The 57,671-nt window shown below is 56.1% G+C and carries 48 protein-coding genes, 6 tRNA genes and 1 pseudogene (1 of these 55 cut by a window edge); 25 read left to right on the forward strand and 30 right to left on the reverse strand.

The window, feature by feature from the left end; all coding sequences use genetic code 11:
• The 8 genes from ACGS9J_RS06980 to miaB form a co-directional block, all read right to left on the reverse strand.
• Positions 1 to 622, reverse strand: partial view of an amino acid ABC transporter permease gene (locus tag ACGS9J_RS06980; protein ID WP_135315504.1) — the 5' portion only. The gene continues 119 nt to the left of window position 1, outside the view; 622 of the gene's 741 nt are visible here — the first part of the coding sequence; its start codon is at positions 620 to 622; the stop codon falls past the left edge of the window.
• Positions 623 to 828: 206 nt separating this feature from the next.
• A complete protein-coding gene (locus ACGS9J_RS06985) occupies positions 829 to 1,725 on the reverse strand; it encodes an amino acid ABC transporter substrate-binding protein (protein WP_442230258.1) in 897 nt (298 codons plus the stop codon).
• 408 nt (positions 1,726 to 2,133) lie between these two features.
• The gene (lnt, locus tag ACGS9J_RS06990) at positions 2,134 to 3,663 is read right to left on the reverse strand and encodes an apolipoprotein N-acyltransferase (protein ID WP_442230259.1); all 1,530 of its coding nucleotides are present in this window, start codon (positions 3,661 to 3,663) and stop codon (positions 2,134 to 2,136) included.
• A 7-nt stretch (positions 3,664 to 3,670) separates the two neighbouring features.
• Complete coding sequence (corC, locus tag ACGS9J_RS06995) at positions 3,671 to 4,549, reverse strand: CNNM family magnesium/cobalt transport protein CorC (protein ID WP_442230260.1); 879 nt, start codon at positions 4,547 to 4,549, stop codon at positions 3,671 to 3,673.
• A gap of 84 nt (positions 4,550 to 4,633) precedes the next feature.
• A complete protein-coding gene (ybeY, locus tag ACGS9J_RS07000; protein ID WP_020825630.1) occupies positions 4,634 to 5,107 on the reverse strand; it encodes an rRNA maturation RNase YbeY in 474 nt (157 codons plus the stop codon).
• Complete coding sequence (locus tag ACGS9J_RS07005; RefSeq protein ID WP_442230261.1) at positions 5,104 to 6,159, reverse strand: PhoH family protein; 1,056 nt, start codon at positions 6,157 to 6,159, stop codon at positions 5,104 to 5,106. The genes ybeY and ACGS9J_RS07005 overlap by 4 nt, the downstream gene beginning before the upstream one ends.
• Positions 6,160 to 6,374: 215 nt before the next feature.
• Positions 6,375 to 6,710: a zinc ribbon domain-containing protein YjdM gene (locus ACGS9J_RS07010; RefSeq protein ID WP_442230262.1), complete on the reverse strand. Its 336-nt coding sequence runs from the start codon at positions 6,708 to 6,710 to the stop codon at positions 6,375 to 6,377.
• Positions 6,711 to 6,843: 133 nt separating this feature from the next.
• Positions 6,844 to 8,268: a tRNA (N6-isopentenyl adenosine(37)-C2)-methylthiotransferase MiaB gene (gene miaB / locus ACGS9J_RS07015; RefSeq protein ID WP_442230263.1), complete on the reverse strand. Its 1,425-nt coding sequence runs from the start codon at positions 8,266 to 8,268 to the stop codon at positions 6,844 to 6,846.
• Between the two features lie 196 nt (positions 8,269 to 8,464).
• On the opposite strand from miaB, the gene ubiF reads away from it, so the two are divergent.
• Positions 8,465 to 9,646 carry a 3-demethoxyubiquinol 3-hydroxylase gene (ubiF, locus tag ACGS9J_RS07020; RefSeq protein ID WP_442230264.1) on the forward strand — a complete coding sequence of 394 codons (1,182 nt, stop codon included), beginning with the start codon at positions 8,465 to 8,467 and terminating at the stop codon, positions 9,644 to 9,646.
• A gap of 106 nt (positions 9,647 to 9,752) precedes the next feature.
• Here the strand turns inward: ubiF and ACGS9J_RS07025 are convergent.
• The 12 genes and pseudogenes from ACGS9J_RS07025 to nagB all read right to left on the reverse strand — a co-directional run bounded on the left by ACGS9J_RS07025 (position 9,753) and on the right by nagB (position 18,185).
• A tRNA-Gln gene (locus tag ACGS9J_RS07025) sits at positions 9,753 to 9,827 on the reverse strand.
• Positions 9,828 to 9,846: 19 nt separating this feature from the next.
• Positions 9,847 to 9,923, reverse strand: a tRNA-Met gene (locus ACGS9J_RS07030).
• Positions 9,924 to 9,963: 40 nt separating this feature from the next.
• A tRNA-Gln gene (locus ACGS9J_RS07035) sits at positions 9,964 to 10,038 on the reverse strand.
• Between the two features lie 45 nt (positions 10,039 to 10,083).
• Positions 10,084 to 10,158, reverse strand: a tRNA-Gln gene (locus tag ACGS9J_RS07040).
• A gap of 30 nt (positions 10,159 to 10,188) precedes the next feature.
• Positions 10,189 to 10,273: transfer RNA gene (locus ACGS9J_RS07045), tRNA-Leu, on the reverse strand.
• Positions 10,274 to 10,281: 8 nt separating this feature from the next.
• Positions 10,282 to 10,358: transfer RNA gene (locus ACGS9J_RS07050), tRNA-Met, on the reverse strand.
• A gap of 220 nt (positions 10,359 to 10,578) precedes the next feature.
• On the reverse strand, positions 10,579 to 12,243 hold the full coding sequence (asnB, locus tag ACGS9J_RS07055; RefSeq protein ID WP_442230265.1) for an asparagine synthase B: 1,665 nt from the start codon (positions 12,241 to 12,243) through the stop codon (positions 10,579 to 10,581).
• Positions 12,244 to 12,532: 289 nt separating this feature from the next.
• Positions 12,533 to 13,976, reverse strand: a pseudogene (locus ACGS9J_RS07060) (carbohydrate-binding protein).
• A gap of 182 nt (positions 13,977 to 14,158) precedes the next feature.
• Positions 14,159 to 14,911, reverse strand: a complete 753-nt coding sequence (locus tag ACGS9J_RS07065) for an HAD-IIA family hydrolase (RefSeq protein WP_442230266.1) — start codon at positions 14,909 to 14,911, stop codon at positions 14,159 to 14,161.
• Positions 14,912 to 14,978: 67 nt separating this feature from the next.
• Positions 14,979 to 16,199 carry a DNA-binding transcriptional regulator NagC gene (gene nagC / locus ACGS9J_RS07070; protein WP_442230267.1) on the reverse strand — a complete coding sequence of 407 codons (1,221 nt, stop codon included), beginning with the start codon at positions 16,197 to 16,199 and terminating at the stop codon, positions 14,979 to 14,981.
• Positions 16,200 to 16,226: 27 nt separating this feature from the next.
• Entirely contained in the window at positions 16,227 to 17,366 is a 1,140-nt protein-coding gene (gene nagA, locus ACGS9J_RS07075; protein ID WP_442230268.1) for an N-acetylglucosamine-6-phosphate deacetylase, read from the reverse strand.
• A gap of 18 nt (positions 17,367 to 17,384) precedes the next feature.
• Entirely contained in the window at positions 17,385 to 18,185 is an 801-nt protein-coding gene (nagB, locus tag ACGS9J_RS07080) for a glucosamine-6-phosphate deaminase (RefSeq protein ID WP_012005664.1), read from the reverse strand.
• A gap of 335 nt (positions 18,186 to 18,520) precedes the next feature.
• Between nagB and nagE the strand changes: the two genes are divergently transcribed.
• The 8 genes from nagE (at position 18,521) to ACGS9J_RS07120 (ending at position 31,826) form a co-directional block, all read left to right on the forward strand.
• Complete coding sequence (gene nagE, locus ACGS9J_RS07085; protein WP_442230269.1) at positions 18,521 to 20,467, forward strand: PTS N-acetyl glucosamine transporter subunit IIABC; 1,947 nt, start codon at positions 18,521 to 18,523, stop codon at positions 20,465 to 20,467.
• Positions 20,468 to 20,719: 252 nt separating this feature from the next.
• A complete protein-coding gene (glnS, locus tag ACGS9J_RS07090; RefSeq protein ID WP_442230270.1) occupies positions 20,720 to 22,384 on the forward strand; it encodes a glutamine--tRNA ligase in 1,665 nt (554 codons plus the stop codon).
• A gap of 731 nt (positions 22,385 to 23,115) precedes the next feature.
• On the forward strand, positions 23,116 to 24,519 hold the full coding sequence (gene chiP / locus ACGS9J_RS07095) for a chitoporin ChiP (RefSeq protein ID WP_442230271.1): 1,404 nt from the start codon (positions 23,116 to 23,118) through the stop codon (positions 24,517 to 24,519).
• A 48-nt stretch (positions 24,520 to 24,567) separates the two neighbouring features.
• Positions 24,568 to 24,894, forward strand: a complete 327-nt coding sequence (gene chiQ / locus ACGS9J_RS07100; protein WP_442230272.1) for a ChiQ/YbfN family lipoprotein — start codon at positions 24,568 to 24,570, stop codon at positions 24,892 to 24,894.
• A gap of 14 nt (positions 24,895 to 24,908) precedes the next feature.
• Entirely contained in the window at positions 24,909 to 27,566 is a 2,658-nt protein-coding gene (locus tag ACGS9J_RS07105) for a family 20 glycosylhydrolase (RefSeq protein WP_442230273.1), read from the forward strand.
• A gap of 75 nt (positions 27,567 to 27,641) precedes the next feature.
• Complete coding sequence (locus ACGS9J_RS07110; RefSeq protein WP_442230274.1) at positions 27,642 to 28,787, forward strand: MFS transporter; 1,146 nt, start codon at positions 27,642 to 27,644, stop codon at positions 28,785 to 28,787.
• Positions 28,788 to 28,836: 49 nt separating this feature from the next.
• Complete coding sequence (galE, locus tag ACGS9J_RS07115; RefSeq protein WP_442230315.1) at positions 28,837 to 29,868, forward strand: UDP-glucose 4-epimerase GalE; 1,032 nt, start codon at positions 28,837 to 28,839, stop codon at positions 29,866 to 29,868.
• Positions 29,865 to 31,826 (forward strand): TcdA/TcdB catalytic glycosyltransferase domain-containing protein, encoded by a 1,962-nt coding sequence (locus ACGS9J_RS07120; protein ID WP_442230275.1) that lies wholly within the window; start codon positions 29,865 to 29,867, stop codon positions 31,824 to 31,826. Before galE ends, ACGS9J_RS07120 begins: the two co-directional genes overlap by 4 nt.
• Positions 31,827 to 32,021: 195 nt before the next feature.
• On the opposite strand, the gene fur is transcribed toward ACGS9J_RS07120, so the two are convergent.
• The 4 genes from fur to ybfF all read right to left on the reverse strand — a co-directional run bounded on the left by fur (position 32,022) and on the right by ybfF (position 34,913).
• Positions 32,022 to 32,468, reverse strand: coding sequence for a ferric iron uptake transcriptional regulator (fur, locus tag ACGS9J_RS07125; RefSeq protein WP_442230276.1), 447 nt, complete (start codon positions 32,466 to 32,468; stop codon positions 32,022 to 32,024).
• A 323-nt stretch (positions 32,469 to 32,791) separates the two neighbouring features.
• The gene (gene fldA / locus ACGS9J_RS07130) at positions 32,792 to 33,331 is read right to left on the reverse strand and encodes a flavodoxin FldA (RefSeq protein WP_262240380.1); all 540 of its coding nucleotides are present in this window, start codon (positions 33,329 to 33,331) and stop codon (positions 32,792 to 32,794) included.
• A 229-nt stretch (positions 33,332 to 33,560) separates the two neighbouring features.
• The gene (gene ybfE / locus ACGS9J_RS07135; RefSeq protein ID WP_004949692.1) at positions 33,561 to 33,848 is read right to left on the reverse strand and encodes a LexA regulated protein; all 288 of its coding nucleotides are present in this window, start codon (positions 33,846 to 33,848) and stop codon (positions 33,561 to 33,563) included.
• 291 nt (positions 33,849 to 34,139) lie between these two features.
• A complete protein-coding gene (ybfF, locus tag ACGS9J_RS07140; RefSeq protein WP_442230277.1) occupies positions 34,140 to 34,913 on the reverse strand; it encodes an esterase in 774 nt (257 codons plus the stop codon).
• A 309-nt stretch (positions 34,914 to 35,222) separates the two neighbouring features.
• On the opposite strand from ybfF, the gene seqA reads away from it, so the two are divergent.
• The 4 genes from seqA to ACGS9J_RS07160 all read left to right on the forward strand — a co-directional run bounded on the left by seqA (position 35,223) and on the right by ACGS9J_RS07160 (position 38,623).
• Positions 35,223 to 35,762: a replication initiation negative regulator SeqA gene (seqA, locus tag ACGS9J_RS07145; RefSeq protein ID WP_442230278.1), complete on the forward strand. Its 540-nt coding sequence runs from the start codon at positions 35,223 to 35,225 to the stop codon at positions 35,760 to 35,762.
• Positions 35,763 to 35,839: 77 nt separating this feature from the next.
• On the forward strand, positions 35,840 to 37,483 hold the full coding sequence (gene pgm, locus ACGS9J_RS07150) for a phosphoglucomutase (alpha-D-glucose-1,6-bisphosphate-dependent) (RefSeq protein WP_044552836.1): 1,644 nt from the start codon (positions 35,840 to 35,842) through the stop codon (positions 37,481 to 37,483).
• 187 nt (positions 37,484 to 37,670) lie between these two features.
• Positions 37,671 to 38,324 carry a PadR family transcriptional regulator gene (locus ACGS9J_RS07155; protein ID WP_442230279.1) on the forward strand — a complete coding sequence of 218 codons (654 nt, stop codon included), beginning with the start codon at positions 37,671 to 37,673 and terminating at the stop codon, positions 38,322 to 38,324.
• The gene (locus ACGS9J_RS07160) at positions 38,324 to 38,623 is read left to right on the forward strand and encodes a DUF3861 domain-containing protein (RefSeq protein WP_442230280.1); all 300 of its coding nucleotides are present in this window, start codon (positions 38,324 to 38,326) and stop codon (positions 38,621 to 38,623) included. The genes ACGS9J_RS07155 and ACGS9J_RS07160 overlap by 1 nt, the downstream gene beginning before the upstream one ends.
• A 69-nt stretch (positions 38,624 to 38,692) precedes the next feature.
• Here ACGS9J_RS07160 and kdpE read toward each other — a convergent pair whose 3' ends face one another.
• The 6 genes from kdpE to ACGS9J_RS07190 form a co-directional block, all read right to left on the reverse strand.
• Complete coding sequence (gene kdpE / locus ACGS9J_RS07165) at positions 38,693 to 39,382, reverse strand: two-component system response regulator KdpE (protein ID WP_442230281.1); 690 nt, start codon at positions 39,380 to 39,382, stop codon at positions 38,693 to 38,695.
• Positions 39,383 to 39,400: 18 nt separating this feature from the next.
• Positions 39,401 to 42,094 (reverse strand): two-component system sensor histidine kinase KdpD, encoded by a 2,694-nt coding sequence (gene kdpD, locus ACGS9J_RS07170; RefSeq protein ID WP_442230316.1) that lies wholly within the window; start codon positions 42,092 to 42,094, stop codon positions 39,401 to 39,403.
• 60 nt (positions 42,095 to 42,154) lie between these two features.
• Positions 42,155 to 42,742, reverse strand: a complete 588-nt coding sequence (gene kdpC, locus ACGS9J_RS07175) for a potassium-transporting ATPase subunit KdpC (protein WP_442230282.1) — start codon at positions 42,740 to 42,742, stop codon at positions 42,155 to 42,157.
• Positions 42,743 to 42,761: 19 nt separating this feature from the next.
• Positions 42,762 to 44,831, reverse strand: a complete 2,070-nt coding sequence (gene kdpB / locus ACGS9J_RS07180; RefSeq protein WP_442230283.1) for a potassium-transporting ATPase subunit KdpB — start codon at positions 44,829 to 44,831, stop codon at positions 42,762 to 42,764.
• A gap of 85 nt (positions 44,832 to 44,916) precedes the next feature.
• Positions 44,917 to 46,605 carry a potassium-transporting ATPase subunit KdpA gene (gene kdpA, locus ACGS9J_RS07185; protein WP_442230284.1) on the reverse strand — a complete coding sequence of 563 codons (1,689 nt, stop codon included), beginning with the start codon at positions 46,603 to 46,605 and terminating at the stop codon, positions 44,917 to 44,919.
• Positions 46,605 to 46,694 carry a K(+)-transporting ATPase subunit F gene (locus ACGS9J_RS07190; RefSeq protein WP_004949718.1) on the reverse strand — a complete coding sequence of 30 codons (90 nt, stop codon included), beginning with the start codon at positions 46,692 to 46,694 and terminating at the stop codon, positions 46,605 to 46,607. The genes kdpA and ACGS9J_RS07190 overlap by 1 nt, the downstream gene beginning before the upstream one ends.
• 446 nt (positions 46,695 to 47,140) lie before the next feature.
• On the opposite strand from ACGS9J_RS07190, the gene ACGS9J_RS07195 reads away from it, so the two are divergent.
• The 12 genes from ACGS9J_RS07195 to nei all read left to right on the forward strand — a co-directional run bounded on the left by ACGS9J_RS07195 (position 47,141) and on the right by nei (position 57,591).
• Positions 47,141 to 47,347 (forward strand): YbfA family protein, encoded by a 207-nt coding sequence (locus ACGS9J_RS07195; protein ID WP_020825658.1) that lies wholly within the window; start codon positions 47,141 to 47,143, stop codon positions 47,345 to 47,347.
• A gap of 144 nt (positions 47,348 to 47,491) precedes the next feature.
• Positions 47,492 to 48,445, forward strand: a complete 954-nt coding sequence (locus ACGS9J_RS07200; protein ID WP_442230285.1) for a YbgA family protein — start codon at positions 47,492 to 47,494, stop codon at positions 48,443 to 48,445.
• Between the two features lie 15 nt (positions 48,446 to 48,460).
• Complete coding sequence (gene phrB, locus ACGS9J_RS07205; RefSeq protein ID WP_442230286.1) at positions 48,461 to 49,891, forward strand: deoxyribodipyrimidine photo-lyase; 1,431 nt, start codon at positions 48,461 to 48,463, stop codon at positions 49,889 to 49,891.
• 22 nt (positions 49,892 to 49,913) lie between these two features.
• Positions 49,914 to 50,894 carry an MBL fold metallo-hydrolase gene (locus ACGS9J_RS07210; protein ID WP_442230287.1) on the forward strand — a complete coding sequence of 327 codons (981 nt, stop codon included), beginning with the start codon at positions 49,914 to 49,916 and terminating at the stop codon, positions 50,892 to 50,894.
• Positions 50,895 to 50,911: 17 nt separating this feature from the next.
• Positions 50,912 to 51,655, forward strand: coding sequence for a type 2 GTP cyclohydrolase I (locus tag ACGS9J_RS07215; protein WP_442230288.1), 744 nt, complete (start codon positions 50,912 to 50,914; stop codon positions 51,653 to 51,655).
• 211 nt (positions 51,656 to 51,866) lie between these two features.
• The gene (gene pxpB, locus ACGS9J_RS07220) at positions 51,867 to 52,523 is read left to right on the forward strand and encodes a 5-oxoprolinase subunit PxpB (protein WP_442230289.1); all 657 of its coding nucleotides are present in this window, start codon (positions 51,867 to 51,869) and stop codon (positions 52,521 to 52,523) included.
• Positions 52,517 to 53,449, forward strand: a complete 933-nt coding sequence (gene pxpC / locus ACGS9J_RS07225; protein ID WP_442230290.1) for a 5-oxoprolinase subunit PxpC — start codon at positions 52,517 to 52,519, stop codon at positions 53,447 to 53,449. Before pxpB ends, pxpC begins: the two co-directional genes overlap by 7 nt.
• Positions 53,439 to 54,176, forward strand: coding sequence for a 5-oxoprolinase subunit PxpA (gene pxpA, locus ACGS9J_RS07230; protein WP_442230291.1), 738 nt, complete (start codon positions 53,439 to 53,441; stop codon positions 54,174 to 54,176). Before pxpC ends, pxpA begins: the two co-directional genes overlap by 11 nt.
• 167 nt (positions 54,177 to 54,343) lie before the next feature.
• Positions 54,344 to 55,075, forward strand: a complete 732-nt coding sequence (locus tag ACGS9J_RS07235) for a DUF969 domain-containing protein (protein WP_020825666.1) — start codon at positions 54,344 to 54,346, stop codon at positions 55,073 to 55,075.
• A complete protein-coding gene (locus tag ACGS9J_RS07240) occupies positions 55,072 to 56,091 on the forward strand; it encodes a DUF979 domain-containing protein (RefSeq protein WP_442230292.1) in 1,020 nt (339 codons plus the stop codon). Before ACGS9J_RS07235 ends, ACGS9J_RS07240 begins: the two co-directional genes overlap by 4 nt.
• A 9-nt stretch (positions 56,092 to 56,100) precedes the next feature.
• Complete coding sequence (gene pcp / locus ACGS9J_RS07245; protein WP_442230293.1) at positions 56,101 to 56,745, forward strand: pyroglutamyl-peptidase I; 645 nt, start codon at positions 56,101 to 56,103, stop codon at positions 56,743 to 56,745.
• A gap of 54 nt (positions 56,746 to 56,799) precedes the next feature.
• Positions 56,800 to 57,591: an endonuclease VIII gene (gene nei / locus ACGS9J_RS07250; protein ID WP_442230294.1), complete on the forward strand. Its 792-nt coding sequence runs from the start codon at positions 56,800 to 56,802 to the stop codon at positions 57,589 to 57,591.
• Positions 57,592 to 57,671: the final 80 nt, after the last annotated feature.

The raw sequence follows: 57,671 nt of genomic DNA on the forward strand, positions 1-57,671 counted from the left end.
CATGCGCAGAGTAGTCCAGCAGTTTGCCGGCCTGGGCAGCCATGTCGACCAGCCCGATAGTGGAAGCGATGGCGGAGTTTTTTACCAGGTTGAGCATTTCCGAGGTCATCGGCGGCACAATCACCCGGTAGGCGTTCGGCAACAGCACGTAGCGATAGGTTTGCGGCAGCGTCAGCCCCATCGCCAGCCCGGCAGCTCTTTGACCGCGCGGCAGTGACTGAATGGCGGCACGAACCTGCTCGCACACGCGGGCGGCGGTAAACAGCCCAAGGCACAGCATCGAGGAAACAAAGAACTGCACGTTAGGATCGAGTTCGGTTTTGAACCACATGCCGATATTCGCCGGCAGCAGTTCCGGGATCACCAGATACCAGGTAAAGAATTGCACAATCAGCGGCACGTTACGGAACAGTTCGACGTAGCAGGTGCCGAGGGTGGAAAGAAAGCGGTTGGGTACGGTACGCAAAATACCGAATAGCGAACCGACAAAGAAAGCGATAATCCATGCACAGACGGAGAGGGCGACCGTGACCTGAAAGCCGGACCAAATCCAGCCGAGGTAGGTCGTATTCCCAAACGGGGCCTGCTGCAGGAAGATACCCCAGTTCCAATCTATTGACATAACAAACTCCGTTAAGCGGGCGCAGAGCGCCTAAAGATTGATGACTATTCAACGCCGAGGGCGCCGCAGCCAGTCGGGCTGACTTATGTGTGCGGGCAGGTGCACCAGGGGGAAAATACGGGAGGGGAACGGCCTCCCGTATTCCTGTCTGTCCCAGTCATCATCAGGGCTGGTTTGGCCTGGTGGCCGCCCCAGCTCTTGTTCTATTAGTTCAGTGCTTTATCGTTAGGTTCTTTGAACAGTTGCTTCATGTCATCAGACAGTTCGAAGTTCATGTTGAGGTTCTTCGGTGGGATAGGCTGTTTGAACCACTTATCAAACCATTTTGTCGCCTCACCTGAAGTTTGAGCCTGAGCGATGGTGTCATCGACCAGTTTCTTGAACTCAGCATCGTCTTTGCGCAGCATACAACCGTAGGCTTCTTTCGACTGCGGCGTGCCCAGGATTTCCCATTGGTCCGGCTTCTTCGCTTTCGCGCGTTCACCCGCCAGCAGGGCGTCATCCATCATAAAGGCCACTGCGCGACCGCTTTCCAGGGTGCGGAATGAGTCGCCATGGTCTTTGGCGCTGATGATGCGCATGTTCATCTTGCCGGTGTCGTTCAATTTATTCAGCAGCACTTCCGACGTAGTGCCTGAAGTGACCACGACCGGTTTACCGGCCAGATCCTTGAAGTCTTTGACGTCAGAGCCTTTCTTCACCAGCAGGCGGGTACCGACCACGAAAATGGTGTCGGAGAAGGCGGCCTGTTTCTGGCGCTCGAGGTTGTTGGTGGTCGAGCCGCATTCGAAGTCGAAGGTGCCGTTTTGCAGCAGGGGAATACGGTTCTGTGAGGTGATCGGCAACATTTTGACCTGCAGATCCGGCGCGTTCAGTTTTTTCTTAACTGCTTCAACGATTTGGTTGGAGTAGTCCTGGGAGTAGCCCACAACTTTTTGCTGGTTGTCGTAGTAGGAGAACGGCACTGACGATTCGCGGTGGCCGACAACGATCACGCCGTTGTCTTTGATTTTCTTCAGCGTCCCGGTCAGTTCTTCCGCATGGGCTACGTTACCTGCGATACCGATCAGCAGTAACGATAACGCCAATTTACGCATTTGCATGGTCCAACTCCTTTGCTGTTGTGGTGGCTCAAATTCAAAGAGCATCAGATTCTAAATGGAGATTTATTGCTCAAGTATAAAGATAGTCTTAGAACACATAACCGTTAGAAAATAGCCGATTGTGAATGGATTGAAACTAAAATGTTTCTTTTTTTGAGACGCCACGCGCACCAAATTAATGCAACAAAACCCCAGAGCACCTTTATGGTGCCGGTCATGCTCTTGAGTTGTGCGCAGGTGCGACAAAACGTCAGTAAAAGTAAATCGGCTTTCTATAACAGGGTAATTAAAGCAAGGAGTGTGCCAGAAGCATTGATTTGGCGATGATTTATGCCAGCCGAGCGGGATATTGTGATTTGAAATGCCGGGGGGAGGAAAGCGGGGCGCTGACGGGCAGCGCCCCGGAGATTACTTACGACGCAGGCCGAGGACCAGCGCCAGGCCGCCGAGTAGCAAAGTGATGATCCACAAGGGGATGGCACCAAAACGGGCATACGGCGTTATGCCGGTGGTTGGCGTGATTTTCACTTCCAGCACCTTGCGGGTGAACTGAGGGATCTCGGCTATCACCTCACCGTTGGCATCCACCGCGGCGGTGACGCCGTTGTTGGTGCTGCGCAACAGCGGGCGACCCAGCTCCAGCGCACGCATGCGCGCCATCTGGAAGTGCTGCCACGGGCCGATGGAGTGGCCGAACCAGGCATCATTGGAGATGGTTAACAGGAAGTTGGTATCCGGGCGGAAGTTATCGCGCACCTGTTGGCCGAGCACAATCTCATAACAGATCGCCGCCGTCAGGTTATACCCCTTCACGCTGAGCTGTGGCTGGACGTAATCGCCGCGGCTGAACGAGGACATCGGCAAGTCGAAGAAGGGGGCCAGCGGGCGCAGCAGTGTTTCCAGCGGCACAAACTCGCCAAACGGCACCAGATGGTGCTTGTTGTAGCGGTCTTTGGCCGGATAGACGTACGGCGTCGGCTCACCCAACACGATGGCGCTGTTGTAGATTTGCTGGCCTTGCGGCGTGGCGCGCACGTCAACGATGCCGGTGATCAGGCTGCTGTTTTTGGCGCGCATCAGGTCATCCATCATGGTCAGGAAACCGTTCTGGCTGGCTTCATAATCCGGGATGGCGGACTCCGGCCAGATGATGATCGGTGCCTTGCCCATATAAGGACGGGTTTCGTCCAGATAGGTTTGCAGCGTACTGACCAGCGCTTTCGGATCCCACTTCATCGACTGGGCGATATTGCCCTGCACCATCGCGACGTTGACCGCCTTGTCCGGTTGCGGAGTAAACCAGTGTAACTGGCGCAGCGGCCACGGCAGCAACAGCAGTGCGACCGCAACCACCGCCGGCGTGATGCGGCGTTGATTGATGGCGTACACCAGCAGCCCGGCGATCGCCATCAGCATAAAGGTGATGGTATCCACCCCGAGCAGCGGCGCCACGCCTTTCAGCGGGCCATTAAGCTGGCTGTAGCCGAATTGCAACCAAGGGAAACCGGTCAGCACCCAGCCGCGTAAAAACTCGGTGACCTGCCACAGTGCGGGCGCGGCAATGGCCAAACGATACCAGCTGGTGGTTGGCCACAGGCGCGCCAGGACTCCGGCGAACAGCCCGGTATACAGCGACAGGTAAGCGGCCAGCAACACCACCAGGAAGATATTGACCGAGAACGGCATGCCGCCGAAGTCGGCAATGCTGACGTAAACCCAGTTGATCCCCGTGCCGAACAGACCGAACCCCCAGCAAAAGCCCAACTGGGCAGACTGTTTGGTGGAGCGGTTCAGGGTCACGGCCAACAGGCCGAACAGGGAGACAAGGGCCGCCGGCCAGATATCGTAAGGGGAAAACGCCAGCGTGCCGCTGGCGCCGGTCAACAGCGCCAGTAGGGCGCGAACCCACTGGCGTTCAAGGAAAGAGGCTTTAGCCATGTTTGATTTATTCTTCCAGTTTCGGTTGCGGAGAATCGTCCGGAATTTTTACATGAACCTGGATGATACGTCGACTGTCGGCCATCGCAACTTTAAATAGGTAACCTTCGATTTCAATGGTTTCCCCGCGTGCAGGCAGGTGACCGAAGGCTTGCATCACCAGGCCGCCGATGGTGTCGACTTCGTCGTCGCTGAAGTGGGTGCCGAAGGCTTCATTGAAGTCTTCAATCGGGGCCAGCGCACGCACGGTATACATATGGCGGCTGAGCTGACGAATATCCAGATCGTCTTCGTCGTCATATTCGTCTTCGATTTCGCCGACAATCAGTTCCAGAATGTCTTCGATGGTGACCAGGCCGGACACACCGCCGAACTCGTCAATGACAATCGCCATGTGATAACGCTGGGAGCGGAACTCCTTCAGCATCCGGTCTACTCGCTTGCTTTCAGGCACCACCACGGCGGTGCGCAGCACCTTGTCGATGCTGAAATCCTCGGATTCCGCGCGCATAAACGGCAGCAGATCCTTGGCCATCAGAATGCCTTCGATGTGATCTTTATCTTCGCTGATCACCGGGAAGCGCGAGTGGGCGGATTCAATGATCACGTCCAGGCACTCTTCCAGTGTTTGGTTACGCTTGAGCGTCACCATCTGGGAGCGCGGGATCATGATATCGCGCACGCGCTGCTCGGCGATATCCATCACGCCTTCCAGCATGTCTCGGGTATCGGGATCGATCAGGTCGTTTTGCTCGGAATCACGGATCAGCTCTACCAGATCGCCACGGTTTTTGGGTTCGCCGTGGAACAGCTGGTTAAGGATAAGAGTAAAGAACCCCTTCTTGGGACTGGGGCTGTCATTGCTTTGTGAATGGTCGTCGCTCATGGCGTTTTAGTTAATATCACTCATGTCAGAGTTAGGGGAGTCAGCGGCAGCCCCATACGGGGGCTGCGGGGAAATCAGCTGACGTCAGAGGGGGTCTTTTTCCGCCAGGTACGGGTCCGGATAACCCAGGCCGTGCATGATTTCGGTTTCCAAAGACTCCATTTCTTCGGCTTCATCGTCTTCGATGTGGTCATACCCTAGCAGATGAAGGCTGCCGTGGACAACCATATGCGCCCAGTGGGCCTCCAGCGCCTTCTCTTGCTCGACCGCTTCCTGTTCAACTACCTGACGGCAGATGATCAAATCGCCCAGCAGCGGCAGTTCGATACCCGGGGGGGCTTCGAACGGGAAGGACAGTACGTTGGTCGGTTTGTCCTTGCCGCGATAGGTCAGGTTCAACTCGTTACTTTCCGCTTCATCTACCAGGCGAATGGTGACCTCGGCCTCTTCCTGAAACTGCGGCAGCACGCCTTCCAGCCAGCGCTGGAAGGTGGCTTCATCCGGCAGGCCGTTGCTGTCTGCACAGGCAATCTGCAGATCCAAAATCACCTGACTCATGGTGTCTCCTGCTCGGAGGCGATGTTCGCCTCACGTTTACGTTGTTCGGCAATCGCATCTTTGCGTTTTTGTTCGGCGGCTTCCCAGGCTTCATAGGCGATGACCACGCGGGCCACCACCGGATGGCGTACCACGTCTTCGCTATGGAAGAAGTTGAAGCTCAGCTCTTCGACGTCCGACAGCACTTCCACCGCATGGCGCAGACCGGATTTTTGGTTGCGCGGCAGATCTATCTGCGTCACGTCGCCGGTAATCACGGCCTTGGAATTGAAGCCGATGCGCGTCAGGAACATCTTCATCTGTTCGATGGTGGTGTTCTGGCTTTCGTCGAGGATGATAAACGCGTCGTTCAACGTACGGCCGCGCATATAGGCCAGCGGCGCGACTTCAATCACGTTGCGTTCGATCAGTTTCTCTACGCGCTCGAAGCCCAGCATTTCGAACAGGGCGTCATACAGCGGACGCAGGTAAGGATCGACCTTCTGGCTCAGATCCCCCGGCAGGAAGCCCAGCTTTTCGCCGGCCTCGACCGCAGGACGGGTCAGCAGAATGCGGCGGATCTCCTGGCGTTCCAGCGCGTCCACCGCGGCGGCGACTGCCAGGTAGGTTTTGCCGGTACCGGCCGGGCCGATGCCGAAGGTAATGTCATGGTCGAGAATATTGGCGATGTATTGCGCCTGATTCGGCGTACGCGGTTTCACCATGCCGCGTTTGGTTTTGATGGTCACCGCCTTGCCGTAATCCGGCACGCTGTCGGCAACCTGCTCCAGTACCCGGCTTTCTTTGATGGCCAGATGGATCTGTTCCGGGTCGATATCCGGGATCACGCCGCGAATCGGCGCGGTGTCCACATACAGATGACGCAAGATATCGGCGGCGGCAACCACGCACGGGTTCTTGCCGACCAGCTTGAAACGGTTGTCACGGCGGTTGATCTCAATGCCCAACCGGCGTTCGAGTTGTTTGATATTGTCATCAAACGGGCCGCACAGGCTGAGCAATCGCTTATTGTCTGCCGGCTCTAACAAAATTTCTTGTGTTGCGACGTTCAAACTATTCCTCAAGGCTCATATCGGGCCTGGTTGGTTTTCGGTACGCGCATTCAGGGCCAAGCCTGAACTCTCTACCTTGAATTATTCATGGTGCGCCGCACTGGCGCAAGTTTACCCATGATCTATCTGTGCGTCGGCGGCGAAATTCAAGGGCCGAAGGAGGAAAAACGCGGCCAAAACAGCCGCGTAATACTTTGGGGATGAAGGGCTGGAGATCAGTTCTTTTTCACGAATTCGGATTTCAGCTTCATCGGGCCAAAGCCATCGATTTTGCAGTCGATGTTGTGGTCGCCTTCCACCAGGCGGATGTTTTTCACCTTGGTGCCAATTTTCAGCATGGAAGAGCTGCCTTTGACCTTAAGGTCTTTCACGACGGTCACGGCGTCGCCGTCGGCCAGCAGGTTGCCATTGGCGTCTTTGACAATCAGCACATCGCTGTCGTCTGCCGGCGCGCTGTCGCTCCACTCGTGGGCGCACTCAGGGCAGATAAACAGGTTATTGTCCTGATAGGTGTATTCGGAGTTGCACTTCGGGCAGTGTGGGAGTTGCATGTTATGTCGCCTCTTAATCAAAAAAATAAAAAAAAAAGAAAATGGCCGGGCATGGAGACCCGGCTGATAAGTCATAAGGATAATCGCTGACGTGGCGTCGGGCGCCACGGCTTACAGCACTGCGGAGAGGGCGTCAGGGCTGATAAATGCCGACGCCCAGCGCGTTCTCTTTTCGGGTTCGGGCGATGACTGACTGCGGGGATTCATGCACGCGCAGGTCCATCTGCTGTTCGGTACGCACCACTGCGCCACGCAGCGTGTTGGTCAAAACCTCGGTGATTTCCACATCAACGAACTGGCCGATCATATCCGGCGTGCCTTCAAAGTTCACCACGCGGTTGCAGGCCGTGCGGCCCGCTAGCTCCATCACGCTTTTGCGCGAGGTGCCTTCTACCAGAATGCGTTGCACGGTCCCGAGCATCCGGCGGCTGAACTGCAGCACTTGCTGGTTGATGCGATCCTGCAGGATATACAGACGCTGTTTCTTTTCGTCTTCGCTGACGTCATCGACCATATCGGCCGCCGGTGTGCCCGGGCGGGACGAGTAGATAAAGCTGAAGCTGGTGTCGAAGTTAATCTCGGCAATCAGGTTCATGGTCTGCTCGAAGTCGGCCTGGGTTTCGCCCGGGAAGCCGATAATAAAATCGGAGCTGAGCTGGATGTCCGGCCGTGCCTTGCGCAGCTTGCGGATGATCGCTTTGTATTCCAGCGCGGTATGCGCGCGCTTCATCATGGTCAGTATACGGTCTGAACCGCTCTGTACCGGCAGATGCAGGAAGCTCACCAGCTCCGGAGTATCTTCATAAACCGCGATGATATCGTCGGTGAATTCAATCGGATGGCTGGTGGTGAAACGGATGCGGTCGATACCGTCGATGGCCGCCACCAGGCGCAGCAGTTCGGCAAACGAGCAGATGCCACCGTCGTAAGTCGCGCCGCGGTAGGCGTTGACGTTCTGGCCGAGCAGATTGACTTCCCGCACGCCCTGCGCCGCCAATTGGGCGACTTCGAACAGCACATCATCGCTTGGACGGCTGACTTCCTCACCGCGGGTATAAGGCACCACGCAGAAGGTGCAGTACTTGTTGCAGCCTTCCATGATGGAGACAAAGGCGGTCGGGCCTTCGGCGCGCGGTTCCGGCAGACGGTCGAATTTTTCGATCTCCGGGAAACTGATGTCGACGATCGGGCTGCGGGTGCCCTGCACGTGGTTGAGCATTTCCGGCAGGCGGTGCAGGGTCTGCGGCCCAAACACGACGTCGACGCAAGGCGCACGACTGCAAATGTGTTCGCCTTCCTGCGAAGCCACGCAACCGCCCACGCCGATGATCAGCGCCGGGTTCTTTTCTTTCAGCAGTTTCCAGCGCCCTAACATGGCGAAAACTTTTTCCTGCGCTTTCTCGCGGATCGAGCAGGTATTCAGCAGCAGCACGTCCGCTTCTTCAGCGTTGTCGGTCCATTGGTAACCGTGTGTGCTTCCCAGTAAGTCCGCCATTTTTGATGAATCGTATTCATTCATCTGGCAGCCCCAGGTTTTGATATGTAGTTTTTTGGTCATTGACTTGCCATTACTCAGTGCGGACGAAAGTTGCGATACGCGACATGCAGGGCGCTTATTGTAAACATTTGCCGCCGTTGTGACCAGCGCGGGGAAAACGGCATGCGACCTGAAGCCAAATTAAAAATCCGTTACACTGATGCCAAACGCCATGCCGGTGGGAATGGCGATAATTTACTAAGAAAACATAGCCAATATGAACATATCTCAAAAACGGTATGACGCCGTGGTGGTAGGGGGCGGGATGGTCGGCGCGGCCGCCGCATTGGGGCTGGCACAGGCCGGTTGGTCGGTGGCACTGCTGGAACATCAGGCGCCGCAGGCGTTCGATGCGCAAAGCCCGCCGGATCTGCGCATTTCCGCGATTGGCTGCACCTCGGTGGGGCTGCTCAAGCAACTTGGTGCCTGGCCGGCAGTGCAAGCGATGCGCTCGGCACCTTATCGCCGATTGGAAACCTGGGAGTGGGCCTCTTCACGGGTGGCGTTTGACGCCACTTCGCTCGGCCTGCCGGAACTGGGTTTCATGGTGGAAAACCGTCTCCTGCAGCTGGCGCTGTGGCAGCAACTGGAGCAGTGCGACAATCTGACGCTCTGCTGCCCCGCCAGGCTGCGTTCGCTGCAACGAGCCGAAGACCATTGGCAAGTGACGCTGGACTCCTCAGAGACGCTGCAGGCGCGTCTGGTGGTAGGCGCCGATGGTGCGAACTCGCAGGTGCGTAATCTGGCGGCTATCGGCACCAGTGGCTGGCAGTATCGCCAGTCCTGCATGTTGATCACCGTCGATACCGGTGCGCCGCAGCAAGATACGACCTGGCAGCAGTTTTTCCCTTCCGGCCCCCGAGCTTTCCTGCCGCTGTATGATCAATGGGCTTCGCTGGTGTGGTACGACAGCCCGCAACGCATCCGTCAGTTACAAGCGATGCCGCCGGCGCAGCTTGAGAAGGAAATCGCCGAAGCCTTCCCTGCGCGTCTGGGGGAAGTGAAAGTCCATGCGGCCGGATCTTTCCCGCTGGCACGCCGCCATGCGCAACGTTATGTGTTGCCGGGACTGGTGTTGCTCGGTGACGCGGCACATACCATCAATCCGCTGGCCGGGCAGGGGGTTAATCTGGGCTATCGCGATGTGGAAGCCTTGCAGGCGGTAGTGTGCGATGCACGAGAACTGGGCGAAGACTGGAGCAGCGAAGCGGTGTTGATGCGTTATCAGCGTCGTCGTCGTACCGATAACCTGCTGATGCAAAGCGGCATGGATCTGTTTTATACCGCTTTCAGCAATAATTTGTCGCCGCTTTGCGTGGCGCGCAATATTGCATTGATGGCGGCCCAGCGGGCAGGCAAGTTGAAGGAGCATGCGTTGAAATACGCACTGGGGCTGTAGTCGAGGCCGTATCTGCCAAAGGGGCGCTGCATGTTGCGCCCGAATCAGCTCGATTTTGCCGAATTCTGAATAGCAAAAAGCCCGCCGAAGCGGGCTTTTCTAAATGTGGCTGGGGTGCCAGGATTCGAACCTGGGTATGCTGGTATCAGAAACCAGAGCCTTACCGCTTGGCGACACCCCAATGGTGTAACAGTAAAATATGGTGGCTACGACGGGATTTGAACCTGTGACCCCATCATTATGAGTGATGTGCTCTAACCAGCTGAGCTACGTAGCCATTTTTCGATATTTTACCTTTAAAGTCAACGATGTTGGTATGGCTGGGGTACCTGGATTCGAACCAGGGAATGCTGGTATCAAAAACCAGTGCCTTACCGCTTGGCGATACCCCATCAACATATTTAACTTTTTTTTGCAGCATCAAACCATTTAAAAAATGGCTGGGGTACCTGGATTCGAACCAGGGTATGCTGGTATCAAAAACCAGTGCCTTACCGCTTGGCGATACCCCATCAGATGCCTGCAACTACGATGAAAAGAAATGGTGCGGGAGGCGAGACTTGAACTCGCACACCTTGCGGCGCTAGAACCTAAATCTAGTGCGTCTACCAATTTCGCCACTCCCGCAAAAAAGATGGTGGCTACGACGGGATTTGAACCTGTGACCCCATCATTATGAGTGATGTGCTCTAACCAGCTGAGCTACGTAGCCATCTTTTTTCGCGCAACCTTCATCGGCGTTGCGGGGCGCATTATGCGTATATGGCCGTTTTGCGTCAACAAGTTTTTTCCCGAAAAAGCGACCGAATGTGTTGTTTGTCTGGGTTGTGAACAGTATGGCGATAAAAGCATCAATTCGGGCAATTAATGGTTGAAAACATCAACAAAAAGGCGGGCCCGAAGGCCCGCCCAGGGAATAAAACGTCGGACGATTATTTGTAGGCTGACTGGTGAACGCCTACTGCACGACCAGAAGGATCGTCCATCTTTTTGAATGACTCGTCCCATTCGATGGCTTTGGCTGAAGAGCAGGCCACTGACGGGCCGCCAGGCACACATTCGGCCGCGCTTGGCAGTGGGAACAGCTCTTCAAAGATTTCGCGATACAGGTAGCCTTCTTTGGAGCTTGGCGTGTTGTACGGGAAACGGAAACGTGCGGTTTCAAGCTGTTGATCGCTGATCTGCTTGGCAGCGACTTCTTTCAGCGTGTCGATCCAGCTGTAGCCCACGCCGTCGGAGAACTGCTCTTTCTGGCGCCAGGCCACGCTGGCCGGCAGATAGGATTCAAAACATTCACGCAGGATATGTTTTTCCATTTTGCCATTGCCGCACATTTTGTCTTTCGGGTTGAGGCGCATCGCCACGTCGAGGAATTTTTTATCCAGGAAGGGCACGCGGGCTTCTACGCCCCAGGCGGACATTGCCTTGTTGGCTCGCGCGCAGTCAAACATATGCAGCGCTAACAGTTTACGCACGGTTTCGTCATGGAACTCGCGGGCATCCGGTGCCTTGTGGAAGTACAGGTAGCCACCGAACACTTCGTCCGCACCCTCGCCAGACAGCACCATCTTGATGCCCATCGCCTTAATCTTGCGCGACATCAGGTACATTGGGGTGGAGGCGCGAATGGTGGTGACGTCATAGGTTTCGATGTGATAAATCACGTCGCGAATGGCGTCCAGACCTTCCTGCACGGTGAAGTGGATTTCATGGTGCACGGTACCCAGATGGTTAGCCACTTCCTGCGCGGCGCGCAGATCCGGTGAACCTTCCAGACCGACGGCAAAGGAGTGCAACTGCGGCCACCAGGCTTCGCTGCGTTCTTGATCTTCTACACGGCGTGCCGCGTATTTCTTGGTAATGGCCGAGATCACTGAAGAGTCCAGGCCGCCAGACAGCAGCACGCCGTAAGGCACGTCGGACATCAAATGGCTTTTCACCGAGTCTTCCAGCGCGTTGCGCAGGGCATTGGCGTCGGTCACGTTGTCTTTAACGTTGTCGTAATCGAACCAGTCACGCTGGTAGTATTCGCGGATCTCACCGTCCTGGCTCCACAGGTAGCTGCCTGCCGGGAATTCTTTGATCGTGCGGCAAACCGGTACCAGCGCTTTCATTTCAGACGCGACATACAGGTTGCCGAATTCGTCGTGACCCATGTACAGCGGGATAATACCCAGATGGTCGCGGCCAATCAGGTAAGCATCTTTCTCTGAATCGTACAGCGCGAAGGCGAACATGCCTTGCAGCTCGTCGAGGAAGTCAGGGCCTTTCTCCTGGTACAGCGCCAGGATCACTTCACAGTCGGAACCGGTCTGGAATGCGTAGCGATCGCTGAATTGCTGACGCAGCGCCTGATGGTTGTAGATCTCGCCGTTAACGGCCAGAACGTGGGTGTGCGCAGCGTTGTACAGCGGTTGGGCGCCATTGTTGACGTCGACAATCGACAGGCGCTCATGCACCAGAATGGCTTTATCGCTGGCGTAAACACCGGACCAATCCGGGCCGCGGTGGCGCATCAGACGGGACAGCTCCAGCGCTTTCTTACGCAGTTCAACGGGATCGGACTTCAGATCGAGCACACCGAAAATAGAACACATATACCGACTCTCCTAACGACTTTTTTAGACTGTGATGTTGTATTTGCTGTTATAGGCAACATGGGCGCGTCATCAGCGATGACGCGGTTTTGCTGCGTTGTGTTTATGAAAATGCGTCAAAACCGGCAGGGGATGCAAGCGTTTTAGCGCTGCGCTGAAAAATAGTTGTTTGGGGGTGGCTGAAAATTAGCGGATATTCAGTTAATGGCTTTTGAAATTGACGAATGTGCAATTTTTAAGTGAATAGATGAGTTGCCGGAGAATTTTACCGGCAACTCATTGCCGACTATCAGGCAGTCAACTGCCACAGGGTGAAGGCCGCATCCGGCGTCCATCCCGCGTTAGAAGCGTGTGCCTGCAGGCAGGTGTATTTCTTGCCTTTATAAGTCACCACATCACCGGGCTTATAACTGTGGTTGTTCTGCCATTCGGTCACGCCCGGATCGGGTGGCGTACCGCCGTCCGAAGTTTTTACTGCCAGCGCACTGCTCGGCAACGAGGTATTGCCCTGGTTGTCGGTGGCAGTGACAAAATAGCTGTACTGAGTCGCCGCCGTCAGGCCGCTGTCCTGCAGCGAAAGGCCGCCGGTTTGGCCGACAGCATTACCGTTCCGAGTGACTCAGCGGATTGACGCTGCTTGCCGCAGACCAATTCAGCGTCAACGAGGTCGCGGTGATCGCGTTGGCGTTCAGCGCGCTGGGCGCTTCAGGCTTTCCCGGCGGCGGGGTGACTCCACCCTGGATCAGCGCGGCATAACGAGTTTTGAATTCCCAGTTGTAGGCCACACCGGCTTTACTCTTGCCGTTATCCCAGTTAACCGACCAGGTCATCAGGCCCTTGATCGACAGGTTTTTGGCATCAAGGCGCGCGAAAGCGTTATAGACCGCTTGCTTGTCGACTACATAACCGGTGGCGGCGGCGTCATTGTTGGTGGGCAAACCGATCACAAATTTGGACGCCGGGATTTTGGTATAGCCACGGGTGCCGGTGACCAGGCTTTCGGTCAGGTAATACAGGAAGTCCTCTTTCATCGCGTCGTTATTCTGGGTGATCCAGGCACCTTTGCCGCCATTGGCTTCATCAACCCAGATCCCGTCACCGCCCTGATTGTAATATTGCGGCGCAATAAAGTCGTAATAGCCTTCCAGCGCGGTAATATAATCCAGGTAAGTGCCGTTGGTGCGTAAATAAGGGAATTCTGGTGCCATGCTGACAATAAAGTTTTTACCTTCGGCGGCATAATGCGCTTTCACTTTTTTCAAGGCGGCAGGCAAAACGGTTTTATTATTGGCGGCACCAATCGCCGCCTGTTCCAGATCGATATCCAGGCCATCGAAACCGTAGGTCTCCACCAGACGGATAATTTCATTGGTCAGCCGATCTTCGTCACCGGCTTTCAATTCGATATGCGCATCCGCACCGCCCAGAGAAATCAGTACCGCACGCCCCTGGCTGTTCAGCACGCCGACCTGGCGGCGAAATTCGGCATCGGACAGATTGTAAGGCTTGAAGGTGGGGATACCCACGCCTTTCATAAACGCCACGGCCACCACGTTATATTCGGCCGGGATATCGGTCAGGTTCATATTGGCGAATTGACCCTGCTGATAACCGTCACTGGCACCGGCGGCCCAGTTGTGCCAAAAACCCATCATGATTTTTTTATTGGACATATCCGGCATGGCAGCTGCGTCATCTGCAACCTGTGCATTGATAATGTTATCGGAGCTCATAGTAACCTCGTTATTTTAAGTAAGATTATTTCCACACGTCGTCAATATCAGTTATTGGCGGGGCGTGAATATAGAGTGCGACTTTTTAACGAGGGCAGGGTGAAACCTTTTCCCGCCAATAATAAATTAAATTCAAATTGACGGGGGAATTAAGCGGGTGGCCTTGATGGCCACCTCAGGCATTAAAAAATATTGATGTCGGCAACGGAGGGGAAGATATAGCTCGGGCGGAACGGCATGGTTTCGACATCGTTCAGCGTCGAGACGCCAGACAGCACCAACACGGTTTCCAGACCGGCCTGGAAGCCCGCCAGGATATCGGTGCGCAGGTTATCGCCAACGATCACCGTTTCTTCCGAGTGCGCCTGCATTTTGTTCAGCGCGGCGCGGATGATCCACGGGCTGGGCTTGCCGACGTAAAACGGTTTGCGACCGGTGATTTTCTCGATCGGGGCGCACAGCGCACCACAGGCCGGTACAAAGCCATGGCCGTGGGTATCCGGGTTGGTTGCGATAAAGCGCGCACCGTTGTTCACGAAGTAGGCGGCTTTATGCATCATGTCCCAGTTGTAGGAGCGGGTTTCGCCGACAATCACGAAGTCTGGGTTGATGTCGGTAATGGTGAAACCGGCTTTATACAATTCGTGGATCAGCGCGCCTTCACCCACCACGTAGGCCTTTTTGCCTTCCTGACGGCGCAGGAAATCGGCGGTGGCCATGGCGGAGGTATAAAACGCGCTTTCCGGAACGTCAAGCCCGGCGGCAGAGAAGCGGTTCGCCAGATCCTGTGCGGTCTGCGATGGATAGTTGGTCAGCACCACCAGCGGCATCCCCTGTTCCTGAATGCGCGCCAGGAAAATATCGGCGCCGGGAACCGGCGTATTGTCATGCAGCAGCACGCCGTCGATATCACATATAACGTTTTTGATTGTCATTGTTGCTGTTTCTCATGATTGGCGGCAGGCAAAACGCGAAGATAGCACACCTGCCTAAGGCGGCGGATCAGCTTTCCAGCAATCGCTGCAATAGCACGCCGTTGAGCATTGCCCGCTTGGCCAGGGCGAAAGCGCCGATCGCCGAGCGATGATTGAGTTCGGAGGTAACCACCGGCAGATTCTTGCGGAAGTCCTTCAGCACCTGAGTATTGATGCAGCTTTGGATGGCCGGCAGCAGCACTTTTTCCGCCTCGGTAATTTCACCGGCGATCACCACTTTCTGCGGATTAAACAGGTTGATGGCAATGGCCACAGCTTTGCCGAGGTAGCGGCCGACATGTTCGATCACTTCGCTGGCCAGCAGGTCACCACGGTTGGCTGCCTTGCAAATGGCAGCGATGCTGCAGTCGTCGAGCGTCAGCTTGCTTGGGTATCCCTGGGTCAATAACTGGCGTACGCGGTGTTCGATCGCGGCATTGGCGGCGACGGTTTCCAGGCAGCCAAAATTGCCGCAGTGGCAGCGTTCGCCCAGCGGGTCGATCTGAATATGACCGATTTCACCCACGTTGCCGTTGTTGCCCAGGAAAATTTGACCGTTGACGATGATGCCGGCACCGGTGCCGCGGTGCAGGCGTACCAGAATGGAGTCTTCGCAGTCGCGGGTGGCGCCAAAATAGTGCTCTGCCAACGCCAGGCTACGGATGTCATGGCCGACAAAACTGGTGACGTTAAAGCGTTGCTGCAGGTTGTCTACCAGCGGCCAATTGCTGACGCTGATGTGTGGCATGTAACGCACCACGCCCAAGGCCGGATCAACCAGACCGGGCAGGATCACCGCAATGGCGATCAGTTCGCGCAGCTTGCGCTGGTAGCTTTCGATAAACTGCGCAATGGCAGTGAACAACGCATTTTCCAGTGTTTCCTGGGTTCGTTCCGGCAGCGGGTAGTGCTCTTCACCGAGCGATTTTCCGCTCATGTCGTACAGGGTGATGGTGGCGTCGTGGCGCCCAAGGCGCACGGCTACGGTGTGGAAATGCCGGGTTTCGGAGACAATGGAAATGGCGCGGCGACCGCCGGTGGAGGCTTGCTGATCGACTTCTTTGATCAGCCCGCGCTCCAACAGCTGGCGAGTAATTTTAGTGACGCTGGCGGGCGCTAGCTGGCTCAGTTCGGCTATTTGAATGCGCGAGATCGGACCCTGTTGGTCGATCAGACGGTAAACTGCTGCGCCGTTGAGTTGTTTGACTAAGTCAACGTTCCCTATCTGTGCCTGTCCGCCAGTACTCATCAATAATTTTACTCGCTGTTCATTAAATTAAACCTCGTTACCGTTAACGAGCGTTTTTGTGATGCTAAAATCACGGGTAAATGCGGTCAGGTTCGCCACCTTACCGGCTTCGATCGTCCCTAAACGATCGTCCACGCCGATAGCACGCGCCGGGTAGAGTGTCGCCATACGCAGCGCTTCATCCAACGCAATGCCGACATGCTCAACGCTGTTTTTCAACGCGTCAATCATGGTCAGCGCAGAACCGCTCAGGGTGCCGTTCTCGTCCACGCACAGCCCATCACGATAGTATATTGTTTTACCAGCGAAAATAAATTGGTCAATATCGGCACCCGCCGGCGCGGTGGCGTCGGTGACCAGCACCAATTTATCACCTTTCATGCGCTTGGCGTTACGGATACTCGCCCAGGCCACGTGATGACCGTCGGCAATGATGCCGGTATAAACTTCAGGCGTGTCGAAAATTGCCCCCATCAGCCCCGGTTCGCGTCCGGTGATATACGGCATGGCGTTATACAGGTGAGTGGCGAAGGTGATTCCTGCGGCAAAGCCTGTACGGGCCTGATCGTAAGTCGCATTCGAGTGACCGGCGGAGACGACAATGCCTGCGGCGGTCAGTTGCTTGATAAAGTGCGGCTCCACCATTTCCGGCGCCAGCGTCACCTTGGTGATCACATCGGCGTTGGCGCACAGATAGTCGATCATCTCGCTGGTCGGTTTGCGGATAAACGCCGGATTGTGGGTGCCTTTTTTCTGTGGGCTGAGGTACGGCCCTTCCAGATGCAGACCAAGCGCCTGATTCTGGTGTTTTTTCAGATAAGCGCGCATCACCTCGATGCTGTGCTTCATAAATTCGTCGCTGCTGGTGATCAGCGTCGGCAGATAGCTGGTGCAGCCGGATTTTTCGTTGGCGCGCTGCATGATCTCCAGCGTCTCTTCCGAAATGGCGTCCAGAGAATCGTTAAATTGCACGCCGCCGCAGCCGTTAAGCTGCACGTCGATCAAACCGGGGGCCAAGATAGCGCCACCCAGATCGCGCGTTTCAATGCCGGCCGGCAGTTCAGCCAGCGGGCAAACGCGTTCAATCAGTCCATCAGCGATTACCACTGCATGGTCGTCAAGTACGTCGTGGCCGGTGAAAATACGGCCGTGGGTTAAAGCGAACATCGTAGCCCCCTGCAAGAATTAAAGACTTTTCACGCTTTCCGCTTCTAATTCGCGGAAATACTTAACGGTTTTGACTTTCAGTTCCATGGTGGATGGCTCATCGCACACCACAACGGCCTTGGCATGCAACTGCAGGCAACTGATGGTCCACATGTGGTTGATATTGCCTTCCACTGCGGCTTCCAGCGCCTGCGCCTTGGCATGGCCGGTCACCAGAATCATCACTTCTTCTGCGTCGAGCAGCGTGCCTACGCCCACGGTCAATGCAAACTTCGGTACCAGGCTAACATCGCCGCCAAAGAAGCGGGAGTTGGCGATACGGGTATCTTCAGTCAGGGTTTTGATGCGAGTACGCGATGCCAGAGATGAAGCCGGCTCGTTAAACGCGATATGACCGTCGATGCCGACGCCACCCATGAACAGGTTGATCTTACCGTAGGATTTGATTTTCGCTTCGTACTGGCGGCACTCGGCGTCAACGTCCGGTGCATTACCATTCAGCAGGTTGATATTTTCACTCGGGATATCAACGTGATCAAAGAAATTACGGTACATGAAGGTATGATAGCTTTCCGGGTGTTCCTGCGGCAGGCCAACGTATTCATCCATGTTGAAAGTCACCACATGCTTAAAGCTTACTTCACCTGCTTTGTGCATCGCAATCAGATGTTTGTACGCTTCCAGCGGTGTACCGCCGGTGGGCAGGCCGAGCACAAACGGACGCTCCGCAGTAGGTTTGAATGCGTTGATGCGCTGGACGATATGGCGTGCGGCCCATTTGCCGACTTGTGCAGTATCTTTCAGTGGGATAAGTCTCATCTAACACCTCTTGGGGTAAGTAAACTAAAGCTATACTGGAACGTGCCTGAACGAGAGTCTTAAGCCTAACCCAGGTTTATGATTCTCACGTGATGCATCAGACTCGATGATTTTTTTAATGATAAAATAAGTTTTGTGTGATGGCTAGCAATGTGGCAGCTTAAGACTGCTTTTTGGTGATATAAATCACAAAAAAGGAGGTTTTAATTTGCGATACGAAATAATTTTTTTACACTCCACTTTGTTGTCGTTCGTCCAGAGTTAATCGCGGTGTGTGATGGCGCTTGCGTAAAATATGATAAAGCCCATAAAAGGGCATTAGGGGGAATATTAAGGTGAACATACTCGGCTTTTTCCAAAGATTGGGCAGGTCGTTGCAACTGCCAATCGCAGTACTGCCCGTGGCGGCGCTTTTGCTGCGCTTCGGCCAGCCCGACTTACTCAATATTTCGTTCATCGCACAGGCCGGTGGATCAATCTTTGATAATTTGGCATTAATCTTTGCCATCGGTGTGGCGGCAACCTGGTCGAAAGACAATGCCGGTTCAGCCGCCCTGGCGGGCGCTGTGGGTTACTTCATCCTGACTAAAGCGATGGTAACCATCAACCCGGCGATCAATATGGGCGTGTTGGCCGGTATCATTACGGGCCTGGTGGGCGGGGCGGTCTATAACCGCTGGTCCGGCATCAAACTGCCTGAGTTCCTTTCTTTCTTCGGCGGTAAACGTTTCGTCCCTATCGCTACCGGCTTTTTCTGTTTAATCCTTGCGGCTATTTTTGGTTACATCTGGCCACCGGTTCAGAATGCCATCCACGCAGGCGGTGAATGGATTGTTTCCATGGGCGCTGTGGGTTCCGGCATCTTCGGTTTCGTTAACCGTCTGCTGATCCCAACCGGTTTGCATCAGGTATTGAACACTATTGCCTGGTTCCAGATTGGTGAGTTCACCAATGCTGCAGGTACCATTTTCCACGGTGATATCAACCGCTTCTACGCGGGTGATGGCACTGCCGGGATGTTCATGTCCGGCTTCTTCCCAATCATGATGTTTGGTCTGCCGGGTGCCGCACTGGCGATGTATTTCGCCGCGCCGAAAGATCGTCGCCCAATGGTTGGCGGGATGCTGCTGTCCGTGGCACTGACCGCATTCCTGACCGGTGTGACCGAACCGCTTGAATTCCTGTTTATGTTCCTGGCCCCGCTGCTGTACCTAGTCCATGCCATTTTGACCGGTATCAGCCTGTTTGTTGCTACCTTGCTGGGCATTCACGCCGGGTTCTCGTTCTCTGCGGGCGCCATCGACTATGTGTTGATGTACAACCTGCCGGCCGCCAGCAAAAACGTCTGGATGCTGATCCTGATGGGCCTGGTCGCCTTCGCGGTGTACTTCGTCCTGTTCTCCATCATTATCCGTGCGTTCAACTTGAAAACGCCGGGCCGTGAAGATGCGTCTGACGATGTCGTTGCTCCTGAAGCCAACAGCAATACCGATGAAGGTCTGCGCGCTCTGTCTCGCAGCTATATCGGTGCCATCGGCGGCTCAGACAACCTGACCGGCATTGATGCCTGTATCACCCGTCTGCGTCTGACCGTGAAAGATTCTTCGAAAGTTCTCGATGCAAGCTGCAAACGCCTGGGTGCCTCCGGCGTAGTAAAACTGAACAAGCAAACCGTTCAGGTGATTGTGGGTTCTAAAGCGGAAGCCATTGCCGACGGTATGCGTGCGGTTATCGCTACGGGTCCGGTTCCTGCGGCAGAAGTGGCACCGGCTGCCGGTGTGACTGCGGCAAAATCGCAGGCAGTGCCTAATGCACCGAAAGTGGCCTTCGAGTCGCTGGTGGCGCCGGTTACCGGTGAAGTGGTGGCGCTGGATCAGGTTCCTGACGAAGCCTTTGCCAGCAAAGCGGTAGGCGACGGTCTGGCGATTCGTCCGACTGACAAAACCGTTGTTGCGCCGGCGGATGGCACCATCGTGAAAATCTTCAACACCAACCACGCCTTCTGTCTGGAAACTGACAAGGGTGCAGAGATTGTGGTGCACATGGGGATCGACACCGTTGCGTTGAACGGCCAGGGCTTCAAGCGTCTGGTTGAGGAAGGGGCTGAGGTGAAAGCCGGTCAGCCAATCCTTGAATTGGACCTGGAATTCCTGAATGCCAATGCTCGCTCGATGATAAGCCCGGTAGTGGTCAGCAACGCTGACGATTACGCCGGTCTGACGGCGCTGGCGACCGGTTCTGTGGTAGCCGGCCAGACCAAACTGTTTGAGATCCAGAAATAAACCGATTTACCTGAGTAGTGCCCAGGGTGTTTAACGAGTCATGACGGAACGCACCCTACCTTTGGCGGGAAGAGAGCAATCTCTTCCCGCTTTTTTATTGGACGGCGTCGGGGAAAGGTTGCTCCGTAATGGTGCTGCGGTCTCTTGTGGTGCAACGCCCCGCATTTTTCGTGAAACAAACGGTTGTTTCCGGACGTGGCTTGTTGGATCATAGGCGGTTATGTGTAGCGCTTTGCATTGAGGAATAGTGAAATGAGTGAGGCTGAAGCCCGCCCAACCAATTTTATCCGTCAGATCGTCGATGAAGATCTGGCGTCAGGGAAACACGCGTCAGTACATACCCGTTTCCCGCCGGAGCCGAATGGCTACCTGCATATCGGCCATGCTAAATCCATCTGCCTGAACTTCGGCATTGCCCGCGATTATCAGGGCCAGTGCAACCTGCGTTTCGATGATACCAACCCGGTAAAAGAAGACATCGAGTTCGTTGAGTCGATCAAGCACGACGTGGAGTGGCTGGGCTTTGAGTGGAGTGGTAACGTCCGTTACTCCTCAGATTACTTCGATCAACTGCACCAGTACGCGGTGGAGCTGATTAATAAAGGGCTGGCCTACGTCGACGAACTGTCGCCTGAGCAAATCCGCGAATATCGCGGCAGCCTGACCTCGCCGGGCAAAGACAGCCCGTACCGTGGTCGCAGCGTGGAAGAGAACCTGGCGCTGTTTGAAAAAATGCGCAACGGCGAGTTCGCCGAAGGTACCGCCTGCCTGCGTGCCAAGATTGATATGGCTTCGCCGTTTATTGTGATGCGCGATCCTGTGCTGTACCGCATCAAGTTCGCGGAACATCATCAGACCGGCAACAAATGGTGCATCTATCCGATGTACGATTTCACCCACTGCATTTCCGATGCGCTGGAAGGGATCACTCATTCGCTGTGTACGCTGGAGTTCCAGGACAACCGCCGTCTGTATGACTGGGTGCTGGACAACATCACCATTCCTTGTCATCCGCGTCAGTATGAGTTCTCACGCCTCAATCTCGAATATGCCATCATGTCGAAGCGTAAGCTGAACCAGTTGGTGACCGAGAAGATCGTTGAAGGCTGGGATGACCCGCGTATGCCGACCGTGTCCGGTCTGCGCCGTCGTGGCTATACCGCCGCGTCCATCCGCGAGTTCTGCCAGCGTATTGGCGTGACCAAGCAGGATAACAACGTCGAAATGATGGCTCTTGAGGCCTGTATTCGTGAAGACCTGAACGAAAACGCACCTCGTGCGATGGCGGTGCTGGATCCGGTGAAGGTCGTTATCGAAAACATGACGTCCGGCGTGGAAATGGTGACGATGCCAAACCACCCGAATAAACCGGAAATGGGCAGCCGTGAAGTGCCGTTCAGCCGTGAGATTTATATCGATCGCGCCGACTTCCGTGAAGAAGCCAACAAGCAGTACAAGCGTCTGGTGCTGGGCAAAGAAGTGCGCCTGCGCAATGCTTACGTGATCAAGGCGGAACGTATTGAGAAGGATGCCGAGGGTGAGATTACCACCATCTTCTGCAGCTACGATCCCGATACGCTGAGCAAAGATCCTGCCGATGGCCGCAAGGTGAAGGGCGTGATCCACTGGGTTTCCGTTGAGCACGCGCTGCCGGCTGAAATCCGTCTGTACGATCGCCTGTTTAGCGTGCCGAATCCGGCGGCGGCAGAGGACTTCCTCGCCACCATCAACCCTGAGTCGCTGGTTATCAAGCATGGCTTTGTGGAGCCAAGCCTGGCTGCTGCACAGCCGGAAAAAGCCTATCAGTTCGAGCGTGAAGGCTATTTCTGTGCCGATAGCCGTTATTCTTCGGCAGAGCACCTGGTGTTTAACCGCACCGTTGGCCTGCGTGACACCTGGGCTAAAATTGGCGCCTGAGTGATCAGTGGTTAACGCAAATTAAGCGCCACTTCGGTTGCGCTTAATTTGATGACAAACACCCGAAAAGCGTGGTTTTCGGGTGTTTGGGGTAAATCAGAAGATATAATTCTTTGTTTTTATTAGCTCCCAGATCAGGACTTTTAACTGCAAAGGACTTTGTCAGCAGTCTGAGCGCAACTTCGGTTGCGCTTTTTTTATGCCCGCAATCGATAATTTCTCATTCCCGCTAAGGCTCTTATTTCCTCAACCTATTTTTAAATTTTTATCTGGCCGTTGTATCAGTAATTTCTTGATATAAATCATCATTAATATAACATTGTCTTATATATTCGCGATGCGAATTAATGTCATTTAGAGAGCGCTCTCATATTTTTTCTTCTGACTGACTTTTTGGCTCCAGCTGAAACCATTAATCGTTTCCTATTGACCTCGTATTGTTGTTTATTCTGATTTTATTGAATTTTTTATTCGACAGCCTACTTGCATAGCCACGTAACAAAATCTCATCGATATGTGCTCTTTGTCATACTTTGACAAATCTCTCTGATATTTCATTTGATAATTCGCGTCGCGAAAAATAGTCTAGCTGTAGCAATAAGTGCTGTGGGGTTTGAGCCCCGTCGGCAATATTTTTTACCCGGTTGGGTTTTTTTATTGGCAGTCGTGCAGGGCAGTGGTGAACACGGGCGGCTGCAACTTTTAAAGTTAAGTCAAAGAGGAATTTCATTATGGGTACGCACGGTGCTCAGCGTAAAACGCTGGCGCTCGCAGTCGCGGGTGCGCTGTTGGGAACAGGGTTTGCCATGGCCCCTGAGGCGAAAGCCGCAGGATTTATCGACGACTCCACGATGACCGGCGGTGTGTATTACTGGCAACGTGAGCGCGACCGTAAAGATCTCAATCCGACCAGTGACGATTACAATAAATACACCACCAACTTGTCGCATTCGACGGCCAACCTGAGCCTGGATTTTACCTCGGGCTATGCCTGGGACATGTTCGGCCTGGACGTGGGCGCCTTCACCGCTATCGAGTTGGCTGAATCCAGCGCTAGCGGCCACCCGAACGAAATCGCGTTCTCCTCCAAAAACCGTACCTATGATGAAGACTACTCCGGCGACAAAGGCGGCATCAGCCTGTATAAAGCCGCCGGTAAATTCAAATATGGCCCCGTCTGGGCACGGGCCGGTTACATCCAGCCTAGTGGCCAAACGCTGCTGGCGCCGCACTGGAGTTTTATGCCGGGCACCTATCGCGGGGCTGAGGCCGGAGCGAACTTTGACTATGGTGATGCCGGCGCTCTGAGCTTCTCCTACATGTGGACAGATAAATACAAAGCGCCATGGCACATCGAGATGGACGACTTCCGCCAGAACGATAAAAAAACCGGTGTCTCCTACCTGCACTCGCTGGGCGCCAAATATGACTTCAAAAATGATCTGGTACTGGAAGCGGCCTTCGGCCAGGCCGAAGGTTATGTGAATCAGTACTTCACCAAGGCGTCTTACAAGTTCGATCTGGTGGGTAACCCGCTGACCACCAGCTACCAGTTCTACGGCACGGAAGACCGCATTAGCGACAAGAACGATCCTAACAGCATTTACGACGGCCTGGCCTGGCTGCAAGCGCTGACCTTTGGCTACACCACCGGCCAGTTCAACTGGCGTCTGGAAGGGACCATGGTCAAAGCCGAAGGCAACCAGGGTTACTTCCTGCAGCGCATGACTCCCACCTACGCGTCTTCCAACGGCCGCCTTGATGTGTGGTGGGATAACCGTTCCGACTTCAACGCCAACGGCGAAAAAGCGGTTTACGCCGGGGTGATGTATGACCTGAGCAACTGGAACCTGCCGGGCATGGCGGTGGGCGGTTCTTACGTTTACGCCTGGGATGCCAAGCCAAGCACCAACCCGATCTACGATCAGAGCCAGCGCCTGAAAGAGAGCGCCTGGAGCCTGGACGCGATGTACACCATTCAGGAAGGCCGCGCCAAAGGCACCTTGCTGAAACTGCACTACACCCAGTATGACAACCACACCAACATCCCGAGCTGGGGCGGCGGTTACGGCAACATCTTCCAGGACGAGAAAGACGTCAAATTCATGGTTATCGCGCCATTCACCATCTTCTGATGCGCCGCCCCGGCGGTAGCGTCGGGGTCATTTAACGGGAATATAACGATGAAAAAAATCATGCTGATGTTAGCCGCGGTGGTCACGTTGAGTGCTTGCGTGCAGCCGACGGCACCGCCCGAAGATGCCAAATTGAAACAGGCTTACAGTGCCTGCATTAACACGGCAGAAGGTTCGCCGGAAAAACTGCAGTCATGCCAGGCGGTACTGAACGTGCTGAAACAAGAGAAACAGCACCAGCAATTCGCCGAGAAAGAAACGGTGCGGGTGATGGATTATCAAAACTGCATTCAGGCCGTTCACAGCGGTAACGGTCAGGCTTATGACGCCAAGTGCGGACAGATTTGGAAAGAGATCCGCGATAACAATAATTAAGGATGATGATAAAAATGAACAAATTCAAATTGAGTGCGCTTGCCGCATTAACGGCAACCGTTGGATTATTTGGCAGCGTGGGGAACGCGATGGCCAATCAGCCACTGGTAGATCAACTGAGCCAGTTGAAACTGAATTTGAAAATGGTCGACAACCGGGCCGCCGACAGCGGCCTGGATTGCGGCAAACTGGGTGCTGACTGGGCGGCCTGCAACAAGGTGGTGATCAGCCTGACCAACGATAACCCGACGATTAAAGGCCAGGACTGGGCGATTTACTTCCACAGCGCTCGTCAGACCCTGCGGGTGGATAACGATCAGTTCAAGATTGCTCACCTGACCGGCGATCTGTACAAGCTGGAACCTACCGACAAATTTACCGGTTTCCCGGCGGGGAAAACGGTGGATATCCCGATTATTACGGAATACTGGCAACTGTTTAAAACCGATTTCGTGCCGCGCTGGTATGCCACTTCGGGCGATGCCAAGCCCAAAATCCTGGTGAATACCGATACCGAAGATCTGAACCAGTTCGTTGCGCCGTTTACCGGCGACCAGTGGAAGCGCATCAAGGACGACAACAATATCCTGATGACGCCGGCTTCCCGCTTCACGAAAAACGCCGAACTGAAGACCTTACCGGCAGCGTCGCTGCGCGGCCAGATCGTGCCGACGCCGCTGCAAGTGAAAGTGCATACGCAGGATGTGGATTTGAGCAACGGCGTTGCGCTGGAGCTGAGTGCATTGCCCAAACCGGCGGCGGAGGCCACGGCCCAACGTTTCGCCCTGTTGGGAGTCACCTCTAACGCAGACGGCTATCCGATCAAAACCGATATTCAACCGGGCAAATTCAAAGGTGAACTTGCGGTGCCGGGTGCCTATGAATTGAAGATTGGCAACCAGGAAGCACGTGTCATCGGCTTCGATCAGGCTGGGGTGTTCTATGGCCTGCAGTCTATCCTGTCGTTGGTGCCGACTGACGGCAGCGCCAAAATCGCTACGCTGGAGGCCAAAGATGCACCACGTTTCCAGTATCGCGGCATCTTCCTGGATGTGGCGCGTAACTTCCACCAGAAGGACGCGGTGTTGCGCTTGCTTGACCAAATGGCGGCTTACAAGCTCAATAAATTCCATTTCCATCTGAGCGATGATGAAGGCTGGCGCATTGCCATCCCGGGCTTGCCGGAGTTGACCGAAGTGGGTGGGCGGCGTTGCCATGATCTGAGCGAAACCACCTGCCTGTTACCGCAGTACGGCCAGGGGCCTGAGGTTTACGGTGGTTTCTTCTCCCGTCAGGATTACATCGACATTATCAAATACGCCCAGGCGCGCCAGATTGAAGTGATCCCGGAAATCGATATGCCGGCGCATGCTCGTGCCGCGGTGGTATCGATGGAGGCCCGCTATAAAAAATTGCATGCCGCCGGTAAAGAGCAAGAGGCCAATGAGTTCCGTCTGGTGGATCCGACAGATACTTCCAATACCACCTCGGTGCAGTACTTCAACCGTCAAAGCTACCTCAACCCGTGCCTGGATTCGTCCAAGCGCTTTGTCGACAAGGTGATCGGCGAGATTGCCCAGATGCACAAAGAGGCCGGGCAGCCGCTCAGCACCTGGCACTTCGGCGGCGACGAGGCGAAAAATATCAGGTTGGGCGCCGGTTATACCGATCTGGCCAAGCCAGAAGCGGGCAAAGGCATCATCGATCAGAGCAAAGAGGACAAGCCATGGGCGAAATCTCAGGTCTGTCAGGCGATGATCAAGGACGGCAAGGTTGCCGATATGGAGCATCTGCCAAGTTACTTCGGGGTGGAAGTCAGCCAATTGGTGAAGGCGCACGGCATCGACAGAATGCAGGCCTGGCAGGATGGCCTGAAAGACGCGAAAAACGCCAAGGCCTTCGCCACCCAGCGTGTCGGGGTAAACTTCTGGGATACGTTGTATTGGGGTGGGTTCGACAGTGCCAATGACTGGGCGAACAAGGGCTACGAAGTGATCCTCTCAAACCCGGATTACGTCTACATGGACTTCCCGTATGAGGTGAACCCGGACGAACGCGGTTACTACTGGGGGACGCGTTTTAGCGACGAGCAGAAAATGTTCAGCTTTGCGCCGAACAACCTGCCGCAGAATGCTGAAACCTCGGTGGATCGCGATGGCAACCACTTTACCGCCAAAAGCGATAAGCCTTGGCCGGGGGCTTACGGCATCTCTGCTCAGATGTGGAGTGAAACCCAGCGCACCGACGACCAAATGGAATACATGATCTTCCCTCGTTCGCTGTCGGTGGCCGAGCGTGCATGGCACCGGGCGGATTGGGAGCAAGATTACCGGGCGGGGCGCGAGTATAAAGGTGGCGAAACCCACTTCATCGACACCAGGAAATTGGATCGGGACTGGCTGCGCTTTGCCAATCTGCTCGGCCAGCGTGAACTGGCGAAACTGGACAAGGGTGGCGTGAGCTATCGGTTGCCGGTGCCGGGCGCCCGCGTAGTGGGCGGCAAGCTGGAGGCCAATATTTCGCTGCCGGGTCTGGGCATTGAGTATTCGACCGACGGCGGCAAGCAATGGCAAAGTTACGATGCCAAGGCCAAGCCTGACGTCGCCGGCGAGGTGCAAATCCGTGCCGTGAGCCCGGATGGCAAACGTTATAGCCGCGCAGAGAAAGTGTAAACCTGAAACCTGGCCCGTCTGTTCACCGACGGGCCGTTATTGATCGTCCACAGCAACGACCGGCGGTAATCAGAAATGAATTCGATTCGGCTGACCTTTATGGTCGTTGCGTTTTTTTCCGGGATTGCCGGTGCGCTGCAAATACCGACCCTAAGCCTGTTCCTCACCACCGAGGTGCAGGTGACGTCATTATGGGTCGGTTTTTTTTATGCGGTTAACGCCGGTGTCGGCATAATCGTCAGTTTTTTGCTGGCGAAAAAATCGGACCGTCAGCGTGATCGACGTCATTTGATTTTAATCTGTTATTTATTGGCGGCAGGGAACTGTCTGTTATTTGCGTTTAATCGCAATTACCTGACGTTAATTACCGCAGGCGTGTTATTAACCGCTATTGCCAACACGGCGATACCGCAATTATTTGCCCTGGCGCGCGAGTACGGGGAAGAGGCGTCGCAAAACGTTGCCATGTTCAGCGCGGTCATGCGCGCCCAGCTCTCCCTGGCCTGGGTTTTTGGCCCACCATTGGCTTTTATGCTGGTGGTGAATTACGGCTTCACCGCCATGTTTATTTTTGCCGCCGGCATATTCTTGCTGGTCACGCTATTGGCCTGGTGGATATTACCTGAGGTGGTCCGCAATACGGCGGGCAACGAAATTACAGCCCAGCAAAAAACACCTTTCGATAAAGACGTTGGCCTGTTGTTTGTTGCCTCGGTATTGATGTGGACCTGCAGCGCCATGTATTTGATTGATGTGCCGCTGTATATCACCGCCGAACTGGGGTTGCCGCAAAGTTTGACCGGCTGGATCATGGGGGTGGCCGCTGCGATAGAAATCCCGATCATGATCCTGGCGGGGCGTTATGTGAACCGGCTGGGCAAGCGCCTGATGATGTCAGCTGCGATGGTGGCCGGCATGGTGTTTTATGCCGGGATGCTGTGGTTTAGCTCGCCTGCCGGGTTGCTGTTCTTGCAAGTATTTAACGCGATATTTATCGGCATTATTGCCACCATCGGCATGCTCTATTTTCAGGATTTGATGCCGGATCGGGCGGGAATGGCCACCACTTTGTTCACCAACAGTATTTCCACCGGCGTGATCCTGGCCGGAATATTACAAGGGATCCTGACCGAATACGGGCCGCATTCCTCCGTTTATCTGTTAGCCATATTACTGCTTTCTATTGCTTTACCTGTCGGTTTTAAAACCCGGGAAGTTTAAGTGGTTTCTACGTGAGTCGTTTATTTTTAAACACAAACAAGGATATATGATGGCTATATTGGTGACGGGCGGCGCCGGTTATATCGGCTCGCATACCGTGTTGGCGCTGTTGGAAAGGGGGGAGGAAGTTGTCGTATTGGACAACCTGTCCAACAGTTCGCCAGAGTCGCTGTTTCGGGTAGAACGATTGACCGGCAAAAAAGTGATCTTTTATCAGGGGGATATCCAACAGCATCACTTGCTGGATCATATCTTTCGCCAGCATGAGATCCAGGCGGTTATCCATCTTGCGGGGTTGAAATCCGTCAGAGAGTCGACCGAGGAGCCGCTGAAGTATTATCAAAATAATATTTCCGGCTCGCTGATCGTACTGGACAGAATGCGCCATGCCGGCGTCAAGCAATTCATTTTCAGCTCTTCGGCTACCGTTTATGGGCCGGCGGAATATACCCCGCTGACGGAAAACTGCCGGGTCGGGCAGACAACCAATCCCTATGGCACCTCCAAGCTGATTGTCGAACAGATCCTGGCGGAATTTGCCACTACCGCCCCGCAGATGGCGATCACCGCGCTGCGTTACTTTAATCCGGCCGGGGCGCACGAGTCTGGCTTGATTGGCGAAGATCCCGCCGGCATTCCCAATAATCTTCTGGCTTATCTGGCGCAGGTGGCTATTGGTAAACTCGCGGTGTTGCCGGTGTATGGCAACGACTATCCCACCAGCGATGGCACCGGGGTGCGTGATTACATCCACGTTATGGATCTGGCCGAGGGCCATTTGAAAGCGTTGGATAAGCTGCAGCCAGGTTTTAACGTGTATAACCTGGGCACCGGCAAAGGCTACTCGGTACTGGAAATTATTAAGGCTTTTGAACGCGCTTGCGGGTTTAAGATCGCCTATCAAATAAACCCCCGGCGTGCGGGAGATATCGCCGAGTGTTGGTCCGATCCGTCGTTGGCGGCCGAAAAATTGGGCTGGCAAGCCAAGCGTAGCCTGGAAAAAATGGTTCATGATGCCTGGTGTTGGCAAAGTAAAAATCCACAGGGTTACGGCCCGGCAGTTACGGAGGGCTGCCGATGAGCCGTCACAATGGGCAGGTGGAAGGTTTGCAGGATGATTTGTTCCGCGCCGAGTATGAGGCACGGATCAACGACCTGAAGTTTGAGTTTGTGAAGTATCAGCGCCAGGTTTCATCGCAGGGGCTGGAGCGCTATCAGCGTGGGGTCACTCAGCTGCGAGAGTGGCTGGCAGCGCAAGGGCATTTATTCGATGCCGCCCGATGTTCTTCGCTATTTTGCGTGCCGACCCGTCCGCTGGCCGCGCGGGAAAAACTGCTGCACCGTATCTGGCTGGGAGGCGCTATTCCTGACGACGCCAGAGAAGTTATCTCTCAATGGGGCGATGCGCAACATGAGGTGGACAGAGCGGAGATCCACGACTGGATCGGCATGTTATGGGTCTGGGATGCGCGTCAGCTTGCAAAAGATGCCCACTTCACTCCGTCGCGGGTGAGCAAAGACGGGGGCCTGGGGGAATACGATGCCGGTAATCATCGCCTGCAGGTACATTCGTTGAGCGAACTGGCGCAAAAAAGGGCAGGTAACACCCTGGGCTTCCTTCATCAACTCCACGATAAGCGTTACTACGCGACACTTTCCGACTACTTTCGCTTCATGATCTTGATCGAGATGGGGGGAGTGTATATGGATATCGACACTCTTCCCCATCGCTCCGCGACACTGTTTCTGATCAAACCTGAAGTACCGGATTACTTGCAGTTCCTGCCGGGGGGCGAAGTCAGTCATGTTAGCTGGCTGAATCTGTTTCTCGACGAAACCGGGATGATCATCAGTCGCCAGGGGGATCTGTCGCTGTGCAAGATGTTGGCGGGGCTGGATCAGATTTATGCCTCGCAAAGTGGCGAGGTGCCGGAAAAGGATCCCCATCACGAGCGGCAGTTATTCGATCCTTTTTATGTGCTGTGGAGTCGTCATATTGGCCGTACTTTTCTCAGTCACGATCGCTTCTGCCAGGATCACGGTGTCCATTACGATGCGGCTCCACAAGCGGTGACCTGCGGCATCCGTGGTATGCGCCTGCTGGAGGACGTGATCACTGAACAGCGGCTGCCGCTGTCGCAGGAAGAGGAGCGCAGCTACCGCCAATGCGTCAGCCGGCTGGAGCGGTTGGATTGGCAACTTGAGCAGCCATTGGATCTGGCCCGCCATGCGGAAATATTTACCGTCGATGAAGTGCCGCGCATGGCTTATCCGGCGCAGATCCGTTCCGATATCGACCATTACCACTATTATTCGGTGCTGTCTCATGACCGCACCTTGGATCGGGTGAATCAGCTTTTTGGTGAATACCTGATTGCCGATAACCGGCGGCAAATTGCGGCAGGGAATTATTGGCGTTCAAGCTTGGGCAGCGGTGAGGCGATAGCGCCGGAAGCGGGCGGGGCGCTGCATTTTGTGCCGGGGCGGCAGGCGGGGGAGGCGGATAAAGTCCGTATGGCGCAGCTGATCTTCAGCACCAGTTACCTGGAATACTGCTCCGTCGGCAACCGGGCCGGGTTGGATCCTGTGTCGCTACAGCGGGCGCAAAACATCGAGCCTTACCTTGATTTGATTACCTTGGCTTACGATCGGTGCGGGGCTTTTGTCGGTTTTTTCAATGCGGCCACTGTCAGCGAGTTGTATGACATACAGGCCGATTATCTTTATCGCGATGAAATAAAGCCACTGGATGAAGCTTACGACCGCTTTGTGCAAAGTCAGTGCACGGGGGATGATTATTTTGTCTGCAGTCTGGCGATTGAGAGCCGATTTCGCGGGCAAGGGCATTTCAACCCAATGTTTGCCCTGATTAAGCAAAGGGCGCAACAGCGCCAGGCGAAAAATATCGTGCTGTGCGTATGGCAACGCAGTGATGCCAGTCAACTTTATTTGAACAAGGGATTCCGCGTACGTGGCGTGTTCGACCATGCCTGGACGCTGTTTTTCGATCGTCTGTTATTTCTTGAATATGAGCTGTAACGAGTTTGCTCATCCGCGTGTCGGCGGGTGAGTTGACGCTGACGTCGTGTCAGTGGGAAGCGAAAGAAGTGCCGCTGCAATTGTTGTATTTAACGCTGTGATCTTTCCCCGGACCTGTCCGGGGATTTTTTATCCTATTATCGCAGGCACAAAAAAACCGCCGTTAAAGGCGGTTCTCAATGCCGGTTAAGGACATTATTTTTTGTCGTGCAGCGTGTCGTTTTCGCGGCAGTCACCGGTTTCACAGTGGCCGTACAGATACAGGCTGTGGTTGGTGAGCTTGATGCCGTGTTGTTTGGCGATATCACGCTGACGCACTTCGATAGACTCATCGCTGAATTCGATCACTTTGCCGCAGTCCAGGCAAATCAGGTGATCATGGTGATGCTGCTGAGTCAGTTCGAACACGGACTTGCCGCCTTCGAAGTTATGACGGGTCACAATGCCGGCATCATCAAATTGGTTCAGTACGCGGTAAACTGTAGCCAGGCCAATTTCTTCGCCCATATCTATCAGTTTTTTGTACAGATCTTCCGCACTGACGTGATGGCATTCCGGATTTTGCAGTACTTCCAGGATTTTGAGTCGCGGAAGCGTGACTTTTAAGCCGGCCTTCTTCAATGCGGTGTTGTTGTCAGTCATGCGGATTCAGTCCTGTTACTATGCTAATCAAGTTGAGGCGTTCTCGCCTGTGGCATCGGTCGGCACAAAGAGTTAATTGCGTCTCATTATAGAACCGGTTGACCTAAATGGAAACCGCCGGTTGTTAACAAAGATATAATTGCACTATTGCATGTTGCACATGCAACGTCTTGATGAGTGGGATAAACCGATAAATCAGTCTACCTTGACGATGTGAGAAGTTACAAATCTGTATCTTCTATCGCAGAAATCTGTGCTGCCAATGATGATGGCCCTGCCGGCAACACTATGCACTTTGCAGGGCTTTTGTTCAACCTTTGGCGTTACCCGACGATTTCGGCCAGGCTCAGCTCTTCGACGATTTGTTTTACCCAGCCTTCCACACGTTCGTTGGTCAGCTCCGGTTGGCGATCTTCGTCAATGGCCAGGCCGATGAAATGACTGTCGCTGGCCAGGCCTTTTGAGGCTTCGAAATGGTAACCTTTGGTCGGCCAGTGGCCTACGATAGCCGCGCCACGCGGTTCGATAATGTCGCGAATGGTGCCCATCGCATCACAGAAATACTCTGCGTAGTCTTCCTGATCGCCACAGCCGAACAGCGCAACCAGCTTGCCGTTGAAGTCAATTTCTTCCAGCGTCGGGAAAAAATCATCCCAATCGCACTGGGCTTCGCCGTAGTACCAGGTTGGGATACCGAGCAACAGGATATCGAAAGCTTCCAAATCTTCTTTGCTGCTTTTGGCGATGTCATGAATTTCAGACACCTCTTTGCCAAACTGCTGCTGGAGAATTTTCTGGATCATCTTGGCAATGTTTTCGGTATTGCCAGTGTCGCTGCCAAAGAAAATGCCTACATTAGCCATATCGCGTATAACCTTTAAATTCAATAAATTGCATTCACGATGTTAGCGTTGACCACGATAACACCGATTAAAATGATGCCATGGCAAGAGGTTATCTCTTACCGGTAAGTGCGTATCATGCCAGAAATTTACCCCGGGTATTTATCACTTTAATGCGATGCCGGGTGGAAAAAAGCGGTGTTGATCGGGCGTCATCCTTAACGCCGCGCCGCATGTGCGGCTGCAATGATCAATGTTCTGGCTGCTCGTCTGCCAGTTGTGCCAACAGCATTTGCTCAATGAGCTCGCTGCGGCTGATATTACGCTGTTCCGCCAGTTTGTTCAGGGCGTCCACCGCATCCGCGTTGATCTTCAGTTCCACACGCCGTAAGCCACGGACTTTATCGCGTCGAAGCTGATTACGCTTATTGATTCTAAGCTGTTCATCTCGGGATAGCGGGTTGGTTTTCGGGCGCCCCGGACGGCGTTCATCTGCGAACAGATCCAGCGTCGTGCGATCCGTTTGTTCTTTTGCCATAGGTAGCGGTACTGCAAGGGAGTTTGCATCAAAAAGCGTTTACACGCTTCCGGACGGTTCGGTTAACACACTTCGGGCCAATAAACCCTAACCCAAATTTACCCCCAGCCTGACGTTATCGAACACGCCCGGCACGGCGGCAAAATTATAGCGCGCCATATTACCCCAGCAGGTGGAGCGACGACAATGCTTAACTGAGCTGAAAACGCGCTAAGCCGTTATCTTTAGCGCGTTTTTTCATCAGATGACCGGTTTGGAGAGGAACCTGGCCCTGTACGGAGGGATGTCGACTCAGGCTTCGTCGAGGAAACGGTGGATGGCGCGCAGCACCGCCTCCGGTTTTTCCGCATGAACCCAGTGCCCGGTACCGGCGACCACGTGCGCGCGCGCCTGCGGGAATTGGCGAGCAATATCTGCACGGTAGCTATCCTGGACGTAAGGCGACAGGCCGCCGCGGATAAACAGCGTGGGGTGAGGCCAGGCGGGGACTTCCTGCCAGCCGATAATGTTTTCGTACTGTTCGATCAGCACCGGCAGGTTGAAGCGCCATTCCCCCTGATGGAAAGATTTCAGCAGGAACTGGATCACGCCTTCTTCTTTCAGGTAGCCGCGCATCAATTCCGCAGCCTGCTGACGTTGAGTGATACCGGCGGAGCTCACTGCTTGTAATGCGGTAAAAATTTCGTCGTGGCGACGAGTGTGGTAATCCACCGGCGCAACGTCGATGATGATCAACTTCTCTACTCGCTCCGGTGCGATTGCCGTCAGCGCCATGGCCGCTTTACCGCCCATCGAATGGCCGATCACAATCACTTTCTCCAGGTGCAAATCATCGAGCAATGCCAGCAGATCCTGCGCCATCTCCGGGTAGGTCATCACCTCAGAGCGCGGTGACAGGCCGTGGTTGCGCAGATCGACTTTAACCACGCTGTGCTGCTGATTCAGGTCGCGCGCCAGCACACCCAGATTGTCCAGGTTGCCGAACAGTCCGTGGATCAGGATCACCGGCAGAGCGTCGGACTCGGTGGCCAGCAGTTGATAATGTAATTTCATGGCGAAGTTCATACTGAGAGAGATTCAGATTAGGTTATCATGATTAAAACACCGGATGAATAAACCCGTCGCCTTTCAAGCGACAGCGTTGTTAGCTGCACTCGCTGCAACTTGAAATCCATCGGGTATAACGCGGATTTTTCATGGTAAGGTGCAGGTTTGACAGCGCCAGTCGGCGGCGGACTATAGGTAATAGTCTGCTTTTGCCCTGTTGGGGCACATTGTTATGTTCGCTCCTGCGCTTTTAACCTTATAATCCCATGGCTTGAATGCCGGATCTGGCTTCAGGTTCTAAGTAGAAAAAAACAGTACTGGATAAAGATGAAAACTATTGAAGTCGACGAAGAGCTCTACCGCTATATTGCCAGCCACACGCAACATATTGGTGAGAGCGCGTCCGATATTTTGCGCCGTATGTTGAAGTTTACCGCAGGCCAGCCGTTACGTGCTGTGCCGGCCGCCAGCGCTCAGACCGCCGAACAGGAAAAGATCGTCGCCGTATCGCGCCCGCGCGATCGCGTGCGCGCCGTGCGTGAGCTGTTGCTGTCGGATGAGTACGCCGAGCAGAACAAAGCGGTGAACCGCTTTATGCTGGTACTTTCCACCTTGTATACCCTCGATGCGGCCGGCTTTGCCACCGCGACCGATGCGTTGCATGGCCGTACCCGCACCTATTTTGCCGGCGATCAGCAAACCCTGTTGGCAAACGGAACGCACACCAAGCCAAAGCACGTTCCGGGCACGCCTTACTGGGTGATCACCAATACCAATACCGGTCGCAAACGCAGCATGGTTGAACACATCATGCAGGCTATGCAGTTCCCGACGGAACTGACTGAAAAAGTTTGCGGCACTATCTAATTTAGCGAACAGCCCGTCCCGGTGGCCGTGAGCGACATATTGCCAGGCCGCTGGACAGGGTTTAGGGAGATATGTCGATGGCGAATAACCCACGTGCCGGGCAGCCGGCTCAGCAAAGCGATTTGATCAACGTAGCCCAGCTGACGTCGCAGTACTATGTACTGCAACCGGAAGCGGGCAACGCCGCACACGCGGTCAAGTTCGGGACTTCAGGCCATCGAGGCAGCGCTCTGCGCCACAGCTTTAATGAAGCCCATATTCTCGCCATCGCGCAGGCGATTGCCGAAGTGCGTCATCAGCAAGGGGTGACCGGCCCATGCTACGTGGGTAAAGACACCCATGCGCTGTCGGAACCGGCCTTCATTTCGGTGCTGGAAGTGTTGAGCGCCAACGGCGTTGATGTGATCGTGCAGGAAAATAACGGCTTCACGCCAACCCCTGCGGTCTCCCATGCCATCTTGTGCCACAACCGCAACGGCGGGGCATTGGCCGACGGCATCGTGATCACCCCGTCCCACAATCCGCCTGAAGATGGCGGCATCAAATATAACCCAACCAACGGTGGCCCAGCGGACACCAATCTGACCTCGGTGATTGAAAAGCGCGCCAACGAACTGCTGTCATTGCAGTTGAAAGGCGTTCAGCGTCAATCACTGGACAAAGCCTGGGCCAGCGGCCGTGTGCATGCTCAGGATCTGGTGCAGCCGTATGTTGAAGGGCTGGTGGATGTGGTCGATATGCCTGCGATTCAGCGCGCCGGCCTGAAGCTGGGCGTTGATCCGCTCGGCGGCTCCGGCATTGCCTACTGGCAGCGTATTGCCGAGCATTACAAGCTGGATCTGACGCTGGTGAACGATGCTATCGATCAGACCTTCCGCTTTATGCATCTGGACCACGACGGCGTGATCCGCATGGATTGCTCTTCTGTACCGGCGATGGGCGGCCTGCTGGCACTGCGCGACAAGTTTGATCTGGCGTTCGCCAACGACCCGGATTATGACCGCCACGGCATCGTGACACCGGCGGGGCTGATGAACCCGAACCACTACCTGGCGGTTGCCATCAACTATCTGTTCCAGCATCGTCCACAGTGGAGTGCTGACGTGGCGGTGGGTAAAACGCTGGTTTCCAGCGCGATGATTGACCGCGTGGTGGCAGATTTGGGCCGTAAGCTGGTGGAAGTGCCGGTAGGCTTCAAATGGTTCGTTGATGGCCTGTACGACGGCAGTCTGGGCTTCGGCGGCGAAGAGAGCGCGGGAGCCTCGTTCCTGCGTTTCAACGCCACGCCGTGGTCGACCGACAAAGACGGTATCATCATGTGCCTGCTGGCGGCGGAAATCACCGCAGTGACCGGCGAAAACCCGCAGCATCACTACGACGATTTGGCCAAACGCTTCGGCGCGCCAAGCTACAACCGCATTCAGGCACCTGCAACCTCCGCACAGAAAGCGGCGCTGTCCAAGCTGTCGCCGGAAATGGTCAAGGCGGATACTCTGGCGGGTGATCCGATCACCGCACGTCTGACGGCGGCACCGGGCAATGGCGCATCGATTGGCGGCCTGAAAGTGATGACCGACAACGGTTGGTTCGCGGCGCGTCCTTCGGGTACCGAAGAGGCCTACAAGATTTATTGTGAGAGCTTCCTGGGCGCCGAGCACCGTGAAAAGATCGAGCACGAAGCCGTAGAAATCGTCAGTGAAGTGCTGGCTTCTGCCAAATAAGGTTTCCCCCGTTTGATAAAAAGCGCTGTTTTTACAGCGCTTTTTTTATGCCTGCAATTTAGATATATCTTTTTCGCTCAGCCCCTCTTGCACATTTAGATATATCGATCTAGATTAGATATATCGAAGTGAGTTAGATATATCTAAATCACCTCGTCAATTGTTTATCCATTGAGAGGGTTACTCTATGTTTCACCGTTTAGATTTACACCGTCGTCACGGCTGTCACCATGACAGCGAAGAAGGGCACGATCATCATCGCCGTCGTGGCGGTCGCCATCATTTTGGCGGCGAACATGGCGAGGAGCACGACCGGGGCGGGCGCGGCGGTCGTGGTGGTCGTCACCGCATGTTTGAACACGGCGACCTGCGGCTGGTGCTGCTGGCGTTGGTGGCGCGTAAACCGAGCCACGGCTATGAGCTGATTAAGGCGATCGACGAGGCGTCTTCCGGCCTGTACGTGCCAAGCCCAGGGGTGATTTACCCCACGCTGACGCTGCTGGAAGAGCAGGATTTCCTCGAGCCGATCACCAGCGGCAATGGTCGCAAAAGTTATCAAATCACCGAACTGGGCCAGAGTGAGCTGCAAAAACATCAGGCTACCGTCGATGTGATCCTGGCCCGTTTGGCGGGGGCAGGTCGCGGTCATCATCATCACGGCAATCTGGCGGAAGGCATCTCTGACGCCATGAATCGTCTGCGCAGTTTGTTACGCGGCAATGTGATGCGCGCCGATCTTTCGCCACAGCAGGTCGAACGCATCAATGCGGCACTGCTCACCGCTGTGGCGGCGATTGAAAGCGAAATGAACATTGCCCCGACGGCAAAGGAGAACGACTGATGCCTGGCCACCGTTTCCGCATTACCGTCGAAGCCCTGAGCGATCGTCAAGGCGAGCCTGTCGATAAAGCGCCACTGAGTTTTGAGGTGGAAAACCACGACGATATTCTCGGCATCGTTGAGCGCATCAAAGGGCGTGAAGATTTGAACTTTGGCGAGAACAACAGTGCGGCCTTCGCCGTTGGCCTGAAGTTGTTTTCTGAAGTGATGATCGAAAACCGCAAGCACCCGGTGTTTGCCCCGCTGCGTGAGGCGTTCAAGGCATTTATGGTGGGGTTGAAGAAAGGTCCACAACAGTAGGGGCGCCGCATGCTGCGCCCGTTTAATCGAACACCGCGTCAGGTTAACCGCAGGCTGCGCCCGTTAACCTCAAGGCATAAAGCGGTAACCGACGCCGGTTTCGGTCAGCAAGTGTTTTGGCCGGGCCGGATCGGCTTCCAGCTTTTGCCGCAGATGCCCCATATAAATTCGCAGATAGTGGCTGTGTTCGACGTAGTTCGGCCCCCAGACGTGGCTTAATAACTGGCGCTGGGTGATCACCTTGCCGGAGTTGGCCAGCAGTTCGGCCAGCAGTCGAAACTCTATCGGCGTCAGGTGCAGATCTTCCCCTTTGCGCAGTACCCGGCGGTTGATCAAGTCAACGGTGATTTCGGAAAAGCTGACCAACGGGCTTTCCTGCAGGCTACTGGAATGGCGGCGCAAGGCGACCCGTACCCGAGCCAACAGTTCGCCGATGCCAAACGGCTTGCTGAGATAGTCGTCCGCCCCGGCATCCAGCGCGGCAATTTTGTCTTCTTCGGCGTTACGCGCCGACAGCACAATCACCGGAATGGCGCTCCACTGGCGCAAATCGCGGATATAGTTAAGCCCGTCACCGTCCGGTAACCCTAAATCGAGAATAATCAGATCCGGTTTACGCGTGCCGGCTTCAATCAACCCGCGTTGCAGCGTTTCACTTTCAAATACCCGCAGACCTTCACTTTCGAGGGCGGTGCGGACGAAACGCCGGATCTCTTTTTCATCTTCGACAATCAGAATGTTGGTTGGCGTGCTGCTCACAAGACTCCCAGGGGTTGATTAGAGATCAAAGGCTTCACTGTCTATTTCCGGCGGTTTTTCCAGCGGTAGCACAAAGCGGAAGCTGGCTCCGCCGTTGGCGCCATTTTCCGCCCAGATACGGCCGCCGTGCACTTCAATAATGGCACGACAAATCGCTAACCCCAAACCGACGCCGGGAATGGCCGACTCTTTATTGCCGCGGGAAAACTTATCGAAAATAAGCTGCTTTTTTCCTTCGGGAATGCCCGGGCCATCGTCCCAGACCTCGACTTCCAGCCATTCGGGCAGAGTATGGGCGCGAATGCCGATAGTAGCATCGATACCGGCGTATTTATTGGCATTTTCCAACAGGTTAGTGAAAACTCGCTCCAACAGACTGCCGTCGCAGTTGACCAATACCAGCTCCGGCGGCAGCTCAACCTTAATCTGATGTTGGGTCATCAACGGTTCCAGCATGTGTAGCGATGCACCGACGATCTCTTCCAGCGACTGCCACTCTTTACGCAGGTTAAAGCCACCGGATTGAATGCGCGCCATATCCAGCAGGTTGTTCACCAACCGGGTGGTGCTCAGCACCTGTTGACGGATCTGGCTGGCTTGTGGGGCGTGGTTGGAGCCTTCCGCCGCCAGATCGAGCGTCAGAATTTCCGCCTGACCAAACAGCACGGTCAGCGGCGTGCGCAAATCGTGGGACAGCGCGGCCAGCAGCGAGTTGCGCAGTTGCTCCCGCTCGGCGTCCAGCTTGGCTTCCTCGGCACTGCGCGCCAGGTGCAACCGTTCCAGCGCGCTGGCGATCAGTACCGCAAAGGTCTGCAGCAGCCGCTGTTGTTCCGGCACCATCAGTTGGCGCAGGTTGCTGGGTTCGATGGCTAGCAGGCCGAAAGTTTGCTTCGACGTGGTTAACGGCAGCAGTTGATAGGGGACGCCAGGTAAGGTGTCGGTACCGGCGCCCGCCGGCATGCCCTTGTCAAAACTCCAGCGTGCGATGGCCTCATCCACTGATAGCAACCCGCCCGTTTCGCCGACCATTTGCTGCAGCTTGCCGTCTTCCTGCGGCAGTAGCAGCACGGTTTTCGCCTGGAAGCTGCTGGAGAGGAAATGGCGGCTGGTTTTGGCGATGTCTTCGGTGGTCAGCGCCTGGCTCAACCCGCGGGAAATCTCATACAGGTGGCGGGCCCTTTGCTCGCGATAACGGGCGACTCGCGCCTGATAACGCACCCCGGCGGTCAGGTTACCGATGGTGATGCCGACGATCAGCATCACGCCGAAGGTCAGCAGATACTGCATATCGCTGACGGCAAACGACCATTCCGGCTGGACGAAAAACAGGTCGAAACTGGCGACGTTAATCACCGCCGCCAGCACCGAGGGCCAGCGGCCGAAGAACAGCGCGACGATCGCCACGCCGAGCAGATACACCATCACCAGGTTGGCCTGGTCAAAGCCCGGCAGCAACCATTGAGAGAGCAGGGTGATCAGAGCGCACAATGCGACGGCTACGGCACAGCCGCGTAATTGCATGCGCCACTTTTCGGTAAAGTTACGGCCATCATGCTCTTTCCCCTGCGGGGCTGGGGTGTCGTTTTCCAGCGCGACGATCACCAGATCGAGATCCGGCCCCAGTCGGCCGAGGCGATCGGCAAAGCTGCCGCGCAGTTTCCAGCGTTGTTCGCTACGGCGGCCGATAATGATTTTTCCCAGGTTGTGCTCACGGGCGTAACGCAGCACCGCTCGTTCTTCATAGGGTTCAGACAGGGTGGCGGTTTCTGCCCCCAACTCCTGCGCCAGACGTAGCGCCCGCAGGATCGCCCGACGTTGATTCTCCGGCAAGCGGTGCAGCTTCGGGGTTTCGACATACACCGCGTGCCAGTGGCAGCCCAATCGTGCCGCCAGCCGCGCGGCGATACGCACCAGTTTTTCATTGCCGCTGCTGTGGCCGACGCACAGCAAAATGCTGTCACGGGTATGCCATACGCGTTCGCGGCCCTGGGTATCGCGGAAGGCACGCATTTGGTCATCGACCCGGTCGGCGGTGCGACGCAGCGCCAGTTCGCGCAGGGCGATCAGATTACCCTTGCGGAAAAAATGCTCGATGGCACGCTCGGCCTGGCCGGGGATATACACTTTGCCTTCATTCAACCGCTGGCGCAGATCGTCAGGCGGCAGGTCGACCAATACCACCTCGGTGGCTTCATCGAACACGTGATCGGGTACCGTTTCGCGCACCCGCACCCCGGTCACGCCACCGACGATATCGTTCAGGCTTTCCAGATGCTGTACGTTAACGGTGGTCAGCACGTCGATACCGGCGTCCAACAGCTCTTCCACATCCTGCCAGCGCTTCGGATGGCGTGAACCGTAGGCGTTGCTGTGTGCCAGTTCGTCCATCAGGATCAGGGCGGGATGACGCGCCAGCGCGGCGTCGAGGTCAAACTCCTGCACCAGTCGGCCGCGATGCTGGATGCGCTTTTGTGCCAGCAGATCCAGCCCATTCAGCAGCGCCGCGGTTTCGCTGCGGCCATGGGTTTCTACCACGCCGACCAGCACGTCCAGCCCCTGGCCGCGCAGCCGCTGCGCTTCCTGCAGCATGGCGTAGGTTTTGCCGACCCCGGCACAGGCGCCGAAGAAAACCTTCAACCGGCCGCGGGGTTTTTCATTGGCCAGCGCCAGCAGGCTGTCAGGGTCGGGGCGCTGTTGTTCCTCATCCACCATGGGCGTTCCTTTTGCAGCAATGTACAGAGGGTTCTGCATGCCGAACCCACTCCTCATCCTTTAACAAACACACGAGCATTCTTTCCCCGCGTCGAGCGCCAGATTCCATTTCCGCACGTTCACCACCGATTCGCCCATAAAGTTGGGTGTGGCCTGATCGGTGCTTTGATCAATCAGCTTGGCGATTTGCTCCGGCGGCAGTTGGCGCGCCGCCGCAACCCGGGCCAGTTGATATTGCGCCGCCGCGAGGGAAATCTGCGGATCCAACCCGCTGCCCGAGGCTGTCAGCAGATCGACCGGGATCGGGCCTTTCATCGCCGGGTTGGCCTGGCGCAATTGCGCCGCACGCTCGGCGATGGCTTTATCCAACGCCGGGTTAGTGGCGGCCAGGTTGCTGCCGGCAGACGCCATCGCATTATAGGCCGAATCGCCGGTGGCAGAAGGGCGGCCCCAGAAATACTCGGGTTGGGTAAAGTTTTGGCCGATTAACGCGGAGCCGATCACCTTATCGCCCTGATACAGCAGCGAACCGTTGGCCGCGCCGGAAAACAGCAACTGCGAGAGCCCGGTAGTCAGCAACGGATAAGCGATGCCGGTAATCAACGTCAGCAGGATCAACATTACCAACGAAGGACGTAAATAAGACATTTTCATTTCCTCTCAATGATTAACCGGCGATGTGCAGGGCGACCAGGATCAGGTCGATCAGCTTGATGCCGACAAAGGGCACCAACAGACCGCCCACACCGTAGAGCCACAGGTTGCGTCGCAGCAGCGCCGCGGCGCTCATCGGTTTATAACTCACCCCTTTCAATGCCAGCGGGATCAGGAACACGATCACCAGAGCGTTGAAGATCACCGCCGACATAATGGCGGAGGCGGGGGAGTGCAAGTGCATCACGTTCAACGCGTTCAATTGCGGATAGGTCGCCGCGAACGCCGCCGGGATAATGGCGAAATACTTGGCCACGTCGTTGGCGATACTGAAGGTGGTCAGCGAACCGCGCGTCATCAGCATCTGTTTGCCGATGTGCACCACTTCAATCAGCTTGGTCGGGTTAGAGTCCAAATCGACCATGTTGCCCGCTTCTTTGGCGGCCTGAGTGCCCGAGTTCATCGCCACCGCTACATCGGCCTGAGCCAGCGCGGGGGCGTCGTTGGTGCCGTCACCGGTCATCGCCACCAGACGGCCCTCCGCCTGATATTGGCGAATTAATGCCAGTTTGGCTTCCGGCGTAGCTTCCGACAGGAAATCATCCACCCCTGCTTCGGCGGCGATCGCCGCGGCGGTCAGTGGGTTATCACCGGTGATCATCACCGTTTTGATGCCCATTTTACGCAGCTCGGCGAAACGCTCTTTGATGCCGCCCTTGACGATGTCCTTCAGCGCCACCACGCCCAATACGCGTGGACCTTCGGCTACCACCAGCGGCGTGCCGCCGGTACGCGCTACGCTGGCCACCAGATCGTCCACCGCCTGCGGGAAGTGGCCCTGATTGGACTCCACGTGGCGGCGGATGGCGTCCACCGCCCCTTTACGGATCATGCGGTCCTGCACGTTGACGCCACTCATGCGCGTTTGAGCAGAGAAGGGCACGAAGGTGGCGTTCAACGCCTGCAGGTCACGTTCGCGCAGGTTGAAACGTTGCTTCGCCAGCACCACGATGCTGCGACCTTCCGGCGTTTCATCCGCCAGTGATGAAAGCTGGGCCGCGTCGGCCAGGTCTTGTTCCTTCACTCCCGGTGCAGGCAAAAACTCGGAGGCCTGGCGGTTGCCCAGCGTGATGGTGCCGGTTTTGTCCAGCAGCAGCACGTCAACGTCACCGGCGGCTTCCACCGCACGACCGCTGGTGGCGATCACGTTGGCCCCCAGCATTCGGCTCATCCCGGCCACGCCAATGGCGGACAACAGTCCACCGATGGTGGTAGGGATCAGGCAGACCAACAGCGCTACCAGTACGGTGATGGTGACCACCGAACCGCCGTTGGCGGCGTCGACGCTGTACTGCGAGAACGGAAACAGTGTCGCGGTCGCCAGCACGAACACGATGGTCAGCGCGACCAGCAGAATAGTCAGCGCCACCTCGTTCGGGGTTTTACGCCGTTTGGCGCCTTCCACCATGGCGATCATCCTGTCGAGGAAGGTTTCACCTGGGTTAACGCTACACTGCACCACCAGCCAGTCAGACAGCACGCGGGTGCCGCCGGTCACCGACGAGAAGTCACCGCCGGATTCGCGGATCACCGGTGCGGATTCACCGGTAATGGCGCTTTCATCCACTGACGCGCCACCTTCCAGCACTTCGCCGTCGCAGGGGATGGTATCGCTGGCTTCCACCAGTACGATGTCACCCTTGCGCAGGCTCTCGGCGGACACTTTCTCGGTGGCACCATCGCGGCGCGGCCCGGCCAGCTTCTTCGCCCAACTGGTTTTCTTGGTGCCTCTCAGGCTTTCCGCCTGGGCTTTGCTGCGCCCTTCGGCCAGCGCTTCGGCAAAGTTGGCGAACAGCACGGTGAACCACAGCCACAGGGCGATGCTACCGGTAAAGGCCGCACTGCCGTCCGTCTGCCTGGTGAGGATCGCCAGCCAGATGGCCGTAGTCAGGATGCTGCCGATATACACCACGAACATCACCGGGTTACGCCACTGGGTGCGCGGATCCAGCTTTTTCAGCGCGTCGATCAGCGCGGTACGGACCAGTGCCGGTTCAAACAGCGCACGTTGTTTGCGAGTCATCTCTTAATCTCTCTCTTTTTTCATTCCCTATGGATTTCGAGCTGGCCGCCTGGCCGCGGCTCGAAAGGCGGCGGGAATGCGCCTGTTATTTGGCCAGCCAAAGTTGCAAATGTTCGGCCACCGGTCCCAGCGCCAGCGCCGGTACGAAGGTCAACGCGCCTACCAGCAGCACGGTGCCGATCAGCAGGCCGATAAACAGCGGCCCGTAGGTTGGCAGAGTACCGTTGCCCGCAGGCTGACGTTTCTTCGCACACAGCGAACCGGCAATGGCCAGCACCGGCAAGATCACCCCGAAGCGACCGACGAACATGGCAAAAGCCAGCAGCAGGTTGTAGAACGGCGTATTGACGCTCAAACCGGCAAAGGCGCTGCCGTTGTTGTTGGCGGCGGAAGACAGCGCATACAGCACTTCGCTAAAGCCGTGCGCGCCCGGATTCAGGATGCCTGCACGGCCGACGTCGGTGGCGATAGCCAGCGCGGTGCCCAACAGCACCAGCGTCGGTGTGACCAGGATCGCCAGCGCGGTCATTTTCATGTCGTAGACGTCGATCTTTTTACCCAGGTATTCCGGTGTGCGCCCAATCATCAGCCCGGCGATAAACACCGTCAGCAGCACAAACAGCAGCATGCCGTACAGACCGGAACCCACGCCGCCGAACACCACCTCGCCAATCTGCATCAGCCACATCGGCACCATGCCACCCAGCGCGGTGAAGGAGTCATGCATCGCATTGACCGCACCACAGGAGGCCGCGGTGGTCACCACCGAGAACAGGCTGGTGGCGAGAATGCCAAAGCGCGATTCCTTGCCTTCCATATTGATGTTGCTGGCGCTACCCAACTCGCTCAGATGCGGGTTGCCCGCCAGCTCGGCGAACATCACCACCACCACGGCGACGACGAAGATCAGCGCCATTGCCCAGATCAGCGCGTGCCCCTGACGGTTCTCGCCGGCCGTTTGGCCGAAGGCAAAACACAACGCGCAAGGGATCAGGAAGATCGCCAGCATTTGCACAAAGTTGGTCAGCACGGTCGGGTTTTCGAACGGGTGAGCCGAGTTGACACCGAAGAACCCACCGCCGTTGGTGCCGAGCATCTTGATCGCTTCCTGAGAAGCCACCGGCCCCATCGGCAGCGTCTGCTGCGCGCCTTCCAGCGTGCTGATATGCAGGTAAGGCAGGAAGTTTTGCAACGTGCCTTGGCTGACAAAGAACAAAGCGATCAGCAGCGAAATCGGCAGCAGCACATACAGCGTCACGCGGAACATGTCGATCCAGGCGTTGCCTATAGTGGCGCTTGACCGACGGGTGAAGGCGCGGATCAGCGCAAAGGCCACGGCGATACCGGTTGCGGCGGACAAGAAGTTCTGCACCGCCAGCCCGGCCATCTGGCTGAGATAGCTAAGGGTGCTTTCACCGCTGTAGGCTTGCCAGTTGGTGTTGGTGACAAAGCTGACGGCGGTATTGAATGCCAGATCCCAGGACAAGCCGGGGAAGCCCTGCGGGTTGAGCGGCAGTGAACCTTGCGCCATCAGTAACGCGAACAGCAGCGCCAGGCCGAGCAGGTTAAACCATAGGATCGCCAGTGCGTATTGCCACCAGTTCATCTCGGCGGGGGACGTGCCGCAACAGCGCCAAACGCCGGCTTCCAGCCGACGCAGCGCCGGCAGCGGCTCACCTTCGATCAGGCGTGCCAGGAAACCGCCCAACGGCCGGGCCAATAGCAGAAGCACCAGCAGGAAGCTGGCAATCAATAAAAAGGCTGAAGCTGCCATCAGAAATCCTCCGCATTGAACAGGGCATAAACCAGATAGCCCAACAGCAGCAGAACCAACAGCGCACCACCAATAACGCTGATACTCACGGGACACCTCCAGAGGTGTAGTTTTTGATAGGGCGAGTGTAGGGAGGGCGGTAGAAAGAAGATGAAAAAATAGCGTTGACCGGTGTAAAAAAAGTATAAAAATGGCTGAATTTACAGCGGAAAACGGCCTTTTAGCGTCGGTTTGGCGAGTGGGTGTCGCGTTTCAGCCGCGGTTTTGGCATCGCGAGGAATGGGGTTAGCGTAAACAGGCTGTAAATAACCACAATGTAACCAATGGTTAGTTAATTATTAACCTTGCTGTAACAAAATTACGGAATGGCGGTTTTTTTTGATATTTTTTGTGCGATCCAGTGGTCGGATGAGTAGTAAACTTTCATCCGATGCGCTAAAATTTTGTCCAGTTACCAAATGGTCTTGTTTCTATTGTTTACGCCAGCGCTGTTTCCAAGACAAATTAACGGCCGGGCGTTTTTGAGGAGGTTCGCATGTCTACTTATCACGCTTATTCATTGCATCGGATTCTCCTGCGCCGCAGCGCAGTGATCCTGGCAGGTGTGTTGGCTTTACCGGTAATGCTGTTCCGCAGCGACCGTGCCCGTTTTTACAGCTATTTGCACCGCGTCTGGTCAAAAACCAGCGATAAGCCGGTCTGGCTGCAACAGGCGGAACTGGCGTCCTGCGATTTCTACTGATCGCCGTAGCCGTCCCCTAAAACCCTCGCTTTTTAGCGAGGGTTTTTTTATAGCTGCGGTTCGGGCATGGTGTCGATAACGTTCGTGTCATAGCGCGAATTCTTCTACACTTTTAGTCAGATCCAACGCTGCGGGAGCCTATCAATGAGTGACAAAATTCCGGTCGGTATCAGCGCCTGCCTGCTTGGCGAGACGGTGCGTTTTGACGGCGGCCATAAACGCCTGGCCTTTGCGGTAGAACAACTGGCTCCTTTTGTGCGGTTTGAGCCGATTTGCCCGGAAATGGCCATCGGTTTACCGACCCCACGCCCGGCGCTGCAGTTGATCAAAAAACCACATCACGTGGCATTGCGCCACAGCAATGACGATAGCATTGACGTAACCGAGCGGATGCAGCAGTTTTCCGAGCAGCGAATCGCTGCTTTGCAGCACCTGTGTGGTTACATTGTTTGCGCCAACTCGCCAAGCTGCGGCATGGAGCGGGTCCGTCTGTATGATGAGAACGGTAGCGGCGCGCGTAAAAGTGGCGTCGGATTGTTCACCGCCGAGCTGCTGCGGCAAATGCCCTGGCTGCCGGTGGAGGAGGACGGGCGGCTGAACGACGCAACGCTGCGGGAAAACTTTGTCGAACGTGTTTATGCGTTGTACGAACTGAATATGCTGTGGCGTAAAGGCCTGAGCCGTGGCGGACTGATCGCCTTTCACAGTCGCTATAAGCTGTCGCTGTTGGCGCATTCGCAGCAGGAATACCGGGAGCTTGGGCGTTTTGTGGCGGGCATCGATAAATGGGATTCGCTGGAAGCCTTCACCCTTGAATACCGCAGTCGCCTGATGAAACTGCTGGCGCACAAGGCTACCCGTCGTAACCACACCAACGTGTTGATGCATGTGCAGGGCTATTTTCGCAATCATCTGAGCTCCGCGCAGCGCCAGGAACTGGCGCAGTTGATCGATCGTTATCGGCAGGGCGTACAACCGTTGTTGGCACCGATAACCCTGCTCAAACATTACATGGCCGAATACCCCGATCGTTATCTGGCCGACCAACGCTATTTCGAGCCCTATCCCGAGGCGCTGCGCCTGCGTTATGGCCACTGATTGACAAGGAGTCTTATGACCACGCATCTGGTCTGGTTGCGTAACGATCTGCGTATTACCGACAATAAAGCGCTGTACGCCGCCTGCAGCGATCCTGAGGCTCGCGTGCTGGCGGTATTTATCGCCACGCCGCAACAATGGCGGCGGCACCAGATGGCTCCGCGCCAGGCGGCGTTTATCCATGCAGGTTTGCTGGAGGTGCAACAGGCCCTTGCCGAACGCGGTATTCCGCTCAGCTACCACCAGTGCGATGATTTTGCTGCGTCAGTTGACTGGCTGACTGCGTACTGCGCGCAGGAGCGGGTGGACAGGCTGTTTTACAATCGCCAGTACGAAGTCAACGAACGTCGGCGTGACCAACAGTTGGAACAGCGTTTATCCGGGCAGGTGATTTGCCAGAGTTTTGACGACAGCCTGCTGTTGCCGCCGGGGAGCGTACAAACCGGCGGCGGTGATATGTACAAAGTCTATACGCCGTTTCGTAAAGCTTTTATCCAACGTCTGACCGAATCCGACATCCGTTCTCTACCGGCGCCCAAAGCGCGGGCTGGTGGTGCGTTGCCCATGCCCGCCGCGCCCGAGGCGTTCGATTATCCGCCGGCAGAGTCGACCGGGGATTTTCCTGCCGGGGAAGAGGCGGCCTTGCAGCGGTTACGTACCTTTTGTCGTGAGCAGGTGCAAGACTACCTTGAGCAGCGCGATTTGCCGGCGATTGTCGGGACCAGCGGCCTGTCGCCCTATTTGGCTATAGGGGCGTTGTCGCCGCGCCAGTGCTTCAACCGCCTGCGTGCCGAATGTCCTCAGGTGCTGGAAAACAGCGACAGCGGTGCCTTTGGCTGGCTGAATGAACTGATCTGGCGCGAGTTTTATCGGCATTTGCTGGTGGCCTATCCCGCGTTATGCAAGCACCGTCCCTTTATCGAGTGGACGGATAGGGTACGCTGGCGGGATGACCGCGAGCTACTGCAGGCCTGGCAGCAGGGCGCAACCGGTTACCCGATTGTCGATGCGGCCATGCGCCAGTTGAATCAAACCGGCTGGATGCACAACCGATTGCGCATGATCAGCGCCAGCTTTCTGGTGAAAGATTTGTTGATCGACTGGCGCCAAGGCGAACGTTATTTCATGTCCCAACTGTTGGACGGTGATCTGGCGGCCAATAACGGCGGCTGGCAGTGGGCGGCCTCCACCGGTACCGACGCCGCGCCGTACTTCCGCATCTTTAACCCGACGACCCAGGGCGAACGTTTTGATCCGCAAGGCACTTTTATCCGTAAATGGTTGCCCGAGCTGGCGGATGTACCTGACAATGCTATCCATCAACCCCATCGCTGGGCAGAGCAACAGCAGCGCGTGCTGGATTATCCGCTGCCGATTGTCGACCATAAACAGGCGCGGCCGGCAACGCTGGCGGCTTTTGAGGCGGCGAAGCGCGGGGAATATTAAGGCAACAGCAAGGAGCGAAATAATGATGAAAAAGGTGCTGGCCCTGTGCCTGAGCGGCTATTCAGCCCTGGCGCTGGCCGGTTTTGACGTGGTGGCGCTGGGCGTGGACGGCGGTGTCAGCGACGGCAATCTGACCTCTTATCTGATCCGCAGCGACAATCAGCCGCAGTACCTGGCGCTGGATGCCGGTTCTCTGTTGCCGGGCATCGCCAAAGGGCTGGAGAAGGGCAGTTTCCCGCAGGTCACCCCTGAGCTGGCGGCGCCTTATACCCCGCAAGGTTATGTGTTCCGCCAGTTGATCGGCGCTTACTTTATCAGTCATGGCCATCTGGACCACGTGGCCGGGTTGATTATCGGTTCGCCGGAAGACAGCAAGAAGAATATCTATGCCCAGGCCGATACCATTTTGACCCTGCGCAATCATTACTTTAACTGGAAGGCCTGGCCCAATTTCACCGATTCCGGCAACGGATCGCGGTTGGGGACTTACCGGTTGCAAACGGTACGGCCGCAGCAGCGTGTGACCCTGGGCGTGACCGGTTTGAGTGGCGTGATGTATCCGCTCAGCCATGATCGTTACCCTTCTTCGATGTTACTGGTCTCCGATCGCAGCGGTTCCTTCGCCTATTTCGGCGACACCGGGCCGGATGCGCTTGAGCAATCGCGTAATCTGGATAGCGCCTGGCGTGTGTTGGGGCCGTTAATCGAGCAGAAAAAACTGAAGGGGATGATCATCGAAAGCTCCTATCCCAATGAGGTGGAAGATAAACAGCTTTATGGGCATCTGACGCCGGCGTGGCTGTTGAAGGAGTTGAAAAATTTGACTCAGTACAGCGGCGGCGAAAGCTCGCTGAAGGATTTTCCGGTGGTCATCAGCCATATCAAGCCCAGCCTGAAGCAGGGTGAGGACGTACGGGCGACCATTAAGCAGCAGTTGGACCAGGGCAACGACCTGGGGGTGAAATTTATCCTGATGGAACAGGGCGACCGGCAGACATTTTGAATTGAAGAGAGAATTTTATGCGTAACCTCGATCTGGAAAAGTTGATCAACACTGAACTGAACACCGCCGCGTTTCAGGATTACGGCCCGAATGGCCTGCAGGTAGAAGGGCGCCCACACGTGCAGCGTATCGTTACCGGCGTGACGGCCTGTCAGGCGCTGCTGGACGCGGCCGTGGCGCATCAGGCGGACGCTGTTGTGGTGCATCACGGCTATTTCTGGAAAAACGAAGCGCCCTCGGTGCGGGGGATGAAGCGTAACCGGCTGAAAACGCTGCTGAGCAATGATATCAATCTGTACGCTTATCACCTGCCGCTGGACGCGCATCCGGTGCTGGGCAACAACGCGCAATTGGCGCATCAGTTGGGCATCCGGGTGATTGGTGAAGTGGAACCGTTGGTGCCGCACGGTGAGTTCGAGCAGCCGTTGACCGGTGCTGAACTGCAGCAGCGTATCGAGAGCCGCCTGGGGCGTGCCGTGCTGCACTGTGGCGATAATGCCCCAGCGCATATCCGCCGTGTGGCCTGGTGTACCGGTGGTGGTCAGGGCTTTATCGACAGCGCTGCGCGTTTTGGTGTCGATGCTTTCATTACCGGCGAAGTGTCTGAGCAAACCATTCACAGCGCACGTGAAATGGGTATTCACTTTTTTGCCGCCGGTCACCATGCCACCGAGCGCGGTGGCGTCAAGGCGCTCGGCGAATGGCTGGCCCAACAGCATGGCTTTGATGTGACCTTTATCGATATCCCGAACCCCGCCTGATTTCCCCTCAGGATCCCGCCCGGCTCATCCCCTGGCGGGATCTTTTTAATAGCCTAATCCCTTATTTTATCAAAGGTTGTTCTATTGACAGCCGGAGCGCGGTCGCGCATAACAGATAGGTTTTGAAAATAATAAAATACCCTGTCGTCTTTCAAGCTGTAGCTGGCTGTCTGGCTACAGCTTGAAAGGCGACGGGAATAAGGGGAAAAGGGTGCAACGAGCACGATGTTACTTATTAGGTGAAAGAGCGGTAGTGCTTGAACTGTCGCCACCGGTGACGCTGCCAAGTCAGCAGCGGATCTGGGCGCTGGCCGAAAAACTGAACCACCATCCCGATGTGCGTGAAGTGGTACCGGGCATGAACAATCTTACGCTGTTGCTGAAGACGCCGCAGGCCGATGCCGAAATGATGCTGGCCCTGTTGCAACAGGGATGGGACAGCAAGGAGATCCTGGTGCCGGAATCGCGTCAGGTGGATATTCCGGTGATCTATGGCGGTCAGGATGGGCCCGATCTGGATGAGGTGGCGCGTCACACCGGCATGACGCCGCAGCAGGTGGTGGAGTGTCATTCCGCCGCGGACTACGTGGTCTATTTTCTCGGCTTTCAGCCTGGATTCTCCTACATGGGCGGCATGCCGGAAAAATTGGCAACGCCGCGTCGTGCCGAACCGCGTCTGTCGGTGGCGGCAGGCTCCGTTGGCATTGGCGGCAGCCAGACCGGCATTTATCCGCTGGTCACCCCTGGCGGCTGGCAGTTGATTGGCCGCACGCCACTGGCGCTGTTTAATCCGTATGAAATGCCGCCAACCTTGCTGCGTCCTGGCGATAACGTGCGGTTTGTACCGCAGAAGGAGGGCGTATGCTGAAGATCCTGCGGGCGGGTATTTACACTACGGTGCAGGATTTGGGCCGTAACGGTTTCCGCCGTCTGGGTGTCAGCCAGGGCGGTGCGCTCGACGAACCTGCACTGAGGATCGCCAACCTGTTGGTGGGTAACGATGCTAATGCTGCCGGGCTGGAAATCACCCTTGGGCAATTTAGCGCCGAATTTACCCGGCCAGGCTGGATCGCGCTGACCGGCGCCGGTTGCGATGCGCAGTTGGACGGCAAGCCGCTGTGGACCGGCTGGCGTTATCCGGTTAATGCGGGCCAGCAACTCATTCTGAACATGCCAAAACGCGGCATGCGCAGTTATCTGGCGATAGCCGGGGGTATTACCGTACCGGAAATGCTCGGTTCACGCAGCACTGACAACAAAGCCGCTTTTGGCGGGCTGGAAGGACGCAACCTGCGAGATGGCGATAGCCTGCCGTTGGGTCAGGGCCGTGCGTTGCCGCAGCGCAGCACCGGCGTGAAACAACTGCTGTTCAACAACCGTATCCGCGCAATGCCGGGGCCGGAATATGATGAATTCAGCGAAGAGGCACAAGAGTCTTTCTGGCGTACCGCCTGGCAACTGAGTCCACAGAGCAACCGCATGGGTTACCGTTTGCACGGCAGCCATGCGTTGAGCCGCACCACCGAGCGTGAAATGCTGTCGCATGGTCTGCTGCCGGGGGTGGTACAGGTGCCGCATAACGGCCAGCCGATCGTGCTGATGGCCGATGCGCAAACCACCGGGGGTTACCCACGTATTGCCTGCGTGATCGAAGCCGATCTATACCATTTGGCGCAGATCCGTCTGGGAGAGGCCATTCACTTTGTTCCCTGCACCTTGGCTCAGGCGCAGCGCGCCAAGGCCGAACAGGAGCACTTTATCCAACAGATTGCCTGGGGGTTAGATGAACGTTGATTTGAATGCCGATCTTGGCGAGGGTTGCGCCAACGATCAGGCACTGCTGCAGTTGGTCAGTTCGGCCAACATTGCCTGCGGTTTTCATGCCGGAGATGCACAAACCATGCGTCAGTCGGTGCGTTGGGCGTTGCAGTATGGCGTGGCGATTGGCGCGCACCCGAGTTTTCCCGACCGCGAGAACTTTGGTCGTACCCGCATGCAATTGCCGCCGGAAACGGTGTATGCACAAGTGGTGTATCAACTGGGTGCATTGGCGGCGATCGCCCGTGCTGAGGGCGGGGTGATGGTGCACGTGAAACCGCACGGCATGCTGTACAACCAGGCTGCGGTGGAGCCGGCGTTGGCGGAAGCCATTGCCCGGGCGGTTAAAGCGGTCGACCCGGCGTTGCGGCTGGTGGGGCTGGCGGGCAGCGAGCTGATCCGTGCCGGAGAAAAACAGGGGCTGGCAACGCGGCAGGAAGTTTTTGCCGATCGCGGTTATCAGGCCGACGGCACGCTGGTACCGCGTGGTCAGTCAGGAGCCTTGATTACCAGCGACGAACTGGCACTGGCGCAAACGCTGGAAATGGTGCGTCACCATCGGGTTCGTACCCTGGACGGCACCTGGGCCGCCGTTCAGGCCGAAACCGTCTGCCTGCATGGGGACGGTGAACATGCGCTGGAATATGCGCGCACGCTGCGCGAACGTTTTGCCGTGGAAGGCATCAGCGTCAGCGCAGAATAAAAATAATTAAATACACAACACACAACACAAGATTACCCAATGGATTTCGAGTCACAGCCAGCCGGTAAGGGGGGATTTCCAGACGCTTGCTTAAGTCAGTGACGGGCGTTTGCGCATGCAGCTAACCACGCTGTGGCTTGAAAGACGAAGGGGAAAAAGGGGACATTATGGAACAGGTCGTTAATTTATGGCCACTGATTGGCATTGCCGCCATCGTGGTTGGGTTCGTTTTACGCTTTAACCCCGTGCTGGTGGTGATTGTCGCCGGCATTATCACCGGGCTGGCCGCGCTGATGCCGCTGGACGTGATCCTGGAAAAACTGGGGGAGGGCTTCCTCAATACCCGTAACTTGCCGCTGATCTTGCTGCTGCCGCTGGCGGTGATTGGTTTGCTGGAACGTCACGGGCTGAAAGAACGTGCTCAGGCGTGGATCGCCAAAATCAAAAGTGCTACCGCTGGGCGTTTGCTGATCGTCTATCTGTTTGTGCGCGAAATTACCGCCGCCATGGGGCTGACCAGTCTGGGCGGGCATCCGCAAATGGTGCGTCCGCTGTTGGCACCCATGGCTGAAGGGGCCGCGGAAAACCGTTACGGTGAGTTGCCGGAGCGTACACGTCACCGTCTGCGTGCCATGTCTGCCGCTACGGATAACGTCGGGTTGTTCTTTGGCGAAGATATTTTTGTGGCCTTCGGTGCGATCATCTTCATGCACAACTTTATGCTGGAGTCCGGCGGTATCCAAACCGAGCCGCTGCATATCGCCTTATGGGGCATTCCGACCGCGATCTTTGCCTTCCTGATCCACGCTTTCCGGCTTTACCGGATGGATAAACAGCTCAGTGCTGAATTGTCCCAGTTGAACCAGGCGGCGCTGCAGGCCAAAGGAGATGCTCAATGAATTTCCAACAACAATATCTCTACTGGCTGGCCGGCGTGGTGCTGCTGATTGTGGCAGTGATGTCGTTCCGCGATCGCGCCAATCCACGGCGTGTCACCACCGGCCTGTTCTGGGCGCTGTACGGCGTGGTGTTCCTGGTTGGCGACTGGACCTACAGCCTGCTGGGCGATGTACTGGGTGAGGGCAGCAATGAGAAACGCATGCTGCATATCATCGTCGGCGTAGTGGTGGTCATCATGGCGTTGATCGCCGGTTTTGGCGGCGTGCGTCTGGGGAGCTATCATCAACGTACCCCACAGCAGCGTGAAGAGAGCGCGAAACGCCTGGGTAACCGGCTGTTTATTCCGGCGCTGGCCATCCCGGTGGTGACGGTGATTGGCGTGCTGTTGTTCAACAATATTCCGGCGCTGCAAACCGCAGTCTTCGGCAGCGGCAACCACGCCACCTTGATTACCCTGTTCTCAATGACCGTCGGGTGTTTGCTGGGCCTGGTGATCGCGGTGAAAATGACCCATGAAAAGGCGTTGCAGCCGATTCAGGAAGCGCGTCGCCTGCTGGACTCCATCGGTTGGGCGTTTATTTTGCCGCAAATCCTCGCCACGCTGGGCCTGCTGTTTACCGCTGCGGGCGTCGGCACCGCCATTTCCCATCTGACCCAGGAATACCTGGCGGTCGATAACCGCTTTATCGCGGTGGCGGTTTACGCCATCGGCATGGCGCTGTTGACCATGGTGATGGGTAACGCCTTTGCCGCTTTCCCTATCGTCACTGCCGGTATCGGCATTCCGATCCTGGTGCTGCAACACGGGGGTAACCCGGCGGTGATGGCGGCCATCGGCATGTTTTCCGGCTATTGCGGCACGCTGATGACTCCAATGGCTGCTAACTTTAATATTGTCCCGGCGGCGTTGCTGGAATTGCCGGACAAGAATGCGGTGATCAAGGCGCAGGTACCGACCGGGGTGCTGCTGCTGTTGGTGAACGTGTTCCTGCTTTATTTCCTGATGTTCCTTTAAGGAGAACGCATGCAAAAGGTATTGATCACGGGCTTTGAGCCCTTTGGCGGCGAGCGCGTTAATCCTTCGTGGGAAGTGGTAAAGCAACTCAATGATATGGAGCTGTCCGGCGCGCGTATTATTGCGCGCCAACTGCCTTGCGTATTCGGCGCGGCACTGGAAGCGCTCAATGCGGCGATTGATGAGGTGCAACCGGCGATGGTGTTGGCTATCGGTCAGGCGGGTGGGCGCACCGACATTACCCTGGAACGGGTAGCGATCAACATCGACGATGCGCGTATTCCGGATAATCAGGGCCAGCAGCCGATCGACGAACCTATCGTTGAAAACGGGCCTACGGCTTATTTCAGCACCTTGCCGATCAAGGCGATGGTTGGCGCGATGCGTGAGGCGGGCATTCCTGCTTCGGTATCGCAAACGGCCGGCACCTACGTTTGCAACCACGTAATGTACGGTCTGTTGCACCGCTTAAGCGATCAGCAGGCCATCAAGGGCGGGTTTATTCATATCCCTTATCTGCCGGAACAGGCTGCCGCACACCCTGGCGCACCCAGCATGGCGGCAAGCACGGTACTGTTCGCGCTGGAACTGGCTGTTTCCATTGCGCTGCAGGTTGAACACGATCTGAAAGTCGTTGGCGGCGCGACGCATTAATCGCCGTTTTACCCTGGCGCGGATTGCTGCGCCAGGGTATTCAGGAGCCACACTATGCCGGAAGGACCGGAAATTCGCCGGGCGACAGATGCACTGGCAGCGGCGGTGATCGACCAGCCGTTGACCGACGTCGATTTTGCCTTTCCCCAACTCAAGCACTACCGCGACCGGTTAATCGGCGAGCGGATTATTGCGATAGAACCGCGCGGCAAGGCGCTGCTGACTCACTTTTCCAATGGGCTGACTTTGTACAGCCATAACCAATTGTATGGCGTGTGGAAAGTGGTGAAAGCGGGAGAGACGCCGGAAACCAAGCGGGATCTGCGCGTGCGGCTGGAAACGGCGGAACGGGCGATTTTGCTGTACAGCGCCTCGGAGATTACCGTCGGACCGCGTGAGGAGATTGAACAACATCCGTTCTTAAAGCGCATCGGCCCCGACGTGTTGGATATGACGCTGACGGAGAAGGCGGTGGAACAGCGACTGCTGTCGCCGGCGTTTCGCCGTCGGCAACTGGGCGGCATGTTGCTCGATCAGGCGTTTCTCGCCGGGCTGGGTAATTACCTGCGCGCCGAAATTCTCTGGCAGGCCGAACTGGCACCGCAGCATAAGCCGCAGGATCTGTCACCGGAGGCTTTGCAACGGCTGGCGGAGGCCTTGCTGGCGGTGCCGCGGCTGTCTTACCAGACGCGAGGGCAGGTGGATGAGAACCGCCATCACGGCGCGTTGTTCAGTTTCAAGGTGTTCCACCGCAGCGGTGAACCCTGCGAGCGCTGCGGTACGATGATCGAACGCACCACGCTGTCTTCGAGGCCCTTTTATTGGTGCCCGGGTTGCCAGAAATAGGTTATTCAATGTTTCCCCTCACCCCGACCCTCTCCCAAAGGAGAGGGAGATACGGGGGGAGATAGCAAAAAAAATGCCGC

It is taken from the genome of Serratia quinivorans, assembly GCF_052113645.1.
GTDB lineage: Bacteria > Pseudomonadota > Gammaproteobacteria > Enterobacterales > Enterobacteriaceae > Serratia > Serratia quinivorans_B.

Coding starts and splice junctions, on each gene's coding strand:
- ACGS9J_RS06985 (WP_442230258.1), bottom strand. CDS start 1,725: ATGCAAATGCGTAAATTGGCGTTATCGTTACTGCTGATCGGTATCGCA.
- lnt (WP_442230259.1), bottom strand. CDS start 3,663: ATGGCTAAAGCCTCTTTCCTTGAACGCCAGTGGGTTCGCGCCCTACTG.
- corC (WP_442230260.1), bottom strand. CDS start 4,549: ATGAGCGACGACCATTCACAAAGCAATGACAGCCCCAGTCCCAAGAAG.
- ybeY (WP_020825630.1), bottom strand. CDS start 5,107: ATGAGTCAGGTGATTTTGGATCTGCAGATTGCCTGTGCAGACAGCAAC.
- ACGS9J_RS07010 (WP_442230262.1), bottom strand. CDS start 6,710: ATGCAACTCCCACACTGCCCGAAGTGCAACTCCGAATACACCTATCAG.
- miaB (WP_442230263.1), bottom strand. CDS start 8,268: ATGACCAAAAAACTACATATCAAAACCTGGGGCTGCCAGATGAATGAA.
- ubiF (WP_442230264.1), top strand. CDS start 8,465: ATGAACATATCTCAAAAACGGTATGACGCCGTGGTGGTAGGGGGCGGG.
- asnB (WP_442230265.1), bottom strand. CDS start 12,243: ATGTGTTCTATTTTCGGTGTGCTCGATCTGAAGTCCGATCCCGTTGAA.
- ACGS9J_RS07065 (WP_442230266.1), bottom strand. CDS start 14,911: ATGACAATCAAAAACGTTATATGTGATATCGACGGCGTGCTGCTGCAT.
- nagC (WP_442230267.1), bottom strand. CDS start 16,199: ATGAGTACTGGCGGACAGGCACAGATAGGGAACGTTGACTTAGTCAAA.
- nagA (WP_442230268.1), bottom strand. CDS start 17,366: ATGTTCGCTTTAACCCACGGCCGTATTTTCACCGGCCACGACGTACTT.
- nagB (WP_012005664.1), bottom strand. CDS start 18,185: ATGAGACTTATCCCACTGAAAGATACTGCACAAGTCGGCAAATGGGCC.
- glnS (WP_442230270.1), top strand. CDS start 20,720: ATGAGTGAGGCTGAAGCCCGCCCAACCAATTTTATCCGTCAGATCGTC.
- chiP (WP_442230271.1), top strand. CDS start 23,116: ATGGGTACGCACGGTGCTCAGCGTAAAACGCTGGCGCTCGCAGTCGCG.
- chiQ (WP_442230272.1), top strand. CDS start 24,568: ATGAAAAAAATCATGCTGATGTTAGCCGCGGTGGTCACGTTGAGTGCT.
- ACGS9J_RS07105 (WP_442230273.1), top strand. CDS start 24,909: ATGAACAAATTCAAATTGAGTGCGCTTGCCGCATTAACGGCAACCGTT.
- ACGS9J_RS07110 (WP_442230274.1), top strand. CDS start 27,642: ATGAATTCGATTCGGCTGACCTTTATGGTCGTTGCGTTTTTTTCCGGG.
- galE (WP_442230315.1), top strand. CDS start 28,837: ATGGCTATATTGGTGACGGGCGGCGCCGGTTATATCGGCTCGCATACC.
- ACGS9J_RS07120 (WP_442230275.1), top strand. CDS start 29,865: ATGAGCCGTCACAATGGGCAGGTGGAAGGTTTGCAGGATGATTTGTTC.
- fur (WP_442230276.1), bottom strand. CDS start 32,468: ATGACTGACAACAACACCGCATTGAAGAAGGCCGGCTTAAAAGTCACG.
- fldA (WP_262240380.1), bottom strand. CDS start 33,331: ATGGCTAATGTAGGCATTTTCTTTGGCAGCGACACTGGCAATACCGAA.
- ybfE (WP_004949692.1), bottom strand. CDS start 33,848: ATGGCAAAAGAACAAACGGATCGCACGACGCTGGATCTGTTCGCAGAT.
- ybfF (WP_442230277.1), bottom strand. CDS start 34,913: ATGAACTTCGCCATGAAATTACATTATCAACTGCTGGCCACCGAGTCC.
- seqA (WP_442230278.1), top strand. CDS start 35,223: ATGAAAACTATTGAAGTCGACGAAGAGCTCTACCGCTATATTGCCAGC.
- pgm (WP_044552836.1), top strand. CDS start 35,840: ATGGCGAATAACCCACGTGCCGGGCAGCCGGCTCAGCAAAGCGATTTG.
- ACGS9J_RS07155 (WP_442230279.1), top strand. CDS start 37,671: ATGTTTCACCGTTTAGATTTACACCGTCGTCACGGCTGTCACCATGAC.
- ACGS9J_RS07160 (WP_442230280.1), top strand. CDS start 38,324: ATGCCTGGCCACCGTTTCCGCATTACCGTCGAAGCCCTGAGCGATCGT.
- kdpD (WP_442230316.1), bottom strand. CDS start 42,094: ATGGTGGATGAGGAACAACAGCGCCCCGACCCTGACAGCCTGCTGGCG.
- kdpC (WP_442230282.1), bottom strand. CDS start 42,742: ATGTCTTATTTACGTCCTTCGTTGGTAATGTTGATCCTGCTGACGTTG.
- kdpB (WP_442230283.1), bottom strand. CDS start 44,831: ATGACTCGCAAACAACGTGCGCTGTTTGAACCGGCACTGGTCCGTACC.
- kdpA (WP_442230284.1), bottom strand. CDS start 46,605: ATGGCAGCTTCAGCCTTTTTATTGATTGCCAGCTTCCTGCTGGTGCTT.
- ACGS9J_RS07195 (WP_020825658.1), top strand. CDS start 47,141: ATGTCTACTTATCACGCTTATTCATTGCATCGGATTCTCCTGCGCCGC.
- ACGS9J_RS07200 (WP_442230285.1), top strand. CDS start 47,492: ATGAGTGACAAAATTCCGGTCGGTATCAGCGCCTGCCTGCTTGGCGAG.
- phrB (WP_442230286.1), top strand. CDS start 48,461: ATGACCACGCATCTGGTCTGGTTGCGTAACGATCTGCGTATTACCGAC.
- ACGS9J_RS07210 (WP_442230287.1), top strand. CDS start 49,914: ATGATGAAAAAGGTGCTGGCCCTGTGCCTGAGCGGCTATTCAGCCCTG.
- ACGS9J_RS07215 (WP_442230288.1), top strand. CDS start 50,912: ATGCGTAACCTCGATCTGGAAAAGTTGATCAACACTGAACTGAACACC.
- pxpC (WP_442230290.1), top strand. CDS start 52,517: ATGCTGAAGATCCTGCGGGCGGGTATTTACACTACGGTGCAGGATTTG.
- pxpA (WP_442230291.1), top strand. CDS start 53,439: ATGAACGTTGATTTGAATGCCGATCTTGGCGAGGGTTGCGCCAACGAT.
- ACGS9J_RS07235 (WP_020825666.1), top strand. CDS start 54,344: ATGGAACAGGTCGTTAATTTATGGCCACTGATTGGCATTGCCGCCATC.
- ACGS9J_RS07240 (WP_442230292.1), top strand. CDS start 55,072: ATGAATTTCCAACAACAATATCTCTACTGGCTGGCCGGCGTGGTGCTG.
- pcp (WP_442230293.1), top strand. CDS start 56,101: ATGCAAAAGGTATTGATCACGGGCTTTGAGCCCTTTGGCGGCGAGCGC.
- nei (WP_442230294.1), top strand. CDS start 56,800: ATGCCGGAAGGACCGGAAATTCGCCGGGCGACAGATGCACTGGCAGCG.